Below are 56788 nucleotides of genomic sequence, written 5' to 3' on the forward strand. Positions count from 1 at the left end.
CATAAAATGTTGGCCAGAAGCCGATTATGGCTTCCTAGAATAGGCCTTATACATAGATGCAGCCGGGTGTCAGTGGGCAAAAGCGGGTTGACAGTGGGGGGCGAGTCCATACATAGGAGCGAGCTTGTCTCGCGATCTTTTGATCTTGATCTAAGAGCCCCCCCTCACCCTAGCCCTCTCCCGAAGGAGAGGGAACCGATTGGGGGATGCTGAAGATAGTCGGTGGCCTGTTTGCTGCGCGACAGCGCGGCGTCGAAGACGCGGTGGCCCTTCCTACAGGTAATGTGTATCAGTGCAACCGTACCCAAACGCTCACCAGCACAGTGGCAGCCATCAGCCAGGCCACTGCTGCCAGCGCCAGCGAAGCTTCAAGACGCAATCGGTCGACCAGCACGTACAACGCGGCCAGGTAAACGAAGTAGGGGATGATCGACCACATGCCGAACACAATGGTGGTCTTCAGGTCGTCTACCGAGCGTCCTTTGCCGACGATGTAGTGGGCGATCAAGGCGAAGGTCGGGAACAGCGGCACCAGCCCTGCAATGTAGTAGTTTTTGGTTTTGGCCAGGATCGCCAGGATGATGACGACCGCTGCCCCCAACGCCGCTTTAAGAATCAGATCCATCAGTGTGCGAGTCCGTATTTTTTAACTTTGTCGAATAACGTGGTTTTGGCCATGCCCAGTTCCTGGCTGGCTTGCGTCAAGTTGCCACCGCTGCGTTGCAAGGCATCACTGAGCAAGGTCCGTTCGAAGGCTTCGACGGCCTCGGAAAAGCCCAACCCTTGCGAGGCATTGCTGCCGGGCTTTTTAAACGCGGGCAGGCCCAGGGCAAAGCGCTCGGCCACGTTGCGCAGTTCGCGCACGTTACCCGGCCAGTCATGGCTCATGAGGTTGGACAAGGTTTGATTGTCCAGCTCTGGCGCGGTGCGGTCGAAACGCAGGGACGACTGCTGGAGGAAATATTCGAACAGTTGCAGGATGTCTTCGCGACGCTCACGCAAGGGCGGCAGTTCGAGGGTGACCACGTTCAAGCGGTAATACAGGTCGCTGCGAAATTGGCCAGCCTTACCCAACTGATCAAGGTCGGACTTGGTCGCGGCGATGACCCGGCAATCGACGTCGATGCTCTGGTTCGAGCCCAGGCGTTCCAGGGTCCGCTCCTGCAATACCCGCAGCAACTTGATTTGCAGGTTGAGCGGCATGCTTTCAACTTCGTCGAGAAACAGCGTGCCGCCATTAGCGTGTTCGATTTTGCCAATCCGGCGTTTACCGGCGCCGGTAAAGGCATTGGCTTCGTGACCGAAGATTTCGCTTTCAAAGAGGTTTTCCGGGAGCCCGCCGCAGTTGAGCGCGACAAATTGCTGGGGCTGGCGGCGGCTGAAGTCATGCAGGCAACGGGCGACCAGCTCTTTGCCGGTGCCGGTTTCACCCTCAATCAACACGTTGGCCGACGTATCGGCGACGTTGGCGATCAATTCGCGCAATTGCTGCATGGCCGGGGAGCGGCCGATGATGCGCCCCTCAAGCGAGTCGCGCTCGGCCAGTTGCCGGCGCAGCGACCATACTTCACGGGCCAGGCTGCGTTGCTCCAGCGCTCTGCGTGCGACATCGACCAGCCGTTCCGGGGAAAACGGCTTCTCCATAAAGTCATAGGCGCCGTCACGCATCGCACCCACGGCAATAGAGATATCACCGTGCCCGGTAATCAACACCACCGGCAGGCTGCGATCGCGGGCCTTGAGGCGTTTGAGCAGCTCCAGGCCATCGATGCCCGGTAAGCGAATGTCACTGATGACGATGCCGGGGAAGTTATCACCCACCCGTTCCAGCGCCTGTTCGGCGCTGCTGACGCCTTCGCTGTGAATGTCTTCCAGCGCGAGCGCCTGTTGGCATCCCAAGAGTACGTGAGGGTCGTCTTCAACAATCAGGACGGTCAGCTCGTGGTTCATATCGGCTCGGCCTTAGCGGGTTGCACCAGCGGTAAAAGGAGGACAAACGCAACACCACCGGCCTGCGGAAACTCGACGCTGAGGTTACCGCCCGCTGCTGCGGCGAGGCTGGCAGACAGCGTCAAGCCAAGGCCCAAGCCTTGTTCGCCGGGTTTGGTGGTGAAAAACGGTTCAAACAGATGCTTACGGTTTTCGAGGTCAATGCCGGGGCCGTTGTCGCGCACGCGCAGGCGGTATTTGCCGTCGATGTGTTCGCCCTCAAGCCACAGCTGCGGGGCTGTTGGCTGCTCTTGCAGGGCGTCGAGGGCGTTGCCGATCAAGTTGAGCAGGATCTGCTCAAGCCGGGTTTGATCGATCTTGAGGTCGGCATCGCTGAAGTGTCGTTGCAGTTCAATGCCGGAGCCTTCAAGACGGCTGGCGAGAAGTTGCAGCACGGCTTCGACCGCTTTGTTCAGGTTGGCCTGGCCATGATCGTCGCCGCGTCGGGCAAACGAGCGCAGGTTGGCAGTGATGCGGCCCATGCGGTCAACCAGGTTATTAATGGTGCTGAGGTTGTTGGCCGCAACGGTCAGGTCGCCGCGCTCCAAAAAGCGCACGGTATTGCCGGACAGGGTGCGCAGGGCCGCCAGAGGCTGGTTCAGTTCGTGGGCAATGCTGGTGGACATTTGCCCGATGGCCGCCAGTTTTCCGGCCTGCACCAGTTCGTCCTGGGCACGGCGCAGGGTTTCTTCGGCCTGGCGCCGCTCGCGAATCTGGCCTTTGAGGCGTTCGTTGCTGGCGCGCAAGTGAGCGGTGCGCTCAGTGATTTTGCGTTCCAGCTGGCTATTGGCCTCTTGCAAGGCCTCGCGGGCTGCCAGCCGGGTGGCGATAACTTTGCGCCGTTCATTCCAAGCAATCAGCAGAAAGGCCAGTAGCGCAAACGCACCTGCCAGCAGCATGCCCTGGTTGGCAGCTTCACGGCGCAGGTCCTGCAAGGGCGTCAGCAGGGTGATGTCCCACGGCGTGTCGTTAAGCCTGCGGGTTTGTGCCAGATAGCTGACTTCTTTGTCGTCGGTCACCACTTCGCTGTTGGCGGTAAAGGTGACTTTTTCAACGCCGTCGCCCAGTCGCTCGCGCTCAAGGGGTTCGAGTTCGATCAGCGGCCACCAGTAGTACTGCAGGCTGCGGGCCAGCTTCTCTTTGATGTCAGCAGTTAGCGGGCGTACCGACTTGAGCCGCCGGCTTGGATCGCTGGACAGAATAATGATGCCGTTTTCATCGCTCACGTAGGCTTCAAGGCGCGCGCGTTGCCAGCGTTCTTCAAGGGCTTCGAGACGCACTTTGATCACCGCGACGCCAATGATCTTGCCTTGTTCTTCCAGGCCATGGGCCAGGTAATAGCCCGGCTCGCCCGTGGTGCTGCCAATGCCATAGAAACGCCCGGGCTGGCCGCGTACCGCGTCCTGAAAATAGGCGCGGAAAGACAAGTCCTCACCCAGGTAACTGTCGACATCACGCCAGTTACTGGTGGCGACGACCCGGCCAGTGGTGTCGAGCACGTAGATTGCCCGGCTGCGGCTGCGGCGGTTCAAGCCTTCGAGGTATTGATTGACGGCGACCCGGTTTTGCACGCTCGGGTCAGCCAGTAATGAGGACACACTGGACTCCAGCTCTAGCAGGCTGGGCAGGTAAGTGTATTTGCTCAGTTCGCTTTCGACCGTGCGCGCGTGCAGTTCAAGCTGACGCTCGCCGCTTTCGCTCAGGGTGGTAATGCCAAAATGTTCACTGATGCGGTAACCCGCATAACCTAACCCGATCATCATCAGGATAATCAGCGGCGGCAGCAGCAAGTGACGAAGCAGACGTGGTTTCACGGCAAGTGAGGGCGGGGCACCGCGATAAAGGTTGGGGTCGCATTTCATCACAGATGCCTTGGGTCAACCACTGCGCAATGGCAGCTGATTAACTGATATCACCTGTAGGAGCGAGCTTGTCTCGCGATCTTTTAGAAGATCAAAAGATCGCGAGACAAGCTCGCTCCTACGAGGTGTGGTGCTATTTAGTGCTGCAGGATTTTGGCGAGGAAGTGCTGGGCACGCTCGGAACGGGCGCTTACGTCACCGAAGAATTCTTCTTTCTCACAGTCTTCAACGATCTTGCCCTGGTCCATAAAGATCACCCGGTTGGCCACCTTGCGTGCAAAACCCATTTCGTGGGTCACGCACATCATGGTCATGCCTTCGTGGGCCAGTTGCACCATCACGTCGAGGACTTCGTTCACCATTTCCGGGTCGAGTGCCGAGGTCGGTTCGTCGAACAGCATGACGATCGGGTCCATGGCCAAGGCGCGGGCAATCGCGACACGCTGCTGCTGACCGCCAGACAACTGGCCAGGGTGCTTGTGGGCATGGGCCGACAAACCCACGCGCTCCAGCAGTTCCAGGCCTTTTTTGGTGGCTTCTGCTTTGCTGCGACCCAGTACCTTGATCTGCGCAATGGTCAGGTTTTCGGTGATGGTCATGTGCGGGAACAGTTCGAAATGCTGGAACACCATGCCAACGCGCGAACGCAGTTTTGGCAGGTTGGTCTTCGGGTCGGCAATCGATGTGCCGTCAACCACGATGTCGCCTTTCTGGAACGGTTCAAGGGCGTTGACGCACTTGATCAAGGTCGATTTACCCGAGCCCGACGGGCCGCAGACTACAACCACTTCGCCTTTTTTGACTTCGGTACTGCAATCGGTCAGTACCTGGAAGTCCCCGTACCACTTGTTGATGTTCTTGATCGAGATCATACGGCAAACCTTTTTTGCAGACGCTTGACCAGCAGCGAGGCGGAAAAGCTGATGATGAAATACACCAGACCGGCGAAAATCAGGAATTCGTTGGAGCGGCCGATGATATCGCCACTGGAGCGCGAAGCATTGAGGAAATCAACCAGGCCCACGGTGTAAACCAGCGAGGTGTCCTGGAACAAAATGATGCTTTGCTGCAACAGCAACGGGGTCATCTTGCGAAACGCCTGAGGCAGGATGATCAGGCGCATGGCCTGGCCGTAGCTCATGCCCAGCGCTTTGGCTGCGCCCATCTGGCCTTTGGGAATCGACTGCACACCGGCCCGTACGATTTCGCAAAAGTAGGCGGCTTCGAACATGACGAAAGCCACCATGCACGACTCGAAAGCCCCGATTGGCGTGTCTTTACCGGTGATCCAGCGCAGCACGAACGGCACGGCCAGGTAGAACCAGGTAATAACCAGCAGCAGCGGGATCGAACGGAAGTAGTTCACGTAAGCGCCGGCCAGGTTGGCCAGCCACTTGCTGGACGACAAGCGCATCAATGCCAGCACGGTGCCGAGTGCAACGCCACCGATAACCCCGAGCACCATCAGCTTCAAGGTCATGATCATGCCGTTCCACAGGCCCGGCAGGGCTGGAACGATACCGCTGAAATCGAAGAAGTCCATTATTTACCCCCCAAAGACATCAGACCGGGTACGGCGACTTTCTTCTCGATCAGACGCATCAGCAACATCAGGCTCATGTTCAGGGTGAAGTAGATCAGCGTGGCCAGGGTGAAGGCTTCAAACAGGTTGGCGGAGAACTCGGCCGTCTGTTTGGTTTGCGCCAGCAGTTCCATCAAACCGATCAGGGACGCCACCGAGGAGTTCTTGAACACGTTGAGGAACTCAGAGGTGAGCGGCGGAATGATGATGCGGTAAGCCTGGGGCAGCAGCACGTTCCAGTAAATTTGCGACAAGCTGAAACCCATGGCCCGGGCAGCCGACTCCTGGCCGCGCGGCAAGGCTTCGATACCGGTGCGCACTTGCTCGCACACCCGTGCGGCGGTAAACAGACCCAGACACACCACCACGCTCAGGTAGGCCGAGGTCGTCGGGTTGAGGTCTTGCTTGTACCAGTCCTGCAGGTTTTGCGGCAGCAGATCGGGTACCAGGAAGTACCACATGAACAGCTGAACCAGCAGGGGTACGTTACGGAAAATTTCCACGTAAACCGTGGCGATACCCGCGATAAAACGGTTCGGCAAGGTGCGCATCACGCCCAGCAGCGAACCCAGTATCAGCGCGACAATCCAGGCGACAACAGCGATCGCGATGGTCCAGCCCAGTCCGGTAATAAACCAGTCGAGATACGTCTCGCTGCCTACGCCGGTGGACTTGAAGAATACGCTCCAGTCCCAGTTGTAATTCATTCAGGGTCTCCCCTCAGATGGGTCTATAGACAAGCACTTGCTTCAGGGAATCCGTTCTCTCCGACAGTGCAGTCGGGCACACGCGTCCCGCTCGACAACCAGCGGTTCGAGTGCTTACTTATGGCTAGTACCGCAGGTGATAAAAGCGCCCGAGCGGAGTCATTCACGCTCGGGGGCTGGTCAAAAATCAGATTTTGACGTCAGGCGCAGGCTTGTCATTTGGAGTGGCGATCAGGGCTTTAAGTTGGTCGCTCATCGGGAACTGGAGGTTCAGACCTTTTGGCGGGATAGGGGACTGGAACCACGTCTTGTAGGAGTCGTTAACTTTGCCCGACTTGTAGTAAGCAACAATGGCGTCATCTACAGCCTTTTTGAAGTCCGGGTCGCCTTTGCGCACCATGCAGCCGTAGATTTCGTACGACTGTGGTGTACCTGTTACGGCCCAGTCATCCGGCTTCTTGGCTTTGGCCATTTCACCGGCCAGCAGGGCGTCGTCCATCATGAAGGCAACCGCACGGCCCGACTCAAGCATGTTGAAGGCTTCGCCGTGGTCTTTCGCCGAGATCACGTTCATGCCCATCTGCTTGTCAGCGTTCATGGCCTTGAGGATACGCTCGGAGGTAGTACCTGCGGTGGTGACGACGTTTTTGCCTTTCAGGTCAGCGAAATCTTTGTACTGCGAGTCCTTTTTGGACAGCAGACGGGTACCGATTTCGAAGATGCCGACCGAGAAATCCACTTGTTGAGCGCGTTCGGCGTTGTTGGTGGTGGAGCCACATTCAACGTCAACGGTACCGTTTTGTACCAGCGGGATACGGGTCTGGGAGGTGACCAGGTTGTACTTGACCTTAAGGTCAGGCATGTCCAGGTCTTTTTTCAGCGCTTCAACGATTGCCAGTTGCACATCATGGGAATAGCCAACCGGCTTGCCTGATGCGTCAGCGATGTAAGAAAACGGAATGGAGGAGTCACGATGCCCAAGGGTGATGGTGCCGGATTCTTTGATTTTCTTCAGTGTGCCGGTCAGTTCAGCGGCGAATACTGGAGTGCTAATCAGAGCTACAGCAATGGCTGCACTCAAAAGTTGCGGAACGATGCGCATCGATTTTTCCTCGACATTGTTTTTTTTATTTGAGCCCGTTCACGAGCTCTTTAGGTACTTCGAAACGCTAAACAGATTAAACGCTGTTTTCGCATTCGGCCCTGAGTGTAGAGCATGAGTCATGCCAGAGACGGAATTAAACTTCAACTTATTGATTTATATAGGTTTTAAAGTTTTTCTAGGTGAGGGTTGGAGGGCGTTGCGCCCGGAAAGCCGAATAGCAGGGCGATAAGCGTTCGGAAAACCGAATGAGGAAATACCGCTTATCGGTGTGGGAGATGCAACACCGCGATCTTTCTATGTTTAAAAGATCGCGGGGTTTACACCTGCAATGGCGCACTCATACGTGAAGGGGTTAAGCCGCTTCAACCTTGCGCTGCTTGAGGTTCAGGCTGGCCATGTAGTGCGCCAGGCGCTCTTGCTCGGCGGCAGTGGTGAACAGGCCCAATTTGGTCCGGCGCCACAGGATGTCCTGCGCATCCAGTGCCCATTCCTGGCGGCACAGGTAGTCCACCTCGCGGCTATAGAGGCCGCTGCCGATGTGCTCACCCATCTCGCTCAAGCTTTGCACGCCGTCCAGCAACTGCCAGGAGCGGCTGCCATAGGTAATTGCCCAGCGTTTGGCAATAGCCGCGTCCAACCAGTTGTGTTTGCTGATCAAGGCCGCGCTCAGGGCTTGAGGCGTGGTCATGTCTTCGCCGCCCGGCAAGGTCGCTGTGGCCGTCCAGCTCGGTTTGATCTGGGTGAAGAACGGTGTCAGTTGCGCCATGGCCGACTCGGCCAGTTTGCGGTAGGTGGTCAACTTGCCACCGAACACGGACAGCAGCGGGGCTTCGCCCGAAGCGCCTGACAGAGACAAGGTGTAATCGCGGGTTACCGCTGACGGGTTGTCCGACTCGTCATTGCACAGTGGGCGTACGCCCGAGTAGGTGCGCAGAATGTCGTCACGGCTCAGTTGCTGCTTGAAGTGCGAGTTGACCACGTTCAACAGGTAATCGGTTTCTGCCTCGGTGATGCTGACCTTGGCCGGGTCGCCCGTGTATTCGCGGTCTGTGGTGCCAATGATGGTGAACTGGTCCAGGTACGGAATGGTGAAAACTATCCGCTGGTCTTCGTTCTGCAAAATAAACGCGTTAGGCGCGTCATACAGTTTGGGCACGATCAGGTGGCTGCCTTGAATCAGGCGGATACCGTACGGCGAGTCCAGTTTCAGATCCTCTTTAATAAACTTGGCAACCCAGGGGCCGGCAGCGTTTACCAAGGCTTTGGCGCGAATCGAAAACAGGCTGCCGTCAGCTCGCTCAAAGTTCAATTCCCACAGGCCTTTACTACGTTGCGCGCCGACGCAGCGAGTCTGGGTGTGGATGTGAGCGCCGTTTTCACGCGCAGACATGGCATTGAGTACGACAAGGCGAGCGTCATCGACCCAGCAATCGGAGTATTCGAAGCCTTTAGTGATTTCAGGCTTGAGCGGGCTGTCGGCGCCGAATTTAAGGCTCACAGAACCGGCGAGTTTTTCGCGTTTACCCAAGTTGTCGTATAGAAACAGACCCGCACGAATCATCCACGCCGGACGCAGGTGCGGGCGATGCGGTAATACAAAGCGCATGGGTTTGACGATGTGCGGGGCTTTGGCCAGCAACACTTCACGCTCGGCCAGGGCTTCGCGCACCAAGCGGAACTCGTAGTGTTCAAGGTAGCGCAGGCCGCCGTGAATCAGCTTGCTGCTGGCAGACGAGGTATGGCTGGCCAGGTCGTCTTTTTCGCACAGGAATACCGACAGGCCGCGACCTGCAGCGTCAGCCGCAATGCCGACACCGTTGATCCCGCCGCCAATCACGGCAACGTCGTATACCTCTGAGAGGGGGGTGGCAGGCAAGGTGGTCAAGGGCATGTCGGGGCCTCGCGTTGTTCACGCATATTTGAATTCGAACATTAATGTTCATTTTCGAAAATGTTAGCGGATAAAGACGCGCACAGCCAGCTTACTTCGATTGAAAAAACTCATCGAAGAGCGTTGAAAGGAAGATTTTCGAACATTTAGGTTGGGGAGGGCGTTTTGTGGGAGCGGGCTTGCTCGCGATTCAGGCGACACGGTCGCCCTGAATCACGGTGTAGATGCCATCGCGAGCAAGCCCGCTCCCACACATATGGCTTAAACCACTTCGAGGCGGATTTTGTTCTGTGCCAGCAATTGGGTCAGTTCAGGCACCGGGTGCTGGTCGGTCACCAGGCAGTCAATCAAGCTGATCGGGCCCAGTCGTACCATGGCATTACGGCCGAATTTGCTGGAGTCCGCCGCCAGAATCACTTGTCGGGCGTTGGAGATAATGGCCTGAGAAACGCGCACTTCCTGGTAGTCGAAATCCAGCAAGCTGCCATCCGAATCAATACCGCTGATGCCGATCAGGGCGAAATCGAATTTGAACTGATTAATAAAGTCGACGCTGGCCTGACCCACGATGCCGCCGTCTCGGCGTACGTTGCCGCCGGCTATCAGCACTTCAAAGTCGTCTTTGGCGCTGAGAATTGAGGCAACGTGCAGGTTGTTGGTGATGATTTTCAGGTGGTTATGGTTGAGCAGCGCCCGGGCAATCGACTCGGTGGTGGTGCCGATGTTGATGAAAATCGAGGCGTGGTCAGGAATCTGGGCGGCGATAGCTTCACCGATACGGCGTTTTTCATCGCGCATCTGGTCGGCGCGCATGGCGTAGGCCGTGTTTTCAACGCTGGAGTCGTAGGCCGCGCCACCGTGATAACGACGCAGCAAATCGGCCTCGGCCAACTGGTTGATGTCGCGGCGGATAGTCTGCGGTGTAACAACGAACAACTGAGCCATTTCCTCGATGCTGACATAGCCGCGCTCGCGAACGAGTTCGAGGATCTGCTGTTGGCGTGGAGGCAGATTCATGGAGTTTCCTTTGGGCGGCGAAGCAAAAGTCGCTCATGATGCCGCAGGAAGGCCCCGACCTGCTACACACAGGTGCCATGAATACAGATATGACAACGGGCGCGAAGGGCGCCCGTTGGGTGTTTTACCGGCAATTGAGCCGTGCTGGCTTACGTGCTGGCTTAGTTGCTTTCTTCGTGGGGTTCCCAGTCGCGTGTACGCTCTACGGCCTTTTTCCAGCCAGCGTAGAGCTTCTCTTTGCTCGCTTCTTCAAGCTGAGGTTCGAATTCGCGCTCGATCACCGCTTTGCTGCGCAATTCATCCAGGCTGCCCCAGAAACCGCAAGCCAGACCAGCCAGGTAGGCGGCGCCCAAGGCTGTGGTTTCGCGCATTTGCGGGCGTTCGACCATGGTGCCGAGGATGTCAGCCTGAAATTGCATCAAGAAGTTGTTGGCCACCGCGCCACCGTCAACGCGCAAGGCTTTCAGGCGTTCGCCCGAGTCCTGCTGCATGGCGTCGAGTACGTCGCGGGTCTGGTAGGCAATCGACTCAAGGGCTGCACGAATAATGTGGTCTACCCGTACGCCACGGGTCAGGCCGAACAATGCGCCACGGGCATACGGGTCCCAGTAAGGCGCGCCCAGACCGGTAAACGCAGGCACCAGATACACGCCATTGCTGTCTTTGACCTTGTTGGCAAAGTATTCGGTGTCATGTGCATCGTTGATGATTTTCAGCTCGTCGCGTAGCCATTGCACTGTCGAGCCGCCGTTGAAGACCGCACCTTCCAGCGCATAAGCCACTTCACCGCGTGGGCCGCAAGCGATGGTGGTCAGCATGCCGTGGGTGGACTGGACCGCTTTAGTGCCGGTGTTCATCAGCAGGAAGCAGCCGGTGCCATAGGTATTTTTGGCCTGGCCCGGCTCGACGCACATCTGGCCAAACAACGCGGCTTGCTGGTCACCGGCAATCCCGCCGATGGCGATGCCGCTTTTGGTGCGGCCATAGATTTCGGAAGAGGATTTAACCTCTGGCAGCATTTCGCGCGGGATATCCAGCACATCCAGCATCTTGGCATCCCACTCCAGAGTGTGGATGTTGAAGAGCATGGTGCGCGAGGCGTTGGTGTAGTCGGTGACGTGGGTCTTGCCGCCGGTAAATTTCCAGATCAGCCAGCTGTCGACGGTACCGAACAGCAATTCGCCTTTGCGCGCGCGCTCACGGCTACCTTCGACGTTGTCGAGGATCCACTTGAGTTTGGTGCCGGAGAAGTACGGGTCGGTGACCAGACCGGTGGTTTCGCGGATGTACTGTTCATGACCACCACGCTTGAGCTGTTCGCAGATTTCGGTGCTGCGACGGCATTGCCAGACGATGGCGTTGTAGATCGGGCGACCGCTGATTTTGTCCCACACCACCGTGGTTTCACGCTGGTTGGTGATACCGATTGCCGCTACCTGGTCGTGGTGCAGACCGGCCTGGGCCAGCGCTTCGACCATGACCGCGCTCTGGGTGGCGAAGATTTCCATCGGGTCATGTTCAACCCAGCCGGCTTGCGGGTAATGCTGTTGAAACTCGCGTTGCGCGGTGCAGACCACGTTGGCGTCACGATCAAAAATGATCGCTCGCGAACTGGTAGTGCCTTGGTCCAGCGCAATGATGTAGTTCTTATTCTGAATGTCGGTCATGGGGTTGCCTTGCAGAATGAAGTAATGGTTTCCGGGCGCGAGCAGGTTACGGGCAGTAGTCTCATGCGCCCCGTTTCATAAGTCGATATCAGGACGCTTGGGTTTTAACCTCGGCGACCGCTGGAGCGTGCGCAGGTGCGGACTCTGGCTGGGGCAAGTGACGGGCAATCAGCCCGCGATAAATGGCCGCGCCGAGGCAGGCACCGACGATGGGTGCAAAAATTGGAATCAGGAAATAAGGAATATCGCGGCCACCAGTGAAGGAAATTTCGCCCCAGCCAGCAAAGAAAGTCATCAGTTTAGGTCCGAAGTCACGCGCCGGGTTCATCGCAAAGCCGGTCAGCGGGCCCATCGAGCTGCCGATCACGGCAATCAACAGACCAATCAGCAGTGGCGCCAGCGGACCGCGTGGCAGGCCATTCTTGTCGTCGGTGAGGGCCATGATCACGCCCATGAGGATGGCGGTGATCACCACTTCAACGAGGAAGGCTTGCAACGTGGAGAGCGCCGGGTGCGGATAAGTCGAGAAGACCGAGGCTAATTCGAGGCTGGCCTGGCTGCCGCGAACCATGTTGTGCGCTTGTTCATAATCGAAGAACAAATTGCTGTAGAGCGTATAAACCAACGCCGCCGCACAAAAGGCACCGGCCACTTGAGCAAGGATGTAGAACGGCAGTTTACGTTTATCAAAATCGGTAAACAGGCACAGCGCAATGCTGACCGCCGGATTCAGATGTGCACCGGAAACCCCGGCTGTCAGGTAAATCGCCATGCTGACGCCAATGCCCCAGATGATGCTGATTTCCCATAAGCCAAAGCTGGCGCCCGCGACCTTGAGAGCCGCAACGCATCCTGTACCGAAAAATATGAGCAGTGCAGTGCCGAGAAATTCGGCGAGGCACTGACCTGAAAGCTTGGGGTGCTGCGTTGCAGTCGTCATTTGAAACCTCTTTGTTGTTGTTTTTTGACGTCGTTAGTCAGGGGTGGCAGTGCAGCGGTACAGAAAAAACAGATGCCGTTTTTTTGGAAATTCATGGGTCGGTAACAGAACATAGGTAATAGGCGGTATGTTCAGATTCGAAAAATATAGACAACAAACACTGCTGTCAAAGGTCGAAAGTGAACGATGCGCCACATTCTGACTTTCACATGAGTTTTTGGTGCTGGTTTTATGTAAGAAAAAAATACAAATTGGCAGGAAAGGGTGTAACGTTTCAGCGCTAAATAGTGCCGGGAAGTCCATTCCAGCGCGTTTTTTATCGGCTAATGGCCTAAAATCCGGCCCTGGATTCTTTAGTCAACTGACCACAGGGGCTGTCATGACGCCTGCATTGGACCTGCTGAAAAAAGTTCGCGCCGAACATCGAGTACACAGCTACGAGCATGACCCGAAGGCCGCGTCCTACGGGCTGGAGGCGGCAGAAAAGCTCAATCTCGAACCGGCTCAAGTGTTCAAGACGCTGTTGGCCAGCAGTGAAAAGAGTGAGTTATTGGTGGCGGTTGTACCGGTCGTCGGAAGTCTTGACCTTAAAGCGCTGGCGCAGGCGGCCGGGGTCAAAAAAGTCGAAATGGCTGACCCTGCGGCAGCTCAACGTGCCACTGGCTACCTGTTGGGCGGGATCAGCCCGCTGGGACAAAAGAAGCGTCTGCGAACGTTTATTGATGAAAGCGCCAAGGCGTTCGAGACGATTTATGTCAGCGCCGGACGGCGCGGGCTGGAAGTGGAGCTGGCTCCGGCCGTGCTGGCTGAGCACACGCAGGCCAAGTTTGCAGAGATCGGGCGGGTATAAAACGGTATGAGCTAGCTTGTCTCGCGATCTTTTAACTATCAAAAGATCGCGGGACAAACCATTCGTATCACTGAGCGGTGCTGAAACGCCTTACGCCGGATTCCGAGTGAGGGATCTGAGCCGCTGTACTGCCGCTGCCCTGAAACATCACCAAGTGTTCTGCCGCCACCCGGATGCCGACTTCTGTGCCGGGTGCGTGATCAGCATGGCTTGGGAAAATCGACTCCAGCTGGCTGCCCGTGGGTAGTTGCAAGCGGTACAGGGTCGATGCACCAAGGAAGGTTTTGCCGATGATTTTGGCTTTAAGCGCGCTATCGGGGGCGTAGACGATGTCATCCGGGCGCAGCAGGACATCAACAGCCCCGCCAGTTGGCCAGCTATAAGCCCGGTTGCCGCGCAATACGCCCAACTCGGTCTGTACCGACTCAGGGCTGAGCAATTGCCCACGAATGAAATAGCCTTGGCCGATAAAGCTCGCTACATATGGCGTCAGCGGCTCGTGGTAGAGGTTGTAGGGCGTATCCCACTGCTCCAGACGACCCTCTTTAAACACCCCCACATGATCACTGACGGCGAAGGCTTCTTCCTGATCGTGGGTCACCAGAATGGCACTGGTGCCACGCGCTTTAAGAATGTCGCGCACTTCATGGCTCAGCTTGCGGCGCAATTCACCGTCAAGGTTCGAGAAGGGTTCGTCCAGCAACAGCAGTTGGGGCTCCGGAGCCAAGGCCCGGGCGAGCGCAACGCGTTGCTGTTGGCCACCCGAAAGCTCGTGCGGGAAGCGCTTGCCCAGGTCTTTTAGATTGACCAGTTCCAGCAGTTCTTCGATCACGCGGTCTTTGTTCGGGTGCTTGCGAATGCCGAACGCAATGTTGTCGGCCACGCTCAAGTGTGGGAACAGGGCGTAGTCCTGAAACACCATGCCGATGCGACGTTTCTCCGGGGCCAAGGTAAAACCGGCACTGGAGATAACTTCGCCCGCGAGCTGGATTTCACCCTGTTGCACCGGCTCAAAACCGGCAATTGCCCGTAGCGTTGTGGTTTTGCCGCAACCCGAGGAGCCGAGCAGGCAGCCAATATCACCGGCATTGAGGTGCAGGTTAAGGTTCTGCACCACGCTCTGTCCTTGATAGCCACAGGCCAGATCCCGCAGGTTGAGCAATAGCGGCTGACTCATGCGGGTTGGTACGCAGGTTTGACCAGAAACTCGAGCAACGCTTTTTGCGCGTGCAGGCGGTTTTCCGCTTGGTCCCAGGCTACAGAGCGCGGGTCGTCCAGCAGGTCGAGGCTGATTTCTTCACCACGGTGAGCGGGCAGGCAGTGCATGAACAAGACGTCTTCGGCGGCCAGGTCAAGCAGGGCGCGGTCAACCTGGTATGGCGCAAACAGTTTCAGGCGTTTGGCGGTTTCTTCTTCCTGGCCCATGGAGGTCCACACGTCTGTGCTGACCAGGTGAGCGCCCAACACCGCTTCACGCGGGTCACGCACGATGCTCACGCGATCGCCGGCCAACGCCACGAACTCAGGGTTCGGCTCGTAGCCTTCAGGGCAGGCCACGCGCAGGTGGAAGTCGAACTGGATGGCCGCTTCTATATAGCTGTTGCACATGTTGTTGCCGTCACCGATCCAGGCCACGGTTTTGCCTTTGATCGAGCCACGGTGTTCGAGGAAGGTTTGCATGTCGGCCAGCAACTGGCACGGGTGCAGGTCATCGGACAGGCCGTTGATTACCGGGACGCGCGAATTGGCGGCGAATTCGGTCAGGGTGTTGTGGCCAAAAGTACGGATCATCACGGCGTCGAGCATGCGCGACATTACAATTGCGCAGTCGCCAATCGGCTCACCGCGGCCCAATTGAGTGTCGCGAGGGGACAGGAAAATAGCCTGGCCGCCCAACTGGATCATGCCGGCTTCAAATGACAGACGGGTGCGGGTCGATGACTTTTCGAAAATCATGCCCAGGACGCGGTTTTTCAAAGGTTCGAAGAGAACGCCGCGATCACGCAGGTCTTTTAGCTCGATACCGCGACGGATGACGCTGACTAGCTCTTCGGGCGTGCAATCCATCAGGGAGAGAAAGTGCCTTGCGCTCATCATTAACTACCTTCTTTGCAACGACCGCAGAACTCAAAGCCGGGTTTTTCGGAAAAACGGCGAGACCTGCGGCGAAAGCCGCACGGGGCGACGAAATAGGGGAAGGCGCGATCTTATAAGGAAATGTCGCGTCTTGCCAATATGGGTCACGTTTTGAGGTTTATGCGAGTCTTGCGCTGCATGAGCGCGCGGCTGAAACCACGGTTAAGTGATTCGCCTCACCTCAGCTGCCCAGTTGTACACTGCCCTCAGGTTGTTTTGCAATTCTCAGTGAACGTGGGGCATTACTGCCCACGTGTGCAAAGCAGGAATGTGAGATGAAGTTGCGACGATTGTCTGTCTGGGAGACCGAGCGTCATGCTCGGCTTTCCGTTACAATGCGCCACCGTGCCGACAACTGAGTCGGAAAGTTCAGCCGAGGTGCTCCATGGATATCATCGAAACTATCAAAGATCAGATTGCCAACAATACCGTTCTGCTTTACATGAAAGGCGCTCCGAATGCCCCGCAGTGCGGCTTTTCGGCTAAAGCGTCCCAGGCCATCATGGCCTGCGGTGAGAAGTTCGCGTACGTGGACATCCTGCAGAACCCTGAAATCCGTGCCAATCTGCCGAAATACGCGAACTGGCCAACCTTCCCGCAATTGTGGGTGGCGGGCGAGTTGGTTGGCGGTAGCGATATTATTGTTGAGATGGCTGCAGATGGCTCTTTGCAGACGTTGATCAAAGAAGCGACTGCAAAAGCGGCCGCGGCCAAAACTGAAGCTTAATGGCTGACGTTGCTGCTACTTGAGTGATCAAGTAGCAGCCCATAAAAAAGCCCCGCCTCTGTATAAACAGGGCGGGGCTTTTTTGTGGGCGTTAGTTACTCACCCATCTGCGATTGCAGGTAATTCTCAATACCGATTTTATCGATCAGGCCCAACTGAGTTTCCAGCCAGTCGATATGTTCTTCTTCGGATTCCAGAATATCTTCCAGAAGTTCACGGCTACCAAAGTCGCCAACAACTTCGCAGTGGGCGATGGCTGCTTTGAGATCAGCGTGGCCGGTACGCTCAATGCGCAGGTCGCACTCAAGCATTTCCTTGGTGTGCTCACCAATGTGCAGCTTGCCCAGGTCTTGAACGTTCGGCAGGCCTTCCAGGAACAGGATGCGCTTGATCAGCTTGTCAGCGTGCTTCATCTCGTCGATGGATTCGTTGTATTCGTGTTTGCCTAACTTTTCCAGGCCCCAATCTTGATACATACGTGCATGCAAGAAGTATTGGTTGATCGCAACCAGCTCGTTACCGAGGATTTTATTGAGGTGCTGGATGACTGAAATATCGCCTTTCATCGCGAGGGCCTGCCTTAGTTAACCGTATATAAGGCAGAGTTTGATCTGCGTATTAACGACTGTCAAACCTAAGTGTTTGAATAATAAATGAAAATTAATCGGAATAAGAATGTTTGTGTTCCGCGTTTTGGCCCTAAGTACTTGAATTTTTGGCATAAAAAAACCGGACGTTAAGTCCGGTTCATTAGAAACTTGATAATTACGCTGCAGAAAATTCTGCTGGAAAACCCAAGGCCGCCTGGCTGGCTTGAAGCGAGGTCAGGGTTTCGCGAACCACTTGCTTGGCCAGGCAAGCACATTTGCCGCATTGGCTGGCGACGCCGGTGGCTTCGCGCACTTCTCGGTAGCTGCAGCAACCTTCGTAGATTGCATCGCGGATTTTTCCGTCAGTAACGCCAGTGCAGAGGCAAACGTACATAAATAAGAACCATCGCTGGTTGGGATTCAATGAAACGGATCTTAATGTTAACGAGAATGATTGTCAAAGTAGATTGGGGCGCGGTGGGGGGTTGTTCAGGTTGAGCAGACGAACGGTGTATGATGCCGCTCTTTTTACGCGGTGATCGGGTAGCAAGCCTGTTGTTTCTCAAGGGCTTTGCAGCCGGATCCCGTTTTTCACGTCGCACCCAGGAGATATCCAATGAGCGTACTCGTAGGCAAACAAGCCCCTGACTTCACCGTCGCAGCCGTACTCGGCAATGGCGAAATCGTTGATAGCTTCACGCTGTCCTCCGCTATCAAAGGCAAATACGGCCTGGTGTTCTTCTACCCACTGGACTTCACCTTCGTTTGCCCATCGGAACTGATCGCTCTGGATCACCGTATTCCTGAGTTCCAGGCGCGTAACGTTGAAGTGGTTGCAGTCTCTATCGACTCCCATTTCACTCATAACGCATGGCGCAACACCCCGGTGAACAATGGCGGTATCGGCCAGGTGAAATACACCATGGCTGCCGACATCAACCACGCGATCTGCAAAGCCTACGACGTTGAAACTGAAGGAGGCGTAGCACTGCGCGGCGCATTCCTGATCGATGACAAGGGCGTTGTTCGCTCCCAGATCGTTAACGACCTGCCACTGGGTCGCAACATGGACGAGCTGCTGCGTCTGGTTGATGCACTGCAATTCCACGAAGAGCACGGCGAAGTGTGCCCGGCTAACTGGAAGAAAGGCGACAAAGGCATGACCGCTTCGACTGAAGGCGTTGCGGCTTACCTGACTGAGAATGCTGGCAAGCTGTAAGCTTTTTGGCGGCATAAAAAAACCGGACCCTGGGTCCGGTTTTTTTATGTGCGGTGGTTAGCCTGAACGACGTGATCAGTCGTTGAAGTCTTTCCAACCGCCCATTTGCTTCCAGCTGTTGACGATGCCACAGAACAGCTCAGCGGTTTTTTCGGTGTCGTAACGCGCCGAGTGCGCCTCACGTCCGTCAAAGTCGATGTCGGCTGCCTGGCAGGCCTTGGCCAGGACGGTCTGGCCATACGCCAGGCCAGCCAGGGTTGCGGTGTCGAAGCTCGAGAACGGGTGAAACGGGTTACGTTTCATGTCCAGACGCGCCACGGCCGCATTCAGAAAGCCCAGGTCGAAGCTGCTGTTATGACCTACCAGGATGGCGCGTTTGCAACCATTGGCCTTTAGCGCTTTGCGCACACCCCGGAAGATGTCTGTCAGCGCTGTTTCTTCACTGACCGCCATACGCAGCGGATGGTCCAGCTTGATGCCGGTGAACTCCAGGGCTGCGGCTTCGATGTTGGCGCCTTCAAAAGGCTCCACACGGTGGAAATAGGTGTGTTCCGGGAACACAAAGCCTCTTTCGTCCATGCCGATGGTGACTGCCGCAATTTCCAGCAGCGCGTCGGTAGCGCTATTGAAGCCGCCGGTTTCAACATCGATTACGACCGGCAGGTAGCCGCGAAAACGCTCGGCCATCGGATGGCGCGAACCGCCGCCATGACCGCCCTCGTGCTCGTCATCAAAATGGTCGTCGCTCACGCGTTTTCCTCCAGCAGGCGCCAGCGCAGTTTTTCACCGGCGCGCAGCGGGATTACGTTCAGCTCGCCGAAAGGCAGGCTGCTTGGGGCGGTCCACTCTTCGCGAACCAGGGTGATGTGTTCGGTGCTCGGCGCCAGGCCGTAGAAACGCGGGCCATTCAAGCTGGCAAAGGCTTCGAGCTTGTCCAGCGCATTGCGCTGTTCAAACGCTTCGGCATAGAGCTCGATAGCAGCATAGGCGGTATAGCAGCCGGCACAACCGCAGGCGGCTTCTTTGGCATGCTGGGCATGCGGTGCCGAGTCAGTGCCCAGAAAGAACTTCGCACTGCCGCTGGTGGCCGCATCCAGCAGGGCTTCCTGGTGGGTGTTGCGCTTGAGAATCGGCAGGCAATAGAAGTGCGGGCGAATACCGCCAACCAACATGTGGTTGCGGTTGTACAGCAGGTGATGCGCGGTAATGGTTGCGCCTACGTTGGCCGAAGCCTCGTTGACGAACTGGACCGCGTGCGACGTGGTGATGTGTTCAAACACCACTTTCAACGTCGGGAATCGCTCCACAACACGACGCAAATGCTCTTCGATGAAGACCTTTTCGCGATCGAACACGTCGATATCGGCGCGGGTCACTTCACCGTGGATCAGCAAAGGCATGCCGACTTCTGCCATGGTTTCCAGGACCGGGAAGATCCCATCGATGCTGGTCACGCCCGAGTCGGAGTTGGTTGTTGCGCCAGCCGGATACAGCTTGGCAGCGTGTACATAGCCGCTGGCTTTGGCTGTACGAATGTCTTCTGGCTGTGTTCGGTCGGTGAGGTAGAGCACCATCAGCGGTTCGAAACGGCTGCCAGCCGGGCGAGCAGCGAGAATGCGCTGTCGATAGGCATCGGCTTCAGCTGCGTTACGCACCGGAGGTACGAGGTTAGGCATGATGATGGCGCGGCCAAAGGTGCGCGCAACATCCGCCACAGTGTGAGGCAACACAGCACCATCGCGAAGATGAATGTGCCAGTCGTCGGGACGCAGCAGGGTCAGGCGGTCAGACATTGGGGGGATTCCAGGCGGGTCAAACTGATGCGAATGCTACCGGAAAAGACTCTCTCAGGCACTCGCTATCAAGTTTTAGCTGCGTTAACCGATACATTCGAGGTATGTCGTAAAAACGGTGAACGGTGTTTTGCCAGTAACCATCTGCGGAGCCCTCAGTGCGCCAGCGTTATTTCATCCTGCTCAGCTTGTTTGCCAGCGTTCCTGCCATGGCCCTGACTTTCCAGACCCGTCTGGAGAATGTGGAGTGGAAAGTGGAAGGTGACAAATTTGAGTGCCGCCTGATCCAGCCGATCACTGATTTTGGCGCCGGGGTCTTTGTGCGCCGCGCCGGAGAGCAGGCTGTCTTTCGTCTAAATGCCTACAACTCGGTGTTGGGCGAAGGTTCGGCAACGTTATTGGCGGCAGCGGCGCCGTGGCAGCCGGGGCGCGGTGATATCGATCTTGGCACCGTGCGTATCGGGCGCGGCAACGTGCTGTTTAATAGCTCGCAGGCGCAGGCCGGCCGTTTGTTTCGGGGGTTGCTGGAAGGGCGCAGCCCGCTGATCAGGCATTACTCGGCGACGAGCGGTTTGTCGGAAGTTCGCCTTTTGCCCGTCAAATTTCGTCAGGCTTATGGCGAATATGAGGCCTGTACCACCAAGCTGCTGGCCAAGAATTTCGATCAAGTCCGGCAAAGCCAGATCGGTTTTCCGGGGAGCGGCAATGAACTGGATGCCAAGGGCCGCGCGGATCTGCAGATCATGCTGGAGTACATGAAGGCCGACCCTACGGTTAACCACGTCATGCTGGATGGTTATTCGGATAATTCCGGGAATCGGTTGACCAATCGCGAGCTGTCCCGGCGTCGCGCTTTGGCAGTCATGAACTACCTGCAAGAAAACGGTCTGCAGGAATCGCAGATCACGATGCGCTTTCATGGCGAGCAATACCCGTTGGTGCCCAACACCAGTGCGGCTAATCGGGCGAAGAATCGCCGTGTCAGTGTGCGCCTGGAGCGTATGCCAGAGCCGCCCAAGCCGCCCCCAGCGGTGGGAATTACCAATCCTGCGACGCTGTCGTGAGGTTTTTTGGCGTCGTGTTGCTGAAAGTTACTGTCGCTTTGTCGTCTTAAGCTGTCGCCCCTCTGTAAATTAAGCCCCGCGAGCGTTAGACTGCTCGGCTTTTCGAACAACCCGTGGAGTGATGGCATGGCGGACGTAAACAAGGTCGTTCTGGCTTATTCGGGCGGCCTGGACACTTCGGTGATCCTGAAGTGGCTGCAGGATACTTATAACTGTGAAGTCGTAACCTTTACCGCTGACTTGGGTCAGGGCGAAGAGGTTGAACCTGCACGTGCCAAGGCGCAAGCCATGGGCGTCAAGGAAATCTACATCGACGACCTGCGCGAAGAGTTTGTCCGCGATTTCGTATTCCCAATGTTCCGCGCCAATACTGTTTACGAAGGTGAGTACCTGCTGGGTACCTCCATTGCGCGTCCGCTGATCGCCAAGCGTCTGATCGAAATCGCCAACGAAACCGGTGCTGATGCTATTTCTCACGGCGCAACCGGCAAAGGTAACGATCAGGTTCGTTTCGAGCTGGGTGCTTACGCACTGAAGCCGGGCGTTAAAGTGATTGCTCCTTGGCGTGAGTGGGATCTGCTGTCGCGTGAAAAACTGATGGATTACGCAGAAAAGCACGCGATCCCGATCGAGCGTCACGGCAAGAAAAAATCCCCGTACTCGATGGATGCCAACTTGCTGCACATCTCCTACGAGGGCGGTGTACTGGAAGACACCTGGACCGAGCACGAAGAAGACATGTGGCGTTGGACCAAGTCGCCAGAAAACGCGCCGGATACCCCGACTTATCTGGAACTGACCTACCGCAATGGCGATATCGTTGCGCTGGACGGTGTTGAAATGACACCTGCGACCGTTCTGGCCACGCTGAACCGCATCGGTGGCGAAAACGGTATCGGTCGTCTCGACATCGTTGAGAACCGTTATGTCGGCATGAAGTCCCGCGGTTGCTACGAAACCCCGGGCGGCACCATCATGTTGCGTGCGCACCGCGCCATTGAGTCGATCACGCTGGACCGCGAAGTCGCTCACCTGAAAGACGAGTTGATGCCCAAGTACGCCAGCCTGATCTACACCGGCTACTGGTGGAGCCCTGAGCGTTTGATGTTGCAACAAATGATCGACGCTTCTCAGGTGAACGTTAACGGCGTGGTACGTCTGAAATTGTACAAAGGCAATGTGATTGTTACCGGCCGCAAGTCTGACGATTCGCTGTTTGATGCCAATATCGCAACGTTCGAAGAAGATGGCGGCGCTTACAATCAGGCCGACGCTGCTGGCTTCATCAAGTTGAATGCCTTGCGTATGCGTATTGCTGCTAACCGGGGTCGCAAGTTGTTCTAATTGCACCTGGTATCAAAAAAACCCGGCCATTGGTCGGGTTTTTTTATGCTTGCGAATCATCATTAAAGGTGGGTTATTCGTCTTGTCAGCTTAATGTATTGAGCTGTCGGGTTTGCGTGTTGTAAGTAATGACCATGGCATCACCTAAATGCGAAGAGATGTTTGTATCTAGCTCGAGTCGCTGTTGGTGACTCCATTGACTCGTCAATGAGCTACTGGTTAACAGGAGTAAAATATCGTTCTTATGCAGGCACTCTTTTTTTGGATGTGCCATTTCGTAGTAAGTCTGCAGGATGTCTCCCAAGGTATGGTCGTTGTTCAATTTTAAAGAAGGGTGGCTGAAATCGATCAGATACAGACTGCTTGGGTCTCCTTCACCCTGCGGTAATTGTTGTTCCTCATGAACTGAATCAGGTTTTTTATGTGTAGCCTTTTCTAAAGTTGAGTCGTAGTCCCTGTGCCCTTGTGGCAGAAAGATAAAGTTTTTAGGGCTGTAGGAAATGAATTTTATCCCCGGTTTGGAGAGAAGTGGCGCTGTCTGGCATGCAGGTGAGCCGGGGACTTCAGCGGGTCTTGCGCGCTTGGTACGGCCCTCAGGCTCGGCCGGCTCTGGTGTTGCGCGCGCGTTCACCTTGGGATAGTCCATGGGGGTGTAGAGGGTTTTATTATTGAAATTAAGAGTCAAAAAAAACAATGTGATCAGAATTGAAGGGAAAACAATTAAGAACCAAACATAAATTTTTTGATTTTCCCTGTCGATATACGGCAATGAAACCGCTGCGGAAGCTTCGGTTAACATTGAGAAAATAGCAATGACAGTGAGCGGGTTGTTTACCCGTATTTTGCTTTTTATCATGATGTGGCCTGCGGAAAAATTCTGGTTGGAGTAGATGATATTAGAAGTGGTTAAGTATTAATGTCGCTTTTGTAACGGGTTTTAACAGTTGTCGCAGTAATAGCCTGTAGGTGCGAATTTGAATCAGGGGTTTGCGACAGCGGGTTTCTTAAATTTAGTCGTGGCTTTATGAAACTGCAAATCAAAAGTCTTTTGTATTTATTATTTCTATAGGACGTCCTCTGGTCGAGGAATTGGTTTTCTTTTTTGTAGGATAACTCCGGGTTAATAGGTGATTTGCGCCAGTAGAACTGGGATGTTGGTAATTTTTATGTGAGATGTAGTATGGAGGAAATAAGTAACATTTTAGTTTTTCGTTGGATTACTTTTAAGTCAGGATCGAGGTGCCGGTTTGAAAGGGCTTGAGGGGTATGTTTTTCGATCGTATTTTAAGGGCTTTCCGAATGCCTTGTAGTCCTCTTCTTTAAGTTTGAAATGGTAATGTTTTTTTCTAAAAAAAGAGTAGATTTTAACTGGATTGGTTTTTTCAAAGAGGAAGGGGGGAGGTACTGTTTATCTATATGAGTTCAAGGTAGAAATTGCGCGGGTGCTTAAGGGGGATGTTTTTGTTTGGTTGGGTTGAGCCGGTCTTTCTATTGGAGTACGGTTAAATACAGCGGATGAATAATTAAATAGAGGATTAAACATGGTGTATTTGAATTCGGGCGGTTTTAAGTCGTGTCAGCTGTTTTTGGTTTTTACCTGCGAAGCTGCTGCGTTTGAAGGGAAATCGGCTCGGTTGCTGTTTGAATGAGTTGGTAATAAAGGAGGGTGAGCGCCAAGGTTTGGTAGTGCTAGGGTCAGGCCAATTTTTGGTATTCGGGATGTAAGCCAACGTATTTTTTTAAGCGTGATCAAGGATGTTGCCGATAGTCATTAGAACTGAACGCTTAATATAAAGATCGGCCTGTATGATTTCCTCCTGTGTCGCTTAAATGAGGGGGAGGGTGGGAGTGCGATTTTTATGAGTGATTTATTCGTAGGGCAAATCTTTATTGTGCGTAGGAAATGTCTTTGGTTGTTGGTGCTTGGGGGGGGGCACTATGCCCAGGGTGTTGTGACTAGGCTATTGTGCTGACTCTAAAATTCGAACAGCGAAAAAATTGGAATTACCCATGAATAAAGTGCTGATCGTGGATGATCATCCTGTCATTCGTCTTGCTGTGCGTATGCTCATGGAACGACATGGCTACGAAGTTATCGCAGAGACGGATAATGGAGTGGATGCTTTGCAAATGGCGCGTGAGTACGCGCCGGATATTGTAATTCTGGATATTGGTATTCCCAAACTCGACGGGCTTGAAGTTATTGCGCGACTTTCAACACCCGCGATTCCTATAAAGGTGCTAGTGCTGACTTCGCAAGCTCCCGGTCATTTTTCAATGCGTTGCATGCAGGCCGGAGCGGCAGGTTATGTATGCAAGCAGCAGGATTTAACCGAGCTTTTAAGTGCCATCAAGGCTGTGCTTTCCGGTTACAGTTATTTTCCGAACCAAGCGTTGCATTCAGTGCGCTCAAGCTTGGGGAATGCCAGTGAAGCCGATATGGTGAACCGCCTCTCTGGTCGAGAAATGATGGTATTGCAGCAGTTGGCGCGAGGTAAGAGTAATAAGGAAATAGCGGATGGCATGTTTCTGAGCAACAAAACAGTCAGTACCTACAAAACGCGTCTACTGCTCAAGCTCAATGCTCGCTCACTGGTTGATCTTATTGAGCTGGCACAGCGAAATGGCTTGGCGTGAGTGGCAGGGGTGAGGAGCGGCTTGCTCCACAACCCCCTTAACACCAAAAGCCTCCGGGCAGGAGGTTTTTGGTGTTAAGCGCTGACGATTACAAGTCGTAGGGGTAGTCTTCGAGCTCTTTCTGGAGTCTTTTTTCAGCCAGCAAGGCGTCTATCGTGCGGCGTTTAGCCAAGTTGGTTTTAGCGACTTCGACTGGGCGCTCTGTCAATTCAGCGTCGTCCGGGTCGGTCGTTGGAAAATCCTCTACTTCCAGTTGTTCTTTGCCAGTGCTCATTCAGTTCACTCCAGGCTAAGACATTCAATGGCGCCCCTTATAGCGATAAACGCTTTACGGGTAAAAAAGTTTTTCTCAATCGATCCGCCCATAAAACCTCTATCGCTCAATCGTCGGATGTTTTTTCCTTGAAATCGCACAAGTCTTCAATGCGGCAACTCCCGCAGCGTGGCTTGCGTGCCTGGCAAACGTAGCGACCATGCAAGATGAGCCAGTGATGGGCATCGAGCAGGTACGGCTTAGGCACGAATTTGATCAATTGCTGTTCCACCTCGACCACATTTTTGCCAGGCGCTATTCCGGTTCGGTTACTGACCCTGAAGATATGGGTATCTACGGCCATGGTCAGTTGTCTGAAAGCGGTGTTGAGCACCACATTAGCTGTTTTTCGCCCGACGCCTGGAAGGGCTTCAAGCGCCTCCCGCGTTTGGGGTATCTCACTGGCATGCCGTTCGATGAGCAAGCGGCACGTTTCAATCACGTTTTTGGCCTTGCTGTTGTACAGGCCAATGGTCTTGATATATTCCGACAACCCTTCCACCCCCAAAGCGTAGATGGCTTCTGGGGTATTGGCGACCGGGAACAATTTTGCCATGGCCTTGTTCACGCTGACGTCAGTGGCCTGCGCCGACAGAATGACTGCTATCAGCAGTTCGAAAGGCGATGTGTAGGCCAGTTCAGTTTTTGGCTCTGGATTGTCTTCGTGAAACCGACGAAAGATTTCAAGGCGCTTTGCGGCATTCATGGGTAAAAAACTTTTCCTGGAGAGCAGTCCGTTAATCGAAGAGAAACGTATCTCGTGACGGCAAGCTATCAGCTTTTGGTTGGGGCTAAAGCGTCGAGTGTCTGTTCTGCCCGTAACACGGCGTCATTCAAACGTGCGAGCTCAGCGCTGGTATGTGCCTGCGTCTGCGCCTTTTTAAGTGCCGCCCGGTGCATGGCCAACTGAATTTTTGCCCGCTTGAGATCTGCTATCCCGCTGCTGGGTGCCGACACCGCTATCACCGGGGCGGCCTCCAGTTGCGCCAGGGCTTTTTCGGCAGACTCAAATTGTGCTTGCAGGGCAACCAGTTGTGCCTGCTGTGGGGCCGTCGGCGGGTGACCAAAGGCTTTGAGCGATTTATGCAGTTGGGCGCGAGCCATGGCCAGGGTGACCTTGGCTTTTTTAAGCGCTGCATCGCTGAGCAAGGAGGGCTCTGTCTGCGATGGCTCAAGCGCCAGGGCGTCAGCAGGCGCCACGGTTGCTCGTTGAGCGCGCGCCAGGCGTTCTGCCTGACGTTGCTGTTCATCTCGTCGCAGACGTTCGTCACGTCGCTCGAAACGGCTACGGGCGTGGTTGCGCTTGTCAGTGCGTGCATTGAGCTGCTCTTGCGCCTGTGCAAGCCCACCGACAATGGGGATCACATTGGCGGGTAGCGGTCGCATTTCGATGCAGTCGACAGGGCAGGGTGCAACGCACAGGTCACAGCCGGTGCATTCATCGACAATCACTGTGTGCATGAGTTTAGCGGCGCCTAATATAGCGTCTACCGGGCAGGCCTGAATGCACTTGGTGCAACCAATGCATTCAGCTTCACGAATAAAGGCCACCTGGGCCGGTGCCACGCCTCGCTCCGTGTCCAGCGCTATAACGGGAATGCTCAGCAGGTTGGCCAGCGCAGCGATGGTTTCAGTCCCGCCGGGGGGGCATTTGTTAATGGCTTCGCCCTGGCTGATGCCTTCTGCGTAGGGTTTGCAGCCAGGATGCCCGCATTTTCCGCATTGGGTTTGCGGTAATAAGGCGTCAATACGTTGAATCAGGCTCATGGTGTGATCAGTCCAGCGACAGCGAGCCGCACCCGGGCGACAGTCATCCTGCACAGTGAGTAATGAGTGCGAGGCGGTTAAACGAACGCCGCTGATTATCCGACATGGCGGGAGGGGAGGCTACAACGAACATCCGCCAGCGACATGCAGGTCGCTGGCGGATGAGGAGGGCGTGTTACTTGATGCGTTGACCAGGCTTGGCACCGCTGTCCGGGCTTAGCAGGTAAATTTCTTCACCGCCAGGGCCCGCCGCCATGACCATTCCTTCAGAAACCCCAAAGCGCATTTTGCGGGGTTTCAGGTTGGCAATCATCATGGTCAATCGACCTTCCAGTTCAGCCGGGTTCGGGTAGGCGCTTTTGATGCCCGAGAACACGTTGCGCTGTTCGTCGCCGATATCCAGAGTCAGACGCAGCAGCTTGTCAGCCCCTTCGACAGCCTCGGCCTTGAGGATCAAGGCGACGCGCAGGTCGACAGCGGCAAACGCGTCAAACTCGATTTCGGCTGCCAGAGGTTCTTTGGTCAGCTCGCCATTGCCTTTTGGCGCAGCAGTACCGGTATCGGTCTGGCTGGCGATCAGGTCTTCTTTGGACGCGTTGACCATGGCTTCCACGTGCGCTGGATCGATACGTGTCATCAGCGGTTTGAAAGCATTCAACTGATGGTTGGCGAGCAAGGTGCTGTGGTCGTCCCAGGTCAAAGGAGACACATTCAGGAACGCTTCGGCATCGGCTGCCAACTGCGGCAATACTGGCTTGAGGAAGATGATCAACTGGCGGAACAAGTTGACGCCCAAGGCGCACACGGCCTGGACTTCGTCTTGCTTGCCTTCCTGCTTGGCCATGGTCCAAGGCGCCTTTTCGGCGATCCAGGCGTTGGCGCGGTCGGCCAGCGCCATGATTTCACGCATGGCGCGCGCGAAGTCACGGGCTTCGTAAGCATCGGCAATGCTTGGTGCTGCAGCCAAGAAGGCTTCGGTCAGCTCAGGCGCTGCGTTGCCTTCAACCATCACACCGGCATTGCCTTTGTGGATGAAGCCTGCGCAACGGCTGGCAATGTTGACCACTTTGCCGATCAGGTCAGAGTTGACCTTTTGCACGAAGTCTTCGAGGTTCAAGTCCAGGTCATCGACGCCACGGCCCAATTTAGCCGCGTAGTAGTAGCGCAGGTATTCCGGCGACAGGTGATCAAGGTAGGTACGCGCCTTGATGAACGTGCCACGGGACTTGGACATTTTTTGACCGTTAACGGTCAAGTAGCCGTGAACGTTGATCGCGGTAGGCTTGCGATAGCCTGCGCCTTCGAGCATGGCTGGCCAGAACAGGGCGTGGAAGTTCACGATGTCCTTGCCGATGAAGTGGTAAAGCTCGGCGCTGGAGTCTTTGTTCCAGTACGCGTCGAAGTCCAGTTCAGGGCGGCGTTCGCACAGGTTCTTGAAGCTGGCCATGTAGCCGATCGGCGCGTCCAGCCAGACGTAGAAGTACTTGCCTGGCTCGCCCGGGATTTCGAAACCGAAATACGGCGCATCGCGGGAGATGTCCCACTCTTGCAGGCCGCTATCCAGCCATTCGGCGATTTTGTTTGCGACTGCATCTTGCAGAGCGCCGCTTCGTGTCCAGCTTTTGAGCATGGCTTCGAAGTCGGGCAGCTTGAAGAAGAAGTGCTGGGAATCCTTGAGTACCGGCGTGGCACCGGAAATCGCCGACTTCGGATTTTTCAGGTCCGTTGGAGCGTAAGTTGCGCCGCATTTTTCGCAGTTATCGCCGTACTGATCATCAGTGCCGCATTTAGGGCAGGTGCCCTTGATGAAGCGGTCGGCCAGGAACATTTTCTTTTCCGGGTCGAAGTACTGAGTAATCGAGCGCGTGGCGATGTGGCCGGCTTCGCGCAGCTTGATGTAAATCGCACTCGACAGCTCACGGTTTTCTTCGGCGTGAGTCGAGTGATAGTTATCGAACTCCACGAGGAATTCGGAGAAGTCGGCGCAGTGTTCGGCCTGCACGTTGGCGATCAGTTGCTCAGGTGTGATGCCTTCTTTTTCGGCACGCAACATGATGGCCGAGCCGTGGGCGTCGTCTGCGCAGACATACGTGCATTGATTGCCGCGTTGCTTTTGATAGCGCACCCACATATCGGTCTGGATGTACTCAAGCATATGGCCAAGGTGGATTGAACCATTGGCATAGGGCAGGGCGCTGGTGACGAGGATCTTGCGTGGCTCGGACATGGGGCTCGGCTACTTGATGAGACGGTGGTCGGCCACTATAAAGCGCCGGGCAATATATTTCACCCCGTGGGCGGCTATCTGATGCTTTCTGATGTTTTTGACCGGTTCAAAAGCCTGCGCCAGGTGATTTATTACAGGTACGATAGCGACCTGTTTCACTCAGCCTTTTTCGGGAGTTGCCCATGAGCGCAGTCAATCGCGCAGCGGTGGAGGCCGTCCTTCGCCAATACACCGACCCATATTTGAACCAGGATCCGGTCAGCGCCGGGTGTGTACGTCACATTGAAGTCCAGGGCGAGCATGTCAATGTTCAGCTCGAACTGGGTTATGCCGCCGGCCTGTTCAAGAATGGCTGGGCGCAAATGCTGCAAATGGCCATCAGCAATCTGGAGGGTGTGTCCTCGGCCAAGGTTGAGATCAATTGCGTGATTGCCCCGCACAAGGCGCAGGCGCAAATCCCGGGGCTGGCCAATGTAAAAAACATTGTTGCCGTTGCCTCGGGTAAAGGCGGCGTCGGTAAATCCACCACGGCCGCCAACCTGGCCCTGGCGCTGGCGCGTGAAGGCGCGCGGGTGGGGATTCTGGACGCCGACATTTATGGCCCAAGCCAGGGGGTGATGTTCGGTATCGCTGAGGGTACCCGCCCGAAAATCCGTGATCAGAAATGGTTTGTGCCGATTGAGGCGCATAGCGTTGAGGTCATGTCGATGGCGTTTTTGACTGACGACAACACGCCGATGGTCTGGCGCGGCCCTATGGTGTCGGGCGCCCTGTTGCAGTTGGTGACCCAAACCGCCTGGAATGACCTGGATTATCTGGTGATCGACATGCCACCCGGTACGGGCGATATCCAGCTGACCCTGGCGCAGAAAGTCCCTGTGGCGGGTTCTGTGATTGTGACGACGCCGCAAGACCTGGCCTTGCTCGACGCACGCAAGGGTGTCGAGATGTTCCGTAAGGTGAACATTCCGGTACTGGGCGTTGTAGAGAACATGGCTGTGCACATTTGCTCGAACTGTGGCCACGCAGAACATTTGTTCGGTGAAGGCGGTGGCGAGAAACTGGCGACCCAATACGGCGTGGAAGTTCTGGCCTCGTTGCCGCTGGCGATGGAAATCCGCGAGCAGGCCGATAACGGCAAGCCGACCGCGATTGCCGACCCGAATAGCCCGATTGCCTTGATCTACCAAGAGCTGGCCCGTCACGTCGGGGCGCGGATTGTTCTGAGCGAAGCCGCCACCCAGGCCATGCCGACCATTACCACCAGCGACGACTGATACCCCGTAACCCCCTGTAGGAGCGAGCTTGCCTCGCGATCTTTTTAAAAGACCAAAAGATCGCGAGGCAAGCTCGCTCCTACAAGGTCTTTAAACGACAGGCAAAAAAAAACCCCGCTTTTAAGGGCGGGGTTTTTTACTGGATCAGTACAAGTTAGATAACTTGAACTTCCTCAGCTTGCATGCCTTTCTGACCGCGAGTAGCGATGAAAGAAACCTGTTGGCCTTCTTTCAGGCTCTTGAAGCCGTCGGATTGGATTGCTTTGAAGTGAACAAACAGGTCGTCACCGGATTGTGGAGTGATGAAGCCGAAGCCTTTTTCATCGTTGAACCACTTAACGGTACCAGTTTGGCGATTAGACATGGTGTAACTCCTTGAACAAAGATAACTGCGACGCAGGAAGAGCCCTGGCCGAGACTGAGTGCAAAGAGCAGGAAAAATTCTTGGAGATGGTTGGATCGAAATTCAACATATCGTGTAGAGATTCTCAGTGACACAAGCAGCACAGTGGCGCCACCTTACCCCTTTTTCCGGAACGTGCAAAGGGTCTTTGCGAAGGTTTCTCGAAAAACGTGACTGATGGTTGCCCGTACAGCCTGTATTCAGTGCGCCTACAGCTATTTTCAAGAATTTCCCCCCAGCCTTTGAACCGAAACCCCGGCCCCGGTAAGATGCCGAACAGAATTTTTCCACCTCGCTATTCAGGACACCCCCGCCATGAGCATCAAATCAGACAAGTGGATTCGCCGCATGGCGCAAGAGCACGGCATGATCGAACCTTTCGTTGAGCGCCAGGTGCGCGGCGAAGGGGCGGATCGTCTGATTTCTTACGGCGTGTCGAGCTACGGTTATGACGTGCGCTGTGCCAATGAATTCAAGGTGTTCACCAACATCAATTCGGCCACCGTTGATCCGAAAAACTTCGATGAAGGCAGCTTTGTCGATGTCACCAGCGATGTCTGCATCATCCCGCCCAACTCTTTCGCCCTGGCGCGCACCGTTGAATATTTCCGTATTCCACGCAACGTGCTGACCATCTGCCTGGGTAAAAGCACCTACGCGCGTTGCGGCATCATCGTTAACGTGACGCCGCTTGAGCCAGAGTGGGAAGGCCACGTGACGCTGGAGTTCTCGAACACCACCACACTGCCTGCCAAAATCTATGCAAACGAAGGTGTGGCGCAGATGCTGTTCTTCGAATCCGATGAAGAATGCGAAGTGTCGTACAAGGATCGTGGCGGCAAGTACCAGGGCCAGCGTGGTGTGACTTTGCCACGTACCTGACGAACAGCAGGAATTTCTGAGCGAAAAAGCACTCTATTGACTGTATTCCGGTTTCGCACCTCAGCGAACCGGACATCGCTCAGGAGTGCCCCATGAAGATCGATCCGAGTATCCGCGCCAAACTGGCAAACCTTGAGCCCAATCAGGTTGGATTATTGGCCTGGTCGCTACTCGCGTATCCCCAGTTGCATGCAGGTGGCATTCCCGGCCAGCCTGACCCAGACACCCCGCAACCCACCGAACCTGGCGTGCCCACACTGCCGGATGAAGCTCCGCCTGCCCCAGTGGCGTGATCAACCATCTGTAGCTGCTGCATTGTCAGCAGCTACATGAACAGGCGCTACTTCAAGTTGCCGCTTAAAAACTGGCGCAAACGCTCGCTTTGAGGGTTATCCAGTACGTCAATTGGCGGACCTTGTTCCTCAATCAATCCCTGGTGAAGGAACACCACTTGACTCGCCACTTTGCGGGCGAAGTTCATTTCGTGGGTGACCATGATCATGGTCCGGCCCTCTTCGGCCAGCCCCTGAATCACCCTCAAGACTTCACCCACCAGCTCCGGGTCCAGTGCCGAGGTTGGCTCATCGAACAGCATCACTTCGGGTTCCATCGCCAATGCCCTGGCAATGGCAACACGCTGCTGCTGGCCGCCCGAGAGGAAGGCCGGGTACTGATCGGCCACTCTTGAAGGCAAGCCGACTTTGTCCAGATAACGTCTTGCGCGCTCTTCGGCGTCTTTTTTACTGACCCCCAGCACCCGATGCGGTGCCAGGGTAATGTTCTCCAGCACCGTCATGTGGCTCCACAGGTTGAAGTGCTGAAACACCATGGCCAGCCGGGTACGCAGGCGTTGCAACTCAGCATCGTCAGCAACCCGCATGCCGTTTTTGTCGCTGATCATGCGAATCAACTTTCCATCAAGGCTGATGGCGCCATCGTTGGGTGTTTCGAGAAAGTTGATGCAGCGCAAAAAGGTGCTCTTGCCCGAGCCGCTGGCGCCAGTCAGGCAAATTACGTCCCCGGTTTTCGCCTTGAGCGACACACCCTTGAGCACTTCGTTGTCGCCATAACGTTTGTGCAAGCCGTCGACGCTGAGTTTGTACATGCACACCTCAAGCAGAGAGTAGGTAGCCGCTGCGATAGGCTTCACGCCCCGCGACATGAGCTATCACCATGCCCGCGGTGGCCATGCGCCTTACCGAGCGAGCGTAAACCAGGCCTTCGCGGGTGGTGTAAACCGGGGTGAGCCGGTCGCTGACAGGGTCGATAACGTCCGCTACCAATTGACCGGCGCTCAGGTAATCGCCGGGTTTGACGTGAAACACCAGCACGCCCCCCGCCGTTGAGGCGACGGGCTCGACACCGGCCAGCGGGGTAGCGGGGTACAGCAACTCAGGCAAAGGGCCGGCTTGGCCTTCAATCGCGCCGAGTGTGATCAGGTAATCAATCAGCGCCTGGCAATCCTGCTCGGCGAGGGCGTGACTGACGTCACCTTGGCCGCGTAACTCCACAGTCACCGAGAAACTGCCCTGTGGAATCTCAAAGCTGCCCTCAAACCGCTGCTGCAAGGTCCACCACAGCAGGGTGAAGCACTCATCAAACGACAGGCCGCCCGAGTCGGTTGCCAGCAGGCTGGCTTGGGCTGCGAGGTAGCGCGCCAACGGCTCAACCTGCGACCAGGCCTCAGGCGTGGTGTATAGGTGAGGCACGGCTTCAAAGTCGCAGTGCAGGTCCAGTACCACATCCGCATCGCACGCCAGGGTTTGCAGGGTCAGGCGCTGAGATTGCAGCTGGGTTGCCGGCACTTGTGCGGCCAGCGCCTTGCGCAGGTGCTGGCGGATGATCTGTCGGTTTTGCTCAGGGTCGGGGGTCAGCAACCCTTCGATTTCATCACCGATCTGCACGCTCAAGTCCAGAAAGTTGCGGTTGAAGTTCTGCCCGCTTTCCAGCTCATAACGCCCCAGAGGGATGTCCATGACCACTTGCTCCAGCCCGATCGGGTTGGCCACGGGCACCACCACGATTTCGCTGCGCAAGCGACCGGCGCTTTCGAGTTCGGCCAAGTGTTTTTTCAGATGCCACGCCACCAGCATGCCGGGCAGTTCATCGGCATGCAGTGAGGCTTGAATGTAGATCTTGCCCTGTGGCTTGGCCGGGCCGTAGTGGAAGCTGTGAATCTGCCTCTCGGTGCCTGGAACGGGGGCCAGCAAAGGATGGGTTTGATGTTGCGCCATGGTTGAGTCCTAGTGAGCAGGGCCGAGGAAAGCCAACCAGCGGCGTTCCGCCAGTCGAAACAAACCGACCAAAATAAAGGTCACGCACAAATAGATGATGGCGGCGATGCCGAATGACTGGAAGGTCAAAAAGGTCGCTGAGTTAGCGTCCCGTGCGACTTTCAACACATCAGGGATCGTTGCAGTAAAAGCCACGGTGGTCGAATGCAGCATCAGGATCACCTCATTGCTGTAAAACGGCAATGAACGGCGTAAGGCCGAGGGCATGATGACGTAGGCATAAAGCTTCCAGCCACTCAGGCCGTAGGCTTTGGCCGCTTCAATTTCGCCGTGGGCCATGCTGCGAATGGCGCCGGCGAAAATTTCTGTGGTGTAGGCGCAGGTGTTGAGGGCGAAGGCCAGCACCGTACAGTTCATGGCATCACGGAAGAATTCATTGAGCAGCGGTTGGGCGCGAACGGCGGCGATGCTGTAGATCCCGGTGTAGCAAATCAGCAGCTGTATATACAGCGGTGTTCCGCGAAACACATACGTGTAGAACTGCACCGGCCAACGGATCCAGCGTCTGGATGAAACCCTGGCGATAGACAGCGGGATAGACAGTACAAAGCCGATGATCAGCGCGGCGCTCAACAGCCACAGCGTCATTGCCAGCCCGGTGATTTGGCTACCGTCGCTGTACAGAAACGGCCGCCAGTACTCTTGCAACAACTCGATCATCGTACGGCCTCCCGGCAGCCCACGGCATAACGGCGTTCCAGCCACCGCAAAACCACGTTCGATGCACTGGTGATTGCCAGATAGACCAGTGCGGCAATCACCAAAAAGTAAAACAGTTCATAGGTGCTTTTGCCCGCATCCTGGGCCGCCTTGACCAGATCGGCCAAACCGATGATCGACACCAGGGCTGTGGCCTTGAGCATCACCATCCAGTTATTGCCAATGCATGGCAGAGCGAAGCGCATCATTTGCGGAAAGACCACAAAGCGAAAGCGTTGCCAGCGTTTCAGGCCGTAGGCGGTGGCCGCTTCGACCTGGCCACGGGGCACCGAGAGGATCGCGCCCCGAAAGGTCTCGGTGAAATACGCGCCATAGATAAACCCCAGCGTGATTACGCCTGCGCTGAACGGGTTGATCTCGATGTAATCCCAATCCATGGCATCTGTCAGGCTGGTCAGCCAGGTTTGCAGGCTATAAAAAATCAGCAGCATCAGTACCAGGTCCGGTACGCCGCGAATCAGCGTGGTATAGAGCTGGGCCGGCAGACGCAACAGTCTCAGGCTGGAGAGTTTGGCGCTGGCGCCAAGCAGGCCGAGCAATACGCTCACGGCTAGCGACAGGACCGATAACTTGATGGTCATCCAGGTGCCTTCCAGCAGCAGGGGACCGAACCCCTGCAAGCTGAGGGCAGACAATCCAAGGTTCTGCACGAGATTTTCAAACATGACAGTCGAACCCAAGGCGTTGAAAAAGGCACCCATGCGCGCATGGGTGCCAGCGCGTTATTTGCCGCTGTACAGATTCAAGTCGCCGAAGTGCTTTTGCTGGATTTTGGTGTAGGTGCCATCGTCGTGTAACGCTTTGATACCTTTGTTCAGCAGGGTTTGTAGCGCTTGGTTACCTTTCTTGATACCCACCGCGGTTTTGGACGGCAGCAGAGGATCGTCAATGGCTGCGCTGATTTCGTAACCGGCACCTTGCGGCGATTTCAGAAAGCCCAGTTCAGCTTGCAGCATGTCTTGCACCGAGGCGTCGAGACGGCCGGAAATCAGGTCGGCATAGACTTGGTCCTGGTTGGCATAGGCCTGAGTTTTGACCCCGGCTTTATCCAGCACCGCTTTGGCGTAGGCTTCCTGGATGGTGCCTTGTTCGTAGCCCACGGTTTTGCCTTTGAGCGAGGCGGTATCAGCGCTTAACCCTGAGCCTTTTTTGTACACCAGCGATGTCGGGCCGGAGAACAGCTCGTTAGAGAAGTCGATGACTTTTTCGCGGGCGGGGGTCACGGTCATCGACGAGATAACACCGTCGAATTTGTTGGCTTTAAGCCCGGGCACCATGCCGTCGAAGTCGGATTCGACCCATTTGCACTTCACTTTCAGCTCGGCGCAAATGGCGTTGCCCAAGTCGATATCAAAACCCACCAGGCTGCCGTCAGCGGCCTTGGACTCAAAGGGTGCATAAGACGGGTCAACGCCGAAACGCAGCTCTTTGTACTCTTTGGCCAGAACAGAACCCGCAGCCATGCATAAAGTCAGTGCAGAAAGGGCCAGAAATGCTTTTTTCATTGTTCAATCCCTAATAACCGGTTGCTGGAGCGTAACGACGTCATAGACGAAGCAATAACCGAACCACATGGGGTTGAGGGGGCGTTTAAAGCCGGGAAGGGAGTAAAAAACGGCGGCTGTGCGCTACAAAAGAGCGCTGAAAAAGGCGTGATCCAAAACAGTGCGCTGTTCAATGATGCCCCTGTGGGAGCGGGCTTGCTCGCGATGTGGCAACACGGTGTGTCAGTGACACCTTGTTGATTCAATCGCGAGCAAGCCCGCTCCCACAGAGATGCTTATTTGCCGGGCACCAAGGTGAGGCGGGTTTTACCGTACACGCTGTCAAAGTTCTGCGGCTGCATCGGGAAGCGCATGTATTGCCCCTTCAGCCATGGATCAATGCCGTCAGCGTAATGCGGGCTCGCCGGGTTGCTGGATTGCCCGGTACTGTTCTGGCCCATCATCGGTTCGCTTTGGCCGAAGTCGACGATCATGCGCATGGCCGGAATCACGGTGGTTGCAAAGCTGTCGCTGCCAATGCTGTAGGCCGCCGTGTTCAGGGTGGTGTGATCGCCGCCCGCGGCAATGGGCCCGCGCACGGTTTGGCCGTTGCTGTTGCGCCACAGGTAATGGTGCAGTTTGCCCCACTGCCATGCGCGGTGGTCGCTGCCCATCAGGCTGTCGCCCGTGGTAATGGCGGCTGCCAGGCTACGGGCCAGAATGGCCGGTTTGTCTTCTTTTTGCGGGGTGCGGGTGTCGTCCCAGAACGGGCTGTCTTCACGCCCCAGCAAGTGATCGCTGAGCGCCGAGTACGACAAGGTGCTGTTGGCAATAAAAGCCTTCCAGGTGGCGCTGGACTCCGGGCCCAGTTTGTCGAGGAAGATTTGCCGGGTGCTTGCCTGCAAGAACAACTCGTACAGCGCCGCATCAGCCGAGGTCGGGCTGAGCTTGCCATCAAAGGCCATCAATCGGCTCAGGGCTTCGTTGGCCTTGGCCTGATCGGCAGCAGGCAAGGCGGCGATGGCTTGTTTCAGCGGTTGAGCCATGCCCGGAGCGCTAAACATGGCCTTGAGTTTGGCGGCAAACAAGGTGGTCTGGTCGTACTGCATGGCGATCATGCTGCGGGCATCCTGTTTGCCGTTGCCTGCCAATTGGGCCAGGCGCTCGCTGCGCTCAGGCGATAACCACGAATTGGACAGTTGCATGCCGTAGCCGTAAGCGGCCGTGCGCTGGTTTGCCGTGCCCAACCAGCCCTGCGCCGGGTCTTGATCGTAAGGGTGGAGCATGGCGTCAGCGTAACCGTCCCAGTCATAACGGCTGTCCCAGCCCGGTGACGGGTACAGGCCCACACCATCGCGGCGGTTAGGGTACAGGCCGGTAACCTGCCAACCGATATGGCTGGCATCGGCATACAGCAGGTTCAGCGCAATCGCACGGATCTCACGACTGGCGTCTGACGCGCTTTCACTGTTTTGCGCACGGGACAGGTCGAAGAACGCATCCAGGGTTTTGTCGCCCTTGAAGTCCGGGGTTTGCAGGGCCAGCCCCAGGCTGCTGTTCAGCGCCGTGGTCGAGCCAACCACACTGTTCAGCAGTGGGCCGTGGCGTGTTTCGTAAATGACTTCGCGAATCGGGCGCTGACCTTTGACAAAAAAGGTTTCGTTGCGCACCGACGCGGGTAGCCATTTACCATCGGCCAAGTAATAGAGGCTGTTGCCCTGGCGCTTGAGTTTTTCCAGGAACACATCCTGGTTGTCGCCCATGGCCATGCTCATGCCCCACGCGACCTTACCGTTGAAACCGGCCAGCAGTGTCGGCAAACCCGCAATCGAGGCGCCCGCCGCCTGGTATTTAGGCGCGCGAATCTGCACGTAGCTCCATGCCGACGGAACGCCGATGGGCTGATGAATATCGTTGGCCAGCAGGCTTTTGCCACTGCGGCTGCGTTGTGGGCCAATGGCCCAGTCACTGGATGCCGTGACGCCTGGCAAATTGAGTGCGGTCACGCGCTCAAGCGCCTGAGTGACGCCGTTCAACCCAGGCAATTGGCTGGCCAGATTCAGGCCGTTGAGTTTTTCGGCTTCAGCGATCGGCAGTTGTTCATTGGGGTAGGTCGGCGTCAGCCACGCGAGGTGGCCGGCGCCGACTTTTTGCGCCAGTACCAGTGTGTTGAGCTCTTCTTGCAGATTGACCGAGGTCGAGAAGTTCAACAGGCTGAAAATCAGGGCCGAGTCTTCGGGTTTCCAGTACTCCGCTTTGTAGCCCGCCTGGGCGAGGTCGGCAGGGAGCTTGTCGCGGTAGCGGAACAGATACGCGTTGACGCCGCGGGCATAGACCTCAAAGAACTTTTTGAGGCGGGGTGAGGAGCTTTTGTACAGCTCGTCAGCGGTCTTTTTCAGATTGATGCTGCGCATTAAACGGTCGCTGTCCAGCGCATCGGGGCCGTCCAACTCGGCCAAGCGGCCTTGGGCCAGCAAGCGCAGGCGCACCATCTGGCTGATCCGGTCACCGGCGTGGACATAGCCCAAGGTGAACAGCGCATCATGGAAACTGCTGCTTTCGATCAGCGGGATGCCTTGGCTGTTGCGTCGCACCGAGACGTTTTGCGCCAAACCTTTTAGCGGCTGCATACCGGAAGCCGGCAGCAGGCTCTCGCCGGACAGTGAGTTAAGTTGGCAACCGGACAAGCCCAGCAGGCTGACCATTGCCGCGGCAACGCCGAACCGGGGTAAAAAATGAGTAAGGGCTGGCGAGGCCATGGCAAAGCTCCTGCGGGGGGAATGTCATCGAAAGGCGCTACGTTAGTGAGGCCGATGACACTGCGCAAGTGCTATCTATGGCGCTGTGCGGGGCTATTGGCGGGGGCGGGTTTGCATCGCGATCTTTTGGTTTTTTAAACGATCGCCAAGCAAGCCCGCACCTGCAGATAAGGGGGCTATTTCGGCGGGTTGATCGTGTCTACCAGTGCGTACGCACGTTGGGTCGCCGGGCGAGCCTTGATGCGCTCAAACCACACTTTCAGCGCCGGGAAGTCATCCAGGTTTTGGCCTTGAAGCTCATGTGACACGGTCCACGGGTAAATCGCCATGTCAGCAATGCTGTATTCATCGCCCGCAACAAACTGACGGCCTTCCAGTTGCTTGTTCAACACACCGTACAGACGAGCGGTTTCGTCGGTGTAGCGCTTGAGCGCATAAGGGATTTTCTCGGCCAGGCGCTTGAAGTGATGGTTTTGCCCGGCCATTGGCCCCAGGCCACCCATTTGCCAGAACAGCCATTGCAAGGCTACTTGCCGCCCACGCAGGTCTTTAGGCAAAAACTGACCGGTTTTTTCCGCGAGGTACAACAAGATTGCGCCAGATTCAAACAGCGACAGCGGTTCACCGCCATCGGCCGGCTCGTGGTCGACAATGGCCGGAATGCGGTTGTTTGGGGCGATCTTCAGGAAGGAGGGTTCGAACTGCTCGTTTTTACTGATATTGACCGGGTGAATCGTGTACGCCAGGCCCGCTTCTTCAAGAAACAGAGTGATTTTGTGGCCGTTTGGCGTAGTCCAGTAATAAAGATCGATCATGAAGGGCTCCAGATGGGAAGATTCACACAGCAGTCGCGGATCTTTGCGAACGCCTGTTTTACTCCCAATGGCCCCTTGGTTACAAAAGGTTTACGCAGCCCCTGAAACAAATGCGCCGCACGTGCTCAAGGCAGGTGCGGCGCGGGCAGAGCGGTCTGAAGAATCAGGCGCCGTGGCACTTCTTGAACTTTTTGCTGCTGCCACACGGGCAAGGATCGTTACGACCAATGTCTTTCAAGGCGTTGCGCACCGGCTCTTGTGGCGCGTGCCCGCAGTTCGGGCCGTGTACATGGCCGTGATCGTGGTCATGATGGTCATGATCGTGGTTGCAGTCTGGGCCATGAACGTGGGGTTGCTGGGTCATTACTCAATCACTCTGGAATAAAATCGCCGGGCATTATCTCGCCTTTACGCACCACGTGCACGTCGTAACCGAAGAACAGGCCGGTCTGTAACGTACCGTCGAGCCGATAAGGGATCGGCTCGTCGGGCGACTCAAGCAATTTGATCAGCGGGCGCATGTGTTGCCACAGGTTGGTCCGCACCGGCACCACCAGATCTGCATGGCTGTTGGGCTCGACACTGAACCAGCGGCTGTACTCACCCTCAGCCAGTTTTACCGGCCCTAAATAAAGTGTGTAGACCAGCCCGCGCACGGTGAGGGTGGAGTCGTTCGGGTTGTCGATTCTAAAGTGCAGCTTGAAACGTTGTTCCAGCAGTTTGGCCCGGACCAGCTCGACACGCTCCAGTTTTAACTGGGGGTCTTTGTCATCTGCGCCAAACCACGAAGCGCAGCCTGACAGCGCCAGGATCATCACCAGCGCAAGGGTTTTGGTCAAGCGAGCTTTAGAATCCATTCTTTACTCCCGGCTTATTGGCCGAAGAAACCCGCGCAGCATTTTTTGAACTTCTGCCCACTGGCACAAGGGCAACCATCATTGCGGCCCACTTTGAGTGGCACCGTCGGGTCGATGAAGTACCAACGGCCTGCATTCTGTACAAATGAGGAGCGTTCCCGATGGCTGTGCTCGCCATTGACGTCATGCCAGCGCGCGGTAAAGGTCACAAAGGCATGCTCTGGCTGACCACCGAAAACCTCGTTGCTTTCAACGTCCAGGCCCAGCCAGGTGCTTTGAGCGCTCCACTGCGCGATGGATGGGCGATCGAGCCCGGCTTGCTGCACAGGCAGCGTGGTCTCGACCAGATAGTCAATCAGCCCCATCACATAGGCGCTGTAGCGCGAGCGCATCAGGGTTTCGGCGCTAGGGGTCGGGTGCCCGGCGTGATAAGTCCCGCAGCAGGCGCTTAGCAAGTTGCCGCTGCCACACGGGCAAATAGATGTGCTCATCGGCTTACCACCAGTACTTGCCAAAGTTTTCCGGGTTGGCCCAAAACCTGGCGTTGAGCCAGTCGGGTACTTGTTTGTATTCGCGTAAGTCGTAAGTAAAGAGGGTCAATATCTGTTCGTCACGCTGAAAACGCTCATTGTTTTGTAGGGCTAAAGCGAAAAAGTCCGTTTCTTTCCAATCGCAAGCTGTGAGATCCGCCAACACGGCGATGCGGCTGGCGTTCAAGTTACGAATTCCGCCGAGCAATTCCAGGCCTTCGCGCTTGGACAGGTGCTCCAGGCAGTCGACTGCCAGGGCCAAGTCGAAACGTTGTGCCGCCACGTCGGCAGGCAGTGCGCCGGGCATTGCCTGGGCGACATGAACATCAGGATGGGCCTGTTTATAGGCCTCCAATGCCGGGAACTGGCTGGCGCCGACCACCAGGACACGTTGTGGAGAGTAAGTGTCGAGCAACGCTGCTAACGCTTGCTGAGGTGTTCGTGTGGAAAAAGCAGGGGTCGTCATCTCAAGTCCTCAATCAGAGCGCTCAAGACTAGCGTGCCCGGAGCCTGTGGCCTAGGTCTGTCAGCGTTTGATTACGAGCAGGTGCTAACGGGGTACCACCTTTCATCACCACTTGCAGCGGTAAATATCGGAAAGGTCCTGTGACCGCCCAGCCAACAAAGGAATGCCCATGTCGATGCCTGCACGTCCCGCTGCACCTATTCAAACCTTGTCCTCGCCTGTCCAGCAGGCGGTTTATACGCATTTTGCCAGTCGTCCTGGTATTGAAGAACTTATTCGCACCACGCTTCTGACTGCGCTTACTGAGCGTTACCCGACCCTGGCGGTGGATCTGGCCAGTACACGGCTGGCCACCCCTCATGAGAGTGGCGTGTGGGGGTTGCCTCTGCTCATTGATCAAGTGATGGCCTACCTGGTCAATGGTGCTTCGCTTGAGATCAGCGAAATTATCCCCCCGCTTAATTATTATTTTTTGTCTGATCATCAAGGCAAGCGGCTCAAGCTCGCTGACGGGCATGATGTCGATATGAAAGTCGTAGAGGCGCTCATTAAAGAGCTGCCCTGGCGTCTGCCGATAGAGTTTAAAAGTGCACTGACCGGATATTGGAATGAGCCTGTCGAGGGCGATGTCAACCGCTGGAGGTGGCTCAGTAGCGTTATCAAAGATACGTTGACGCTGAAGGTCATGCAGTCAACCGCACTGAGCGACCCGGAGCTGGAGACGGTGCGTCAGGTACTCGACTATGCGCAGAGTGAAGAGAGGATCAGCCGTTACGGTGACCAGGCCACTCGCGTCTATTACCTGCAATCTACGCTGACCTACCCGGGGAGGACTGAGAGTCTTATAACGCCTCATATTTTGTTAGTACGTTACCCGCAAGGGCAGGCATTACCGCCACTGGTCATGCTGTGCTTGCCAGACGGGAGCATTGAAACATTCAGTTCAGTTGAGTCGGCCACCCAGTCCAGAGCCCGTGTTGCCGAGGCCTTTTATGCCGTTGATAGCATAACCACCAAACGCTACGAAATTGACGGCGACGCCTTTGATACGCAAGCGGGGTTTATCCTCGGCAAGCAGTTAAGCAACCTCTCACTGCTGAAGTTGCCCACGACTGTGGGGCTTGAAGCGCTTAAAGCGACCTGCTTACAGATCACTGATGCCTCAAGGTTTTTTCTCAACACCAGCGCACCCCCGGCGGATACCTTGAGCAGGGTGCAATCGAAGCTTGCGCAGTGGTTAACAAAGGCATCCAGCGCCGATCAAGCGCGCTACCGTTCCTGGAGTCTGGCGCTGGCCGGTGCGAAAAAAAGTGCTCAAGGGCTGAGCTATCTGAGCGGTATCCCCGACATTCACAGCTTTGTTGTGAACTCGCTCAAGCAACAGCTTTTGCTTGATCAGCAACGTTATGAGCAGCCGGTCCAATACGCAGCAGCCTTGGCGGCCTGCGAGCCGGACGATATCGAGCTGACATTCTTGCTGGTGACGGGCGCATTCGCGCCGGGCAGCACCAATGCTTCGGGTTTGACCGAGCGGGTGAAAATGACCCTGACAGAACTGGCCCTTAAAAATCTCTCGGGTAAACCCCAAGGGGAGCTCATTAAGGTAGAACACCGCAGTGGGCTACCTCTGCCAGCATGGTTCACGGCGTCTTACATCACTCAAGGTAGCGGGCTGATTGAGTCGGTCGATATTGGTAAAAACTACCCTGAAAAGCTGAAAGCTTACTTACTGGATGACCCGTCATTAAGCGCCGATCGCGAAAAGCGCTTTTCTGCACAGCTCAAATGGCAATTACCGCTGCAGGCCCTGGAACTGAGCCTCAAGGGAGAGGCCGGGATGACGCCTCTGGGCGCACGTTATGTGGCGGCAATCATGCAGACAGAAGCCTATAACCGTTCTGTTGACGGCCAGACCATCGTGATACGTGCCTTGGCGTTACTGAGCAGTGCAGAGGCCAAGCCAGATGTCGTGAGCAATATGTTCATCATCGAGCCGTTGAATCTCGAAGCAGGGCCGCATGTCTTGTTTCGGCCTCTGTATGAGCAGTCGTTAGTGGAATTTACCTCTCGTACCGCGCTGATGGAGGCCATTGCAACGCCTTCTGAGCTGCAAACCAGTGTTCTGACCTGGCTGACCGATAGCGCCCGCACGGTGTACGACAACGGAGGGTTTAAAGAGCCGCATTTCGTACGTTTTAATCTGGAAGATGACTTTGCGGTGACGACGTTTGAGAAGCCTGAACCCGCGACGCTGGCTGTGAATGGTGACGGTAGTGACCTGGCCCAGCATCTGGGTAATGGCCAACTTTTGCCTTACCTGTATCAAATCAATGCGCTAGCGCTGGTGCATCAGGCTGATCGCGATACCGTATCCAACCGAGAAAGCAGATGGCGCCTTTTTCTGGAGGGGGCCAATCTTTTTTTCAATATTTTTATGCTGCCCTATCTTCGTGGGCCGGTGATGCTCACAGCCTGGTTCCTGCTGCTGGTCCAGGCACTCGCCCGGGATGTGCCTGCTTTGAGCAGTGATGACGCGGTAACCCGTGAGCTGGCCGTTGTCGATTTATTACAAAATCTGGCGATGGTTTTGCTTCAAATGAGAGCAATCGCTCCTCCACTAGCAAGCCCGCAAGCAAGGTCGACCCCTTTATTGCGTAAAGCCCCTGTCCCGCGACGTATTTCCAAGGAATGGCCGGCGCGGCCTCCTGCCACCGTCAAGGACGGTGTCGTGTTCATGCCTGGGGAATGGCAAAAAAAAGCCATTGAAGATCTGGATTTCAGTTTTGCCAGTGCCAACAACCGGCTTACGCCTGATTTGCGCAAAAAACTTGAGGCCCTTGCAGTACCTAAGCCTCAAGCCCTGCCATTGCCCGAACGCTCGGATGCCTTGGCTGGCCTCTATTTAACAGACGGTGGCGGTTATGCCTTTATTGAGGGGGCTTATTACCCCGTGCAGATCGATGCGGGCGAAGTGAGCATTGTGGGCGGGCCAGCGTTGCAATCTGATGCGCAGGGACGCTGGACAGTGGATCTGAAAATGCGCTTGAGGGGTGGCGCTCCGGGTAAGCAGGTAAAAGCTGTGCGTGAGCGCAAGGCCCAGCGTGCGACTGAGCTGGGAGATGAATTGACTGCCTTAAGGGATAAATTCGACAGTGTAAAAACAAAAATTAATGTTTATGAAAATTTAATGAAACTGTTTGAAAGTGATTCGCGAAGAACAGCGGAAGAAGTATTGGATCAGCGTCAAAAGTATGTGGCAGAACTGATGTCAGGTCTGAGTGTTGTGGAATCGTTGTTTGGTGCTATCAAGGAAGTCAAGGAGTTAGGTGTTGTTTTTTCAAATCAGAATATTGTGAATTACATAGGCGAAATTATTAATTTTCTCAGTACTTGTTTGGCGCAGGTCAGTAAGATGCGACCAGTTCTTGATGCTAAGTGGCAGGCTTTGGATTTAAATTACCAAGGGCCTTCTTCTTCCAAAGCCAGTGTGGCGTACGCAAGATTGGTTGTGCATAGAGAATATATGAATGGCATTATTAAGTTTGAAAATCAAAGAATCGAGTGGCTCGAAAAAACAAAAAAATACAGTGATGAGGTAGCTGGGTTTGGAGCGGAGGGCAGAGAAGCGTCAGAGCGCTTGCACGAAAAGCTCGCGAAACAGGAATTAACGCCGTTGCATATCAAACAATTTTTAGTTGCGTCGTTAGTGCGTGTTAGTGTAAATGTTTTTAATAGTGCTCTTACGGTATCGCTGATAAAAATAGCCTCACCACTGCGTGAGTTGATACAGACTCACGATCAACTCAATAAGCTGGATTTTTCTCCCCAAGAGCGCCTGGATGTATTGAACAGTCTGGTAGAACAGTACGGCCATGTACTTGATGGCATTTTAGACTTCAGAGTTGTGCATGCTGAAGAAGTGGAGGCTGAAGCTTTTCAAGCGTTTGTTGATATGGTGGTAGGCGTCTATAAAGACGCAGAGCAGCAACTGGCCAATGAGCTGGAACCCCTTAAAAAGTTAAGTGCAAAGAGTAAAGACAAAAAGCAGTCTTTGTCCTCTCGACCGCAAAAACGTATTTTTAATACGCGCAATAAAGGGCGTTTGATTGGGGATTTGAAACCGCAACAGGCAGGCGCAACGGGTGAGGAAGTAGAAGTCCGTACTGATCAAGATAATGAGCTGCTGTCTACCTATATTAAAAAAGGAGATGAGTGGGACCTTGTCTCTGTCGCCCGTTCTGACGCGCCAATACCCCCAGGTCGTAAATTGCCTGAGATTAAAAAAGAAGCACTGAAACTTTATGACATGGCTGATATTCATCTAAGGCGTTCAGAGAGCCTTATTAATAGCGCCAGGTACCCTCAAGAGGCCGAAGAGACGCTGTTACATGTGGCTGAGCGCTTGAGCCAATGCGCTGCCGAACTTGAAGAGGCCAGCAGGGCTGACACTGAAAGCTGGCGCCAACGTGAGGATCTGGAGTTAGTGGGGGGCATGCGAGCCAGAGCGCTGGACATGAAAGCCAAGGCGCATGACTTGCGTGTTCGTTTAAGCCTGAAACTCCCCCCGACCCATGGCACTCTTCAATTCTTGCTTGAAAAGAGGCTGGTGAGTATCACGTTGAATCGTAAGCGTTCGAAGCTTAAACGAGACTTTATTGATGAGTACGCGATCAAGGATGCTGCTGGCAATTTTATCTGGTGCGCGCATTTTCACTATAAAGACGCCACTACGCCCAAAGCGGATTATGCGGTGGCGCACCTCAAGCTCTGGAGCCAGCGAACATCTGATTATTGGTCGCTGAAGGAAAAGGCGAAAAACCAGCACGATGTGGTTGAGGTGCATCGCGGTCAGATCGGCAAGAACCTTGCCGAACAATGGTTTTTGCCGTTAACCACGTAATGACATGAGCTACGGGTTAAATGCCTCAACTGCGTGGCGTGCGCAGTGAGGTATTTTTGCAGGGACCTCTGGCGCAGCTATCCTGCTAGCCGTTAATGTTCGCTTAAAGAAAAACATAGAAAGGGCTGTTGCATGAAGGTGCTTTGGGGACTGGGGAAGGTGCTGACGTTGTTGTTCTGGGTGGTCGTTGCGATCAACGTTTTCAAACCCTTGAGCAATCCGTTCGACCTGCTGATCAACCTGGCAGGTAGTCTGCTGTTTTTGACTCATTTGCTTGAGCTGCTGCTGTTCAATAGCAGCCTGCAAGGGCGCCCACATCCTTGGCGTGACCGACTGTACATTCTTTTAGTGGGCATCCTGCACGTGCAAACCCTCCCTAAATCTTCAGGCCAGGACAACAGTCATGCGTAAGTTATGTTTAATGGCAGCCCTTTGCAGTCCGTTTGCCCATGCCGAGGTGGTGCAGGTCGAGGCTAACTCGATGATGCGTCTGCCCGCGAATGTGGCCGTTCTGACACTCGAAAAACTCGATGTAGCGGACTACGGCACTCTGCTGATTCCGGCGGGTGTCAGTCAGGTCAACATTGATCAACTGCATTTGGGGCATGAGTCACGCATTGTCATCGTGCCGGCCGGGCGTGGGATTGAGCTGCGTGTAGCCAATGCCGAGCTGGGTGAAGGCAGCCAGATCAGCACGCGCGGTGCAGCGGGGACGTTTGAAAAACCGGCCAGACCTGCCCGTGATCTGAGCCTGAGAATCGAAGCGTTGCAGGCCGATCAACTGTCCATTGACGCCCGTGGCGGCACTGGCGCACCGGGTTTTGTCGGGCTTGATGGTGGCAATGGCGCTGAACCGGGTTGCACCTGGGGATCAGCCGGAGCAGGCGCCAATGGTGACGACGGCGGTAATGGGCATCAGGGCGCTGCGGGCGCACAGGTACGGGTCGAACTGCCCCGAGACTTCCCCGATGATCAGATCAAAGTACTGGTCGATGGCGGTGCAGGCGGCAAACCCGGCGCGGCCGGCCGGGCAGGTGCGGGTGGCAAATCCAAAGGCTGCATTGTTTACCGTGCCGATGGCGGCAAATCGGGTCGCCCGGGTCAAACCGGGCAACCGGGTGATGCTGGCCCGGCAGGCGCCGTGACCGTCCAGCGGTTGTAAGAAACGCCCACGTCTCGCGATTTTTAAACATCAAAAGATCGCGAGGCAAGCTCGCTCCTGTCAAACATGAAATAAGTGATTGATTCTAAAGGCCCTGTAGGAGCGAGCTTGCTCGCGATCTTTTGATCTTTATCTAAGAGCACCCTTCTCCCTAGCCCTCTCCCGAAGGAGAGGGAACCGATTGGGGGGATGCTTACGATATTCGCTGTCCTGTTTGATGCGCGACAGCGCGGCGTCGAAGACGGGGCGGCCACTCCTATCAAACACAAAATAAGTAATTGATTCCTAAGGTCTTGTAGGAGCGAGCTTGTCTCGCGATCTTTTGATCTTGATCTGGCTTTTGATCTTGATCTAAGAGGCCCCGTTAAACCACGCTGGCCGAGCGCAGGTTTTGCGCAGAGGGTAACCCGGCAGGACGCCGGGTTAGCCGTGACACGGCCAGGGATGGTTGATCGCAAGGCCTGTGGTGAGGGCATGCCGAGCCACAGCGAGGCACCGAGGGGTTGGGGCAAAAAGCGTTTGGCCACTTTGCGCTTTTCAAAGTGGCACGGCGTAAGGCCGGAATTCTAAGTGGCCGTTACCGCAGCAACGGATATGTACCCAAGAATCCCGAGGTGGATGGTTTTTACGGCTGCACGCAGCCGATCGCAGCCTTCGTACCTCGTCAGCGACTACAGTAACCTGTTTGCTGCGCGACAGCGCGGCGTCGTAGACGGGGGCGGCAACTCCTACAGTTAGGAGGTAGCGACCCCTTCAAAACATCGGGCGCGCCCCGGCAATCGCCACCAGCGCGAGACCTATTAGCAAGTTGCACCCGACCAGGCGGCGAATCCGCCCCATCACCGCCGCGCCTGCCGCCCATTCCTGAGCCTCAACGGCCTTGCGCAATTCGGGCAGTTGCAGTGATTGAATGCGGATAAACAGGGCGACCATGACGATGTACACGCCCATCATGATCTGCACATAACGGGGCGCCGTTTCGAACCCGCTAAAGCGCATGTGCAGCAGGCCGACACCGCTTATCGGCAAAATAACCACCGCGACCCACACCCAGCCAAAAAAACGTTGAAACACTTCAACCCACAGTTTTAGCCGGGCAGGCCCTTCAAGGGCCGTCATTGCGGCGGGGCGCAGGATCATCCAGGCGAAAAACATCCCGCCCACCCAGATCAGGGCCGCCAGTAAATGCAGGCTGTAAGTAACAGCGAAGGTGGTCATTGGGGTACTCCGTTCGGCGCAGGATCAATTAGCGGGGTATGATAGCGGCCATTCGAACCACTGAAAATTTATCCAGCGTTTCTTGCGCCCGAAGAACCATGATTAGTACCGAACTCAAATCCCAGATCCAGGGCGCTTATTCGCGTTTTCTCGAAGCCAAGAGCCTCAAGCCGCGCTATGGCCAGCGTCTGATGATTGCTGAAGTCGCCAAAGTGCTGGGCGATATCGATACCGACGAAGAAAACCATCGTACCGGCGACCCGGCGGTGGTTGCCGTTGAAGCGGGCACCGGTACCGGTAAAACCGTGGCTTACAGCATGGCCGCCATTCCGACCGCCAAGGCTGCGGGCAAGCGCCTGGTGATTGCCACGGCAACTGTCGCCCTGCAGGAGCAGATTGTCTACAAAGACCTCCCGGATCTGATGCGCAACAGCGGGCTGAATTTCAGCTTTGCGCTGGCCAAGGGTCGTGGGCGTTACATGTGCCTGTCCAAACTCGACATGCTGCTGCAAGAAGGCCACGCGCAAACCGCGACCGCGCAGCTGTTTGAAGAGGAAGGCTTCAAGATTGAAGTCGACGAAGCCAGCCAAAAACTGTTTACCAGCATGATCGAAAAGCTGGCCGGCAATAAATGGGACGGTGACCGCGACAGCTGGCCCCAGGCGCTGGAAGACCAGGACTGGGCGCGCCTGACCACTGATCACAGCCAGTGCACCAGCCGCCATTGCCCGAACTTCGGTCAGTGCGCCTTTTACAAGGCCCGCGAAGGCATGGGCAAGGTTGATGTGATCGTCACCAACCACGACATGGTGCTGGCTGACCTGGCGTTGGGCGGTGGCGCGGTTTTGCCTGACCCGCGTGACACGCTCTATGTGTTCGACGAAGGTCACCACCTGCCAGACAAAGCCATCGGTCACTTTGCCCACTACACCCGTTTGCGCTCGACCGCTGACTGGCTGGAGCAAACCGGCAAAAACCTCACCAAACTGCTCGCTCAGCATCCGTTGCCGGGCGACTTGGGGCGTTTGCTGGAGCAAGTACCGGAGCTGACCAAAGAGATCAAGGCCCAGCAGCAATTCATGTTCAGCGCCTGTGAGCAAATCGCTGACTTCAAGGTCGGCGAAGAGCCAGAAGGCCGTGAACGCCCGCGCCACCGTTTTGTGGGTGGCGTGATCCCTGATCACCTGCGTGAAATGGGCATTGAACTGAAGAAGGGCTTTTCACGCCTGACCGACGTGTTCACCCGTTTGACCGACCTGCTCAAGGACGGCATGGAAGGGGAGGTCAACATCGGCATCTCCAGCCAGCAGGCCGAGGAATGGTATCCGCTGTTCGGCAGCCTGCTGTCGCGGGCTCAGGGCAACTGGGAACTGTGGACGGCCTTCACCACTGAAGACCCGGAAGACAACCCGCCGATGGCGCGCTGGCTGACCCTGGCTGAAAGTGGTTCGCTGTTCGACATCGAGGTCAACGCCAGCCCGATTCTGGCCGCCGAGATGCTGCGTCGTAACCTGTGGAACGTGGCCTACGGTGCGCTGGTGACCTCGGCGACGCTGACCGCACTGGGCACGTTTGATCGCTTCCGCATGCGCGCCGGTTTGCCGAAAACCGCAGTCACAGCGATTGTGCCGAGCCCGTTCCATCACGCCGATGCGGGAGTGTTGCGTGTACCGGACCTCAAGGCTGACCCGCGCGATGCGACTGCGCACACGGCGGCGATCATTCGTGATCTGCCGGGGCTGGTAGAAGGTTCGCGCGGCACGTTGGTGCTGTTCTCTTCACGCAAGCAAATGCAGGACGTTTTCGACGGCCTGGAGCGTGACTGGCGCAAGCAAGTGTTTATCCAGGGCAACTTGTCCAAGCAAGAGACCCTGAATAAACACAAGGCGCGGGTGGATGGCGGCGACTCCAGCGTGTTGTTCGGACTGGCCAGTTTTGCCGAGGGTGTGGACTTGCCCGGTGCTTATTGCGAGCACGTAGTCATCGCCAAAATCCCCTTCTCGGTGCCCGATGATCCCGTTGAAGCGGCCTTGGCAGAATGGATCGAAGCCCGTGGCGGTAATCCCTTCATGGAGATTTCAGTGCCCGATGCATCGCTCAAGCTGGTACAGGCCTGCGGGCGTTTGCTGCGTACCGAACAGGACCGCGGCACCATCACATTGCTCGATCGGCGGCTGGTGACCCAGCGCTATGGCAAGGCGATTCTGAATGCCTTGCCGCCGTTTCGACGCGAAATTTCATAAGTGCAAGCCGGCGTCCATGCCGGCCTTGCTGTCGTCTATGCTGTGAGCTTCAAAGCCTCACAGGCCGTATTTGGCCGTTAGGGAGAACCAGATTCATATGATTCGCCGTTCACTGTCTGCAGCTTTTGCGTTGCTGGTCACGACCCCGCTGTTGGCGGCGCCTGCCGGTCAACAAACCCTGTTCAATTTCGTTCGCCCGGCCGATGTGGTGCAAGTGGCGACCGTGGATGCGAACTTGCCGCAGTACAACGCAGAGCAAACGGCGGAAGGTGAAGTACTGCGTCGTGTGACCTTTAACCCGGCCGCGGCCCCCAGCTTGCGCCTGACCCCGCAAGCCGGTGTGTGGGACTGGTCGCAATCGGGAATGATGACCCTGCGTATCCAAAACGCCATGAACTGGGCCCTCACGCTCGATGTGACGGTGCAGAGCAAGGACGGCAAGACCCTCACCAGTCGTGTTGACCTGCCGGCCGGCCCTGCGCAAACCCTGTTGCTGCCGTTGCAGGCCAACTCTCCCCGCAGCCAGGGCATGCGCGCAGGCCCGCCGATGCCAATGACTATCGAGGGGCAACGCAGTTTGCTGGCCAGCAGCCAGGGCGAAATTGACCGCAGTCAAGTGGTCTCGGTGACGTTGTCGATTCCGCAGCCCAATGCCGCGCAAAGCATCCTTCTGGAGCGCTTCGGTGTGCAGGACGGCGCGGGTGTGATCAAGACCGTTTATGGCTCGATTGTCGATGGCTACGGCCAGTCCACTCGGGCCAAATGGCCAGAGCGTGTGTCCAGCGATGAGCAGCTTAAAGCCGCAGCAGCCAAAGAGCAGCAGCAGCTCAAAGGCTGGCTGGCGGCGCGCAGCGGGTTGGATCAGTACGGCGGGTTGCTCAAAGGCCCTGCGTTTGACGCGTCGGGTTTTTTCCGCACAGAAAAGCGTAATGGTCGCTGGTACCTGGTCACCCCTGAAGGTCATCCGTTTTATTCGTTGGGCCTGAACGCCGTTACCGCAGAGGACAGCCAGACCTACGTGACTGGGCGTGAGTGGATGTTTACCGATTTGCCCAAGCCCGGTGCGCCTTTGGCCGGTTATTACGGGACTTCGGATCATGACAGCAACAATGGCTCCTCCCAGGGGCGGGCGTTTGATTCGGGGCACTGGTACAACTTCTACGCGGCCAACTTGCAGCGCCTCTACGGTGAGCCGTGTGCGGTCGGCAAAACTGAGCCGGGCGCCGATCCCTCAATTCCTTGTGCCCCTGAAGCCTTTGATGCCAAGCGTTGGCAGGCTCACACCCTGGATCGCCTGCAAGCCTGGGGTTTTAACACGATCGGTAACTGGAGCGACCCGGCGCTGGGCCTTAACGACCGCGTGCCTTACACCTTGCCGTTGTCGATTGTGGGTGATTACAACAGCATCAGTACCGGCACCGATTGGTGGGGCGGCATGCCCGATCCGTTTGACCCGCGCTTTGCCATGGCCACCGAACGCGCAGTGGCGATTGCCGCCCGTGATCACCGTGATGACCCGTGGCTGATCGGCTACTTTGCCGATAACGAACTGGCGTGGGCTGGCGGCGGTGACGACCCTCAGTCACGTTTTGCCCTGGCGTTGGGTACCTTGCGCATGACCACGGATGCGCCGGCCAAGCGTGCGTTCCTCAAGCAACTGCGCGACAAGTACCGTAACCAGCAAGGTCTGTCCAAAGCCTGGGGTGTTGATATCCCGGCGTGGGAGTTGATGGAAGATCCGGGGTTCAACGGCCCGCTGCCGAATGCAGAGCATCCGGAAATTGAAGCGGATTACACCTACTTCCAGAAAGTCTTTGCCGATACGTACTTCAAGACCATCTCCGATTCGCTGAAATGGCATGCGCCGAATCACTTGTTGCTGGGCGGGCGCTTTGCCGTGAGCACCCCTGAGGCCGTGGCGTCGTGCGCGCAGTATTGCGACGTGCTGAGCTTCAACTTCTACACCCTGCAACCGCAGGACGGTTATGACTTCGCCATGCTGCGTGAACTGAACAAGCCGGTAATGATCACCGAGTTCAACTTCGGCTCCCGCGACCGTGGCCCGTTTTGGGGCGGCGTGACTGAAGTGGCCAGTGAAGAAGCACGTGGCCCGGCGTATGCCAAGTTCATTAAGCAGGCCGTGGCCGAACCGTCGATTGTCGGGGTTCACTGGTTCCAGTACCTGGACCAGCCGGTAACCGGTCGCTTGCTTGATGGTGAAAACGGCCACTTCGGCATGATCGGCATCACCGACCTGCCGTTCACCGGTTTTGTCGACAGCGTGCGCAAGACCAACTTGCAAGCACTTGACCAGTTGGGCCAGGAGGCGGCTAAAGCCCAGGTTGACGCCGACAAAACCCTCAAAGCTCCGGTGCAAACCCCACAAGACGCCAACGGCGGCCGCTCTGGTGCGGGCCATGCAGGCGGGCATTCGGGCAAAGGTCACTGATATTTCTGATTAGCGGCGATACATTTTGTCGCACCAGGGGGCTTTGAGCTTCACTTCTTGGCGTCGGCGACTAAGGTTTGCGTTCCAATTGAAGGGAATCAAACCAATGGACGCAAAAGGATCGTGTGACAGTCGGTTTGCTGCGGTGCAGCAAGCCTTCGAAGAAATCTTTGATGACCCCCAGGAGCGCGGTGCTGGGCTGTGCATCCAGGTCGGCGGCGAGACGGTAGTCGACCTGTGGGCGGGCGTGGCGGATTTAGAAAGGACCAAGCCCTGGAACCGGGACACGCTGGTCAATACCTACTGCGCGATAAAACCTTTTACTGCGGTAGCCACCTTGATGTTGGTGGAAGAGGGCAAGCTGGCGCTTGATCAGCCAATTTGCCATTACTGGCCCGAGTTTGCCCAGGGCGGCAAGGATCAGGTCACCTTGCGCCAAGTGTTGTCGCATACCTCCGGGACCCCTGCCTTGCGTTTGCCGAGTCGCACGCCCGAGATGTATGACTGGGATGAGATGGTCAAAAAAACAGCCGCAGAGCCATTATGGTGGCAGCCCGGTACAGAACTTGGGTACGGCGCCACGACTTACGGGTGGATTCTCGGTGAATTGATCCGTCGGGTTGATGGCCGGGAGCCCTGCCGGTTTATTCGCGAGCGCATTACCGAGCCCAATGGATTGGAAGTACAACTGGGAGTGGCTGAACAGGACTTTCACAGAATCGCCCACTTTGGCCGGGCTGAAGGGCGTGAAGGTGACAGCTTTGCGATAGCTTTGCGGCATGTGATGTCCAAACAACCCGAGCACGTAGCGACACTGGCATTTACCAACCCTGCTGTAGGCCCCAAACAAACCACGGATCCTCGCTGGTGGTCTTACCGTCAACCGGGTGTGAACGGCCATGGCACGGCTCACGGTCTGGCCGGTTTTTACAGTGCGCTGCTCGGTGGGCGTCTGATTGGCCCTGAACTGCTCAGCGAGTTCACCCGCGAGCACAGCAACAGCATGGATCGCGTGTTATTGCGCCCGATGCGCTATGGGTTGGGCTGCATGTTGGAGCAGCAAGCTGACCAGGCCGCGTCCAAGTGCATGGGCCCCAATACCTTTGGGCATGTCGGGTTGGGTGGCCCCGTCAGTTTTGCAGACCCGGAGCGGGATGTGAGCTTTGGTTTTGTGACCACAACCATTGGTAGTCATGTTCTGCTGGATCCGCGTGTCCGCAAGCTTGCCACGTTGGCCTACGCCGCACTTTAACGTTCTCGGGCGGCCTGATAAGTGCTTCAGATTGCGATCTTCAACCCCGTGAAGATCGCAGTCTCTTGCAGCGTTCGACCAGGCCGCTGCCCCGGACTTTTTCACAAAAAATCCATCTCACGCCTGATACCCTGCGCACCTCGATGAAAATGCCCAGAAATTGTGCGTTCTGACCGGCTTGCTCTGTTTCAAAATCCTACCGGTACTGGAACAATGCACGCCTTGTAGAGCCATGCTTGATCCAGGAGGTAGGGGTGCACATTCAAGGGTTTCACGACCTTAAGTTCGAAGCCGTGCGTGAGGCGTTTGCTGATTTGTTTAACGATCCGCAAGAGCGCGGAGCAGCACTGTGCATCCAGATCGCGGGCGAAACAGTGCTCGATCTGTGGGCCGGTACGGCTGACAAAGACGGCGAGCAGGCTTGGCACACAGATACCATCGTCAATCTGTTTTCGTGCACCAAGACCTTTACCGCAGTGACGGCCTTGCAACTGGTCGAAGAGGGCAAGCTGGCACTGGATGTTCCCGTTGCTCGCGATTGGCCTGAGTTTGCAGCGGCTGGCAAAGAGTCCATCACCCTTCGCCAGTTGTTGAGCCACCGTGCGGGTTTGCCTGCACTGCGCGAATTATTGCCGGCTGGCGCGTTGTATGAATGGCAAACCATGGTCGATGCACTGGCCGCAGAGGCGCCATGGTGGACTCCGGGCGAAGGTCACGGGTACGCCGCGATTACCTACGGCTGGTTGCTGGGTGAGCTGATTCGTCGTGCAGACGGTCGCAGTCCCGGGAAGTCGATTGTGGCCCGCACGGCCACGCCATTGGGGCTGGACTTTCATGTCGGGCTCAAAGATGAAGAGTTTCACCGCGTCGCGCATGTTGCCCGCACCAAGGGCAACATGGGTGATGAAGCGGCCCAACGGATGTTGAAAGCGATGATGAATGCCCCGTCTTCCATGACGACACGGGCATTTACCAATCCGCCGTCTATTATGACCAGCACCAATAAGCCGGAATGGCGTCGTATGGAACAGCCCGCAGCGAATGGTCATGGTAATGCGCGAAGTTTGGCCGGCTTTTATAGCGGGTTGTTGGAGGGGAAATTGCTGGAAGCCGAAATGCTTGAGCAACTGACCCGTGAACACAGTCTGGGCGAGGATAAAACCTTGCTCACCCGGACGCGTTTCGGGCTGGGCTGCATGCTGGATCAACCGGGCGTACCCAATGCCACGTTTGGCCTTGGGCCAAAGGCGTTTGGTCACCCTGGAGCAGGTGGTTCAATTGGCTTTGCCGACCCTGAACGCGAGGTTGCATTCGGGTTTGTGACTAATTCACTGGGGCCTTATGTTTTGATGGACCCACGCGCGCAAAAGTTGGTGAAAGTATTGGCACAGTGTTTATAACCGGGTTTTTATAAACCGTAGGTCGGAACGCGATAGCTTTTATGTGTTCAATACGTTTTTTTATATGGGCGTAGTGCCTTTTATTTTTAATTCATTGTGTGGATATTCAATGTCATCTAATAAGACTCTCGCTCTGGCTCTTTGCCTGGCTATTACCGGTTGCGCACAAACTCCACAGAATGACGCCGAAGGTGGCCACAAATGGTGGCAGTTCGGGTCGTCTGATCAGGCTCCGACCGCTGGGGACAAA

Annotated in this window: 52 protein-coding genes (1 of these 52 cut by a window edge); 17 read left to right on the top strand and 35 right to left on the bottom strand. The window is 56.0% G+C overall.

Annotated features, from left to right (window positions below; translation table 11 throughout):
• Positions 1–289: 289 nt before the first annotated feature.
• From TU84_RS12530 to TU84_RS12580, 11 genes are all read right to left on the bottom strand, one after another.
• The gene (locus TU84_RS12530) at positions 290–616 is read right to left on the bottom strand and encodes a GlpM family protein (protein ID WP_174479326.1); all 327 of its coding nucleotides are present in this window, start codon (positions 614–616) and stop codon (positions 290–292) included.
• Positions 617–624: 8 nt separating this feature from the next.
• Positions 625–1950, bottom strand: a complete 1326-nt coding sequence (gene aauR, locus TU84_RS12535) for a two-component response regulator AauR (RefSeq protein WP_048369406.1) — start codon at positions 1948–1950, stop codon at positions 625–627.
• Positions 1947–3851 carry a two-component sensor histidine kinase AauS gene (aauS, locus tag TU84_RS12540; protein ID WP_048369407.1) on the bottom strand — a complete coding sequence of 635 codons (1905 nt, stop codon included), beginning with the start codon at positions 3849–3851 and terminating at the stop codon, positions 1947–1949. The genes aauR and aauS overlap by 4 nt, the downstream gene beginning before the upstream one ends.
• Positions 3852–3988: 137 nt before the next feature.
• Positions 3989–4723, bottom strand: coding sequence for an amino acid ABC transporter ATP-binding protein (locus TU84_RS12545; protein WP_048369408.1), 735 nt, complete (start codon positions 4721–4723; stop codon positions 3989–3991).
• On the bottom strand, positions 4720–5394 hold the full coding sequence (locus TU84_RS12550; protein ID WP_048369409.1) for an amino acid ABC transporter permease: 675 nt from the start codon (positions 5392–5394) through the stop codon (positions 4720–4722). Before TU84_RS12550 ends, TU84_RS12545 begins: the two co-directional genes overlap by 4 nt.
• The gene (locus tag TU84_RS12555; RefSeq protein ID WP_048369410.1) at positions 5394–6140 is read right to left on the bottom strand and encodes an amino acid ABC transporter permease; all 747 of its coding nucleotides are present in this window, start codon (positions 6138–6140) and stop codon (positions 5394–5396) included. Before TU84_RS12555 ends, TU84_RS12550 begins: the two co-directional genes overlap by 1 nt.
• A 187-nt stretch (positions 6141–6327) precedes the next feature.
• Positions 6328–7242, bottom strand: a complete 915-nt coding sequence (locus TU84_RS12560; protein ID WP_048369411.1) for a glutamate/aspartate ABC transporter substrate-binding protein — start codon at positions 7240–7242, stop codon at positions 6328–6330.
• Positions 7243–7597: 355 nt separating this feature from the next.
• The gene (glpD, locus tag TU84_RS12565) at positions 7598–9136 is read right to left on the bottom strand and encodes a glycerol-3-phosphate dehydrogenase (protein ID WP_048369412.1); all 1539 of its coding nucleotides are present in this window, start codon (positions 9134–9136) and stop codon (positions 7598–7600) included.
• A 261-nt stretch (positions 9137–9397) separates the two neighbouring features.
• On the bottom strand, positions 9398–10153 hold the full coding sequence (locus TU84_RS12570) for a DeoR/GlpR family transcriptional regulator (RefSeq protein WP_048369413.1): 756 nt from the start codon (positions 10151–10153) through the stop codon (positions 9398–9400).
• Between the two features lie 161 nt (positions 10154–10314).
• Entirely contained in the window at positions 10315–11820 is a 1506-nt protein-coding gene (glpK, locus tag TU84_RS12575) for a glycerol kinase GlpK (protein ID WP_048369414.1), read from the bottom strand.
• An 88-nt stretch (positions 11821–11908) separates the two neighbouring features.
• The gene (locus TU84_RS12580; RefSeq protein ID WP_048369415.1) at positions 11909–12760 is read right to left on the bottom strand and encodes an MIP/aquaporin family protein; all 852 of its coding nucleotides are present in this window, start codon (positions 12758–12760) and stop codon (positions 11909–11911) included.
• 379 nt (positions 12761–13139) lie between these two features.
• On the opposite strand from TU84_RS12580, the gene ybaK reads away from it, so the two are divergent.
• Entirely contained in the window at positions 13140–13610 is a 471-nt protein-coding gene (gene ybaK, locus TU84_RS12585; RefSeq protein WP_048369416.1) for a Cys-tRNA(Pro) deacylase, read from the top strand.
• A gap of 67 nt (positions 13611–13677) precedes the next feature.
• On the opposite strand, the gene TU84_RS12590 is transcribed toward ybaK, so the two are convergent.
• Complete coding sequence (locus TU84_RS12590; RefSeq protein ID WP_048369417.1) at positions 13678–14787, bottom strand: ABC transporter ATP-binding protein; 1110 nt, start codon at positions 14785–14787, stop codon at positions 13678–13680.
• Positions 14784–15704, bottom strand: a complete 921-nt coding sequence (gene argF, locus TU84_RS12595) for an ornithine carbamoyltransferase (RefSeq protein WP_048369850.1) — start codon at positions 15702–15704, stop codon at positions 14784–14786. The genes TU84_RS12590 and argF overlap by 4 nt, the downstream gene beginning before the upstream one ends.
• A gap of 427 nt (positions 15705–16131) precedes the next feature.
• Between argF and grxD the strand changes: the two genes are divergently transcribed.
• Positions 16132–16473 (top strand): Grx4 family monothiol glutaredoxin, encoded by a 342-nt coding sequence (gene grxD, locus TU84_RS12600; RefSeq protein WP_048369418.1) that lies wholly within the window; start codon positions 16132–16134, stop codon positions 16471–16473.
• Positions 16474–16568: 95 nt separating this feature from the next.
• Here grxD and bfr read toward each other — a convergent pair whose 3' ends face one another.
• Both bfr and TU84_RS12610 read right to left on the bottom strand, forming a co-directional pair.
• On the bottom strand, positions 16569–17039 hold the full coding sequence (gene bfr / locus TU84_RS12605; RefSeq protein ID WP_048369419.1) for a bacterioferritin: 471 nt from the start codon (positions 17037–17039) through the stop codon (positions 16569–16571).
• A 199-nt stretch (positions 17040–17238) separates the two neighbouring features.
• A complete protein-coding gene (locus TU84_RS12610; RefSeq protein WP_048369420.1) occupies positions 17239–17457 on the bottom strand; it encodes a bacterioferritin-associated ferredoxin in 219 nt (72 codons plus the stop codon).
• 222 nt (positions 17458–17679) lie between these two features.
• On the opposite strand from TU84_RS12610, the gene TU84_RS12615 reads away from it, so the two are divergent.
• On the top strand, positions 17680–18282 hold the full coding sequence (locus TU84_RS12615) for a peroxiredoxin (RefSeq protein WP_048369421.1): 603 nt from the start codon (positions 17680–17682) through the stop codon (positions 18280–18282).
• Between the two features lie 75 nt (positions 18283–18357).
• Here TU84_RS12615 and rnt read toward each other — a convergent pair whose 3' ends face one another.
• Positions 18358–19032: a ribonuclease T gene (rnt, locus tag TU84_RS12620; RefSeq protein ID WP_048369422.1), complete on the bottom strand. Its 675-nt coding sequence runs from the start codon at positions 19030–19032 to the stop codon at positions 18358–18360.
• Complete coding sequence (gene pyrC / locus TU84_RS12625) at positions 19029–20075, bottom strand: dihydroorotase (protein WP_048369423.1); 1047 nt, start codon at positions 20073–20075, stop codon at positions 19029–19031. Before pyrC ends, rnt begins: the two co-directional genes overlap by 4 nt.
• A gap of 158 nt (positions 20076–20233) precedes the next feature.
• On the opposite strand from pyrC, the gene TU84_RS12630 reads away from it, so the two are divergent.
• A complete protein-coding gene (locus tag TU84_RS12630; protein WP_048369424.1) occupies positions 20234–21139 on the top strand; it encodes a flagellar protein MotY in 906 nt (301 codons plus the stop codon).
• Between the two features lie 126 nt (positions 21140–21265).
• The gene (locus tag TU84_RS12635; protein WP_048369425.1) at positions 21266–22483 is read left to right on the top strand and encodes an argininosuccinate synthase; all 1218 of its coding nucleotides are present in this window, start codon (positions 21266–21268) and stop codon (positions 22481–22483) included.
• A gap of 85 nt (positions 22484–22568) precedes the next feature.
• Here the strand turns inward: TU84_RS12635 and TU84_RS25240 are convergent, their stop codons facing one another.
• Positions 22569–23339: a hypothetical protein gene (locus tag TU84_RS25240; RefSeq protein WP_053225230.1), complete on the bottom strand. Its 771-nt coding sequence runs from the start codon at positions 23337–23339 to the stop codon at positions 22569–22571.
• A 1154-nt stretch (positions 23340–24493) separates the two neighbouring features.
• Here TU84_RS25240 and TU84_RS12645 point away from each other — a divergent pair.
• Entirely contained in the window at positions 24494–25120 is a 627-nt protein-coding gene (locus tag TU84_RS12645; RefSeq protein WP_048369426.1) for a response regulator transcription factor, read from the top strand.
• An 88-nt stretch (positions 25121–25208) separates the two neighbouring features.
• Here the strand turns inward: TU84_RS12645 and TU84_RS12650 are convergent, their stop codons facing one another.
• From TU84_RS12650 to metG, 4 genes are all read right to left on the bottom strand, one after another.
• Positions 25209–25394 carry a PA3496 family putative envelope integrity protein gene (locus TU84_RS12650; protein ID WP_048369427.1) on the bottom strand — a complete coding sequence of 62 codons (186 nt, stop codon included), beginning with the start codon at positions 25392–25394 and terminating at the stop codon, positions 25209–25211.
• Between the two features lie 106 nt (positions 25395–25500).
• On the bottom strand, positions 25501–26139 hold the full coding sequence (gene nth / locus TU84_RS12655) for an endonuclease III (protein WP_048369428.1): 639 nt from the start codon (positions 26137–26139) through the stop codon (positions 25501–25503).
• A gap of 68 nt (positions 26140–26207) precedes the next feature.
• Positions 26208–27254, bottom strand: a complete 1047-nt coding sequence (gene rsxB, locus TU84_RS12660) for an electron transport complex subunit RsxB (RefSeq protein WP_241486410.1) — start codon at positions 27252–27254, stop codon at positions 26208–26210.
• Positions 27255–27375: 121 nt separating this feature from the next.
• Positions 27376–29427: a methionine--tRNA ligase gene (gene metG / locus TU84_RS12665; RefSeq protein WP_048369430.1), complete on the bottom strand. Its 2052-nt coding sequence runs from the start codon at positions 29425–29427 to the stop codon at positions 27376–27378.
• Between the two features lie 182 nt (positions 29428–29609).
• Here metG and apbC point away from each other — a divergent pair, with 182 nt between their 5' ends.
• Positions 29610–30704 carry an iron-sulfur cluster carrier protein ApbC gene (gene apbC, locus TU84_RS12670; RefSeq protein WP_048369431.1) on the top strand — a complete coding sequence of 365 codons (1095 nt, stop codon included), beginning with the start codon at positions 29610–29612 and terminating at the stop codon, positions 30702–30704.
• Between the two features lie 154 nt (positions 30705–30858).
• On the opposite strand, the gene TU84_RS12675 is transcribed toward apbC, so the two are convergent.
• A complete protein-coding gene (locus TU84_RS12675) occupies positions 30859–31068 on the bottom strand; it encodes a cold-shock protein (RefSeq protein ID WP_002554837.1) in 210 nt (69 codons plus the stop codon).
• A gap of 354 nt (positions 31069–31422) precedes the next feature.
• Between TU84_RS12675 and dcd the strand changes: the two genes are divergently transcribed.
• Together dcd and TU84_RS12685 are read left to right on the top strand one after the other, a co-directional pair.
• A complete protein-coding gene (gene dcd / locus TU84_RS12680; RefSeq protein ID WP_019411020.1) occupies positions 31423–31989 on the top strand; it encodes a dCTP deaminase in 567 nt (188 codons plus the stop codon).
• Between the two features lie 92 nt (positions 31990–32081).
• Positions 32082–32282, top strand: coding sequence for a hypothetical protein (locus TU84_RS12685; RefSeq protein ID WP_048369432.1), 201 nt, complete (start codon positions 32082–32084; stop codon positions 32280–32282).
• Between the two features lie 47 nt (positions 32283–32329).
• On the opposite strand, the gene TU84_RS12690 is transcribed toward TU84_RS12685, so the two are convergent.
• The 11 genes from TU84_RS12690 to TU84_RS12740 all read right to left on the bottom strand — a co-directional run bounded on the left by TU84_RS12690 (position 32330) and on the right by TU84_RS12740 (position 41914).
• Positions 32330–33094, bottom strand: coding sequence for an ABC transporter ATP-binding protein (locus tag TU84_RS12690; RefSeq protein WP_048369433.1), 765 nt, complete (start codon positions 33092–33094; stop codon positions 32330–32332).
• 7 nt (positions 33095–33101) lie between these two features.
• Positions 33102–34223: a succinylglutamate desuccinylase/aspartoacylase family protein gene (locus TU84_RS12695; protein WP_048369434.1), complete on the bottom strand. Its 1122-nt coding sequence runs from the start codon at positions 34221–34223 to the stop codon at positions 33102–33104.
• Positions 34224–34232: 9 nt separating this feature from the next.
• Positions 34233–34943 (bottom strand): ABC transporter permease, encoded by a 711-nt coding sequence (locus TU84_RS12700; RefSeq protein WP_048369435.1) that lies wholly within the window; start codon positions 34941–34943, stop codon positions 34233–34235.
• Positions 34940–35668, bottom strand: a complete 729-nt coding sequence (locus tag TU84_RS12705) for an ABC transporter permease (protein ID WP_048369853.1) — start codon at positions 35666–35668, stop codon at positions 34940–34942. Before TU84_RS12705 ends, TU84_RS12700 begins: the two co-directional genes overlap by 4 nt.
• Positions 35669–35725: 57 nt before the next feature.
• Entirely contained in the window at positions 35726–36508 is a 783-nt protein-coding gene (locus tag TU84_RS12710; RefSeq protein ID WP_048369436.1) for a transporter substrate-binding domain-containing protein, read from the bottom strand.
• Positions 36509–36783: 275 nt separating this feature from the next.
• Complete coding sequence (locus TU84_RS12715) at positions 36784–39246, bottom strand: penicillin acylase family protein (RefSeq protein WP_048369437.1); 2463 nt, start codon at positions 39244–39246, stop codon at positions 36784–36786.
• A 176-nt stretch (positions 39247–39422) separates the two neighbouring features.
• Positions 39423–40061 carry a glutathione binding-like protein gene (locus TU84_RS12720; protein ID WP_048369438.1) on the bottom strand — a complete coding sequence of 213 codons (639 nt, stop codon included), beginning with the start codon at positions 40059–40061 and terminating at the stop codon, positions 39423–39425.
• A 163-nt stretch (positions 40062–40224) separates the two neighbouring features.
• The gene (locus TU84_RS25560; protein WP_082148713.1) at positions 40225–40425 is read right to left on the bottom strand and encodes an SEC-C metal-binding domain-containing protein; all 201 of its coding nucleotides are present in this window, start codon (positions 40423–40425) and stop codon (positions 40225–40227) included.
• A 7-nt stretch (positions 40426–40432) separates the two neighbouring features.
• Positions 40433–40918, bottom strand: a complete 486-nt coding sequence (locus tag TU84_RS12730) for an LEA/WHy family protein (RefSeq protein WP_048369440.1) — start codon at positions 40916–40918, stop codon at positions 40433–40435.
• Between the two features lie 14 nt (positions 40919–40932).
• Positions 40933–41409 (bottom strand): YchJ family protein, encoded by a 477-nt coding sequence (locus TU84_RS12735; RefSeq protein WP_048369441.1) that lies wholly within the window; start codon positions 41407–41409, stop codon positions 40933–40935.
• A 4-nt stretch (positions 41410–41413) separates the two neighbouring features.
• Entirely contained in the window at positions 41414–41914 is a 501-nt protein-coding gene (locus TU84_RS12740) for a DUF6231 family protein (RefSeq protein ID WP_048369442.1), read from the bottom strand.
• Between the two features lie 169 nt (positions 41915–42083).
• Here TU84_RS12740 and TU84_RS12745 point away from each other — a divergent pair, with 169 nt between their 5' ends.
• From TU84_RS12745 to TU84_RS12755, 3 genes are all read left to right on the top strand, one after another.
• Positions 42084–46814: a dermonecrotic toxin domain-containing protein gene (locus TU84_RS12745; RefSeq protein ID WP_053225231.1), complete on the top strand. Its 4731-nt coding sequence runs from the start codon at positions 42084–42086 to the stop codon at positions 46812–46814.
• Positions 46815–46946: 132 nt separating this feature from the next.
• Positions 46947–47225, top strand: a complete 279-nt coding sequence (locus TU84_RS12750) for a DUF1145 domain-containing protein (RefSeq protein WP_048369443.1) — start codon at positions 46947–46949, stop codon at positions 47223–47225.
• Positions 47218–47976, top strand: coding sequence for a hypothetical protein (locus TU84_RS12755; RefSeq protein WP_048369444.1), 759 nt, complete (start codon positions 47218–47220; stop codon positions 47974–47976). Before TU84_RS12750 ends, TU84_RS12755 begins: the two co-directional genes overlap by 8 nt.
• A gap of 753 nt (positions 47977–48729) precedes the next feature.
• Here TU84_RS12755 and TU84_RS12760 read toward each other — a convergent pair.
• Positions 48730–49194 carry a CopD family protein gene (locus TU84_RS12760; protein WP_048369445.1) on the bottom strand — a complete coding sequence of 155 codons (465 nt, stop codon included), beginning with the start codon at positions 49192–49194 and terminating at the stop codon, positions 48730–48732.
• 98 nt (positions 49195–49292) lie between these two features.
• On the opposite strand from TU84_RS12760, the gene dinG reads away from it, so the two are divergent.
• From dinG to TU84_RS12785, 5 genes are all read left to right on the top strand, one after another.
• Positions 49293–51437 carry an ATP-dependent DNA helicase DinG gene (gene dinG, locus TU84_RS12765; RefSeq protein WP_048369446.1) on the top strand — a complete coding sequence of 715 codons (2145 nt, stop codon included), beginning with the start codon at positions 49293–49295 and terminating at the stop codon, positions 51435–51437.
• A 97-nt stretch (positions 51438–51534) separates the two neighbouring features.
• The gene (locus TU84_RS12770) at positions 51535–53886 is read left to right on the top strand and encodes a beta-galactosidase (RefSeq protein ID WP_048369447.1); all 2352 of its coding nucleotides are present in this window, start codon (positions 51535–51537) and stop codon (positions 53884–53886) included.
• A gap of 106 nt (positions 53887–53992) precedes the next feature.
• A complete protein-coding gene (locus TU84_RS12775) occupies positions 53993–55138 on the top strand; it encodes a serine hydrolase domain-containing protein (protein WP_048369448.1) in 1146 nt (381 codons plus the stop codon).
• Positions 55139–55392: 254 nt separating this feature from the next.
• Positions 55393–56538 carry a serine hydrolase domain-containing protein gene (locus TU84_RS12780; protein WP_048369449.1) on the top strand — a complete coding sequence of 382 codons (1146 nt, stop codon included), beginning with the start codon at positions 55393–55395 and terminating at the stop codon, positions 56536–56538.
• 109 nt (positions 56539–56647) lie between these two features.
• On the top strand, positions 56648–56788 hold the beginning of the coding sequence (locus TU84_RS12785; RefSeq protein WP_048369450.1) for an OmpA family protein. 1011 nt of this gene lie beyond the right edge of the window; the window shows 141 of its 1152 coding nt (coding positions 1–141); it begins with the start codon at positions 56648–56650; its stop codon lies beyond the right edge, outside the window.

Origin of the sequence: Pseudomonas helleri (assembly GCF_001043025.1) — a bacterium.
Lineage (GTDB): Bacteria > Pseudomonadota > Gammaproteobacteria > Pseudomonadales > Pseudomonadaceae > Aquipseudomonas > Aquipseudomonas helleri.

What these genes read in the sequence shown, in the direction of transcription:
- TU84_RS12610 (WP_048369420.1), bottom strand. Translation starts at nt 17,457, where the DNA reads ATGTACGTTTGCCTCTGCACTGGCGTTACTGACGGAAAAATCCGCGAT.
- TU84_RS12775 (WP_048369448.1), top strand. Translation starts at nt 53,993, where the DNA reads ATGGACGCAAAAGGATCGTGTGACAGTCGGTTTGCTGCGGTGCAGCAA.
- glpK (WP_048369414.1), bottom strand. Translation starts at nt 11,820, where the DNA reads ATGACCGACATTCAGAATAAGAACTACATCATTGCGCTGGACCAAGGC.
- aauS (WP_048369407.1), bottom strand. Translation starts at nt 3,851, where the DNA reads ATGAAATGCGACCCCAACCTTTATCGCGGTGCCCCGCCCTCACTTGCC.
- TU84_RS12740 (WP_048369442.1), bottom strand. Translation starts at nt 41,914, where the DNA reads ATGACGACCCCTGCTTTTTCCACACGAACACCTCAGCAAGCGTTAGCA.
- TU84_RS12635 (WP_048369425.1), top strand. Translation starts at nt 21,266, where the DNA reads ATGGCGGACGTAAACAAGGTCGTTCTGGCTTATTCGGGCGGCCTGGAC.
- TU84_RS12745 (WP_053225231.1), top strand. Translation starts at nt 42,084, where the DNA reads ATGTCGATGCCTGCACGTCCCGCTGCACCTATTCAAACCTTGTCCTCG.
- TU84_RS12715 (WP_048369437.1), bottom strand. Translation starts at nt 39,246, where the DNA reads ATGGCCTCGCCAGCCCTTACTCATTTTTTACCCCGGTTCGGCGTTGCC.
- TU84_RS12590 (WP_048369417.1), bottom strand. Translation starts at nt 14,787, where the DNA reads ATGAGTCAGCCGCTATTGCTCAACCTGCGGGATCTGGCCTGTGGCTAT.
- TU84_RS12705 (WP_048369853.1), bottom strand. Translation starts at nt 35,668, where the DNA reads ATGTTTGAAAATCTCGTGCAGAACCTTGGATTGTCTGCCCTCAGCTTG.
- glpD (WP_048369412.1), bottom strand. Translation starts at nt 9,136, where the DNA reads ATGCCCTTGACCACCTTGCCTGCCACCCCCCTCTCAGAGGTATACGAC.
- argF (WP_048369850.1), bottom strand. Translation starts at nt 15,704, where the DNA reads ATGAGCGCAAGGCACTTTCTCTCCCTGATGGATTGCACGCCCGAAGAG.
- TU84_RS12650 (WP_048369427.1), bottom strand. Translation starts at nt 25,394, where the DNA reads ATGAGCACTGGCAAAGAACAACTGGAAGTAGAGGATTTTCCAACGACC.
- TU84_RS12645 (WP_048369426.1), top strand. Translation starts at nt 24,494, where the DNA reads ATGAATAAAGTGCTGATCGTGGATGATCATCCTGTCATTCGTCTTGCT.
- TU84_RS25240 (WP_053225230.1), bottom strand. Translation starts at nt 23,339, where the DNA reads ATGATAAAAAGCAAAATACGGGTAAACAACCCGCTCACTGTCATTGCT.
- TU84_RS12735 (WP_048369441.1), bottom strand. Translation starts at nt 41,409, where the DNA reads ATGAGCACATCTATTTGCCCGTGTGGCAGCGGCAACTTGCTAAGCGCC.
- TU84_RS12570 (WP_048369413.1), bottom strand. Translation starts at nt 10,153, where the DNA reads ATGAATCTGCCTCCACGCCAACAGCAGATCCTCGAACTCGTTCGCGAG.
- aauR (WP_048369406.1), bottom strand. Translation starts at nt 1,950, where the DNA reads ATGAACCACGAGCTGACCGTCCTGATTGTTGAAGACGACCCTCACGTA.
- ybaK (WP_048369416.1), top strand. Translation starts at nt 13,140, where the DNA reads ATGACGCCTGCATTGGACCTGCTGAAAAAAGTTCGCGCCGAACATCGA.
- dcd (WP_019411020.1), top strand. Translation starts at nt 31,423, where the DNA reads ATGAGCATCAAATCAGACAAGTGGATTCGCCGCATGGCGCAAGAGCAC.
- dinG (WP_048369446.1), top strand. Translation starts at nt 49,293, where the DNA reads ATGATTAGTACCGAACTCAAATCCCAGATCCAGGGCGCTTATTCGCGT.
- TU84_RS12690 (WP_048369433.1), bottom strand. Translation starts at nt 33,094, where the DNA reads ATGTACAAACTCAGCGTCGACGGCTTGCACAAACGTTATGGCGACAAC.
- TU84_RS12770 (WP_048369447.1), top strand. Translation starts at nt 51,535, where the DNA reads ATGATTCGCCGTTCACTGTCTGCAGCTTTTGCGTTGCTGGTCACGACC.
- TU84_RS12615 (WP_048369421.1), top strand. Translation starts at nt 17,680, where the DNA reads ATGAGCGTACTCGTAGGCAAACAAGCCCCTGACTTCACCGTCGCAGCC.
- nth (WP_048369428.1), bottom strand. Translation starts at nt 26,139, where the DNA reads ATGAATGCCGCAAAGCGCCTTGAAATCTTTCGTCGGTTTCACGAAGAC.
- TU84_RS12550 (WP_048369409.1), bottom strand. Translation starts at nt 5,394, where the DNA reads ATGGACTTCTTCGATTTCAGCGGTATCGTTCCAGCCCTGCCGGGCCTG.
- grxD (WP_048369418.1), top strand. Translation starts at nt 16,132, where the DNA reads ATGGATATCATCGAAACTATCAAAGATCAGATTGCCAACAATACCGTT.
- TU84_RS25560 (WP_082148713.1), bottom strand. Translation starts at nt 40,425, where the DNA reads ATGACCCAGCAACCCCACGTTCATGGCCCAGACTGCAACCACGATCAT.
- TU84_RS12560 (WP_048369411.1), bottom strand. Translation starts at nt 7,242, where the DNA reads ATGCGCATCGTTCCGCAACTTTTGAGTGCAGCCATTGCTGTAGCTCTG.
- TU84_RS12675 (WP_002554837.1), bottom strand. Translation starts at nt 31,068, where the DNA reads ATGTCTAATCGCCAAACTGGTACCGTTAAGTGGTTCAACGATGAAAAA.
- TU84_RS12695 (WP_048369434.1), bottom strand. Translation starts at nt 34,223, where the DNA reads ATGGCGCAACATCAAACCCATCCTTTGCTGGCCCCCGTTCCAGGCACC.
- TU84_RS12710 (WP_048369436.1), bottom strand. Translation starts at nt 36,508, where the DNA reads ATGAAAAAAGCATTTCTGGCCCTTTCTGCACTGACTTTATGCATGGCT.
- metG (WP_048369430.1), bottom strand. Translation starts at nt 29,427, where the DNA reads ATGTCCGAGCCACGCAAGATCCTCGTCACCAGCGCCCTGCCCTATGCC.
- TU84_RS12555 (WP_048369410.1), bottom strand. Translation starts at nt 6,140, where the DNA reads ATGAATTACAACTGGGACTGGAGCGTATTCTTCAAGTCCACCGGCGTA.
- TU84_RS12755 (WP_048369444.1), top strand. Translation starts at nt 47,218, where the DNA reads ATGCGTAAGTTATGTTTAATGGCAGCCCTTTGCAGTCCGTTTGCCCAT.
- TU84_RS12545 (WP_048369408.1), bottom strand. Translation starts at nt 4,723, where the DNA reads ATGATCTCGATCAAGAACATCAACAAGTGGTACGGGGACTTCCAGGTA.
- TU84_RS12685 (WP_048369432.1), top strand. Translation starts at nt 32,082, where the DNA reads ATGAAGATCGATCCGAGTATCCGCGCCAAACTGGCAAACCTTGAGCCC.
- TU84_RS12700 (WP_048369435.1), bottom strand. Translation starts at nt 34,943, where the DNA reads ATGATCGAGTTGTTGCAAGAGTACTGGCGGCCGTTTCTGTACAGCGAC.
- apbC (WP_048369431.1), top strand. Translation starts at nt 29,610, where the DNA reads ATGAGCGCAGTCAATCGCGCAGCGGTGGAGGCCGTCCTTCGCCAATAC.
- TU84_RS12750 (WP_048369443.1), top strand. Translation starts at nt 46,947, where the DNA reads ATGAAGGTGCTTTGGGGACTGGGGAAGGTGCTGACGTTGTTGTTCTGG.
- TU84_RS12760 (WP_048369445.1), bottom strand. Translation starts at nt 49,194, where the DNA reads ATGACCACCTTCGCTGTTACTTACAGCCTGCATTTACTGGCGGCCCTG.
- bfr (WP_048369419.1), bottom strand. Translation starts at nt 17,039, where the DNA reads ATGAAAGGCGATATTTCAGTCATCCAGCACCTCAATAAAATCCTCGGT.
- TU84_RS12720 (WP_048369438.1), bottom strand. Translation starts at nt 40,061, where the DNA reads ATGATCGATCTTTATTACTGGACTACGCCAAACGGCCACAAAATCACT.
- TU84_RS12730 (WP_048369440.1), bottom strand. Translation starts at nt 40,918, where the DNA reads ATGGATTCTAAAGCTCGCTTGACCAAAACCCTTGCGCTGGTGATGATC.
- TU84_RS12580 (WP_048369415.1), bottom strand. Translation starts at nt 12,760, where the DNA reads ATGACGACTGCAACGCAGCACCCCAAGCTTTCAGGTCAGTGCCTCGCC.
- pyrC (WP_048369423.1), bottom strand. Translation starts at nt 20,075, where the DNA reads ATGTCTGACCGCCTGACCCTGCTGCGTCCCGACGACTGGCACATTCAT.